Source organism: Pseudomonas sp. D4002, assembly GCF_013385665.1.
Lineage (GTDB): Bacteria > Pseudomonadota > Gammaproteobacteria > Pseudomonadales > Pseudomonadaceae > Aquipseudomonas.
Genome location: NZ_JACAPN010000012.1, coordinates 1 through 56,698, shown reverse-complemented (window position 1 = coordinate 56,698; position 56,698 = coordinate 1). Strand labels below are relative to the sequence as shown.

General features: G+C 62.9%; 48 protein-coding genes (1 of these 48 cut by a window edge). 20 read left to right on the top strand and 28 right to left on the bottom strand.

Annotation, left to right across the window (positions count from 1 at the left end; all coding sequences use genetic code 11):
- Nucleotides 1-1,008 carry the 5' portion of an acyl-CoA dehydrogenase family protein gene (locus HX824_RS05010; protein ID WP_177021448.1) on the bottom strand. The gene continues 225 nt to the left of window position 1, outside the view, so the window shows 1,008 of its 1,233 coding nt (coding positions 1-1,008); it begins with the start codon at nucleotides 1,006-1,008; its stop codon lies off the left edge, out of view.
- 412 nt (nucleotides 1,009-1,420) lie between these two features.
- On the opposite strand from HX824_RS05010, the gene HX824_RS05005 reads away from it, so the two are divergent.
- The 7 genes from HX824_RS05005 to HX824_RS04975 all read left to right on the top strand — a co-directional run bounded on the left by HX824_RS05005 (nucleotide 1,421) and on the right by HX824_RS04975 (nucleotide 9,748).
- The gene (locus HX824_RS05005; RefSeq protein WP_177054214.1) at nucleotides 1,421-2,464 is read left to right on the top strand and encodes an ABC transporter substrate-binding protein; all 1,044 of its coding nucleotides are present in this window, start codon (nucleotides 1,421-1,423) and stop codon (nucleotides 2,462-2,464) included.
- Between the two features lie 16 nt (nucleotides 2,465-2,480).
- Nucleotides 2,481-3,212, top strand: coding sequence for a class II aldolase/adducin family protein (locus tag HX824_RS05000; RefSeq protein ID WP_003216972.1), 732 nt, complete (start codon nucleotides 2,481-2,483; stop codon nucleotides 3,210-3,212).
- A 159-nt stretch (nucleotides 3,213-3,371) separates the two neighbouring features.
- Nucleotides 3,372-4,547 carry an LLM class flavin-dependent oxidoreductase gene (locus tag HX824_RS04995; protein WP_177051284.1) on the top strand — a complete coding sequence of 392 codons (1,176 nt, stop codon included), beginning with the start codon at nucleotides 3,372-3,374 and terminating at the stop codon, nucleotides 4,545-4,547.
- A 3-nt stretch (nucleotides 4,548-4,550) separates the two neighbouring features.
- Entirely contained in the window at nucleotides 4,551-6,101 is a 1,551-nt protein-coding gene (locus tag HX824_RS04990; RefSeq protein ID WP_177054213.1) for an ABC transporter substrate-binding protein, read from the top strand.
- The gene (locus HX824_RS04985; RefSeq protein ID WP_177035535.1) at nucleotides 6,094-7,140 is read left to right on the top strand and encodes an ABC transporter permease; all 1,047 of its coding nucleotides are present in this window, start codon (nucleotides 6,094-6,096) and stop codon (nucleotides 7,138-7,140) included. The genes HX824_RS04990 and HX824_RS04985 overlap by 8 nt, the downstream gene beginning before the upstream one ends.
- Nucleotides 7,137-7,973, top strand: coding sequence for an ABC transporter permease (locus tag HX824_RS04980; RefSeq protein ID WP_087693864.1), 837 nt, complete (start codon nucleotides 7,137-7,139; stop codon nucleotides 7,971-7,973). The genes HX824_RS04985 and HX824_RS04980 overlap by 4 nt, the downstream gene beginning before the upstream one ends.
- Nucleotides 7,970-9,748, top strand: a complete 1,779-nt coding sequence (locus HX824_RS04975) for an ABC transporter ATP-binding protein (RefSeq protein WP_177054212.1) — start codon at nucleotides 7,970-7,972, stop codon at nucleotides 9,746-9,748. Before HX824_RS04980 ends, HX824_RS04975 begins: the two co-directional genes overlap by 4 nt.
- Before the next feature lie 97 nt (nucleotides 9,749-9,845).
- Here HX824_RS04975 and HX824_RS04970 read toward each other — a convergent pair whose 3' ends face one another.
- The 6 genes from HX824_RS04970 to HX824_RS04945 form a co-directional block, all read right to left on the bottom strand.
- Nucleotides 9,846-10,925 carry an LLM class flavin-dependent oxidoreductase gene (locus HX824_RS04970; RefSeq protein WP_010171267.1) on the bottom strand — a complete coding sequence of 360 codons (1,080 nt, stop codon included), beginning with the start codon at nucleotides 10,923-10,925 and terminating at the stop codon, nucleotides 9,846-9,848.
- Nucleotides 10,926-10,944: 19 nt separating this feature from the next.
- Nucleotides 10,945-13,506, bottom strand: coding sequence for a TonB-dependent receptor plug domain-containing protein (locus HX824_RS04965; protein WP_087693862.1), 2,562 nt, complete (start codon nucleotides 13,504-13,506; stop codon nucleotides 10,945-10,947).
- A 149-nt stretch (nucleotides 13,507-13,655) separates the two neighbouring features.
- Complete coding sequence (locus HX824_RS04960; RefSeq protein WP_087693861.1) at nucleotides 13,656-15,212, bottom strand: ABC transporter substrate-binding protein; 1,557 nt, start codon at nucleotides 15,210-15,212, stop codon at nucleotides 13,656-13,658.
- 4 nt (nucleotides 15,213-15,216) lie between these two features.
- On the bottom strand, nucleotides 15,217-16,425 hold the full coding sequence (locus tag HX824_RS04955) for an LLM class flavin-dependent oxidoreductase (protein ID WP_008430959.1): 1,209 nt from the start codon (nucleotides 16,423-16,425) through the stop codon (nucleotides 15,217-15,219).
- A gap of 13 nt (nucleotides 16,426-16,438) precedes the next feature.
- Nucleotides 16,439-17,665, bottom strand: a complete 1,227-nt coding sequence (locus tag HX824_RS04950; protein ID WP_177035539.1) for a S9 family peptidase — start codon at nucleotides 17,663-17,665, stop codon at nucleotides 16,439-16,441.
- 14 nt (nucleotides 17,666-17,679) lie between these two features.
- On the bottom strand, nucleotides 17,680-18,756 hold the full coding sequence (locus HX824_RS04945) for an ABC transporter substrate-binding protein (protein ID WP_003216993.1): 1,077 nt from the start codon (nucleotides 18,754-18,756) through the stop codon (nucleotides 17,680-17,682).
- A 402-nt stretch (nucleotides 18,757-19,158) separates the two neighbouring features.
- Between HX824_RS04945 and HX824_RS04940 the strand changes: the two genes are divergently transcribed.
- Nucleotides 19,159-20,235 (top strand): sigma-54-dependent Fis family transcriptional regulator, encoded by a 1,077-nt coding sequence (locus HX824_RS04940; RefSeq protein ID WP_003216996.1) that lies wholly within the window; start codon nucleotides 19,159-19,161, stop codon nucleotides 20,233-20,235.
- Between the two features lie 48 nt (nucleotides 20,236-20,283).
- The gene (locus HX824_RS04935; protein WP_177008508.1) at nucleotides 20,284-20,895 is read left to right on the top strand and encodes an LpxA family transferase; all 612 of its coding nucleotides are present in this window, start codon (nucleotides 20,284-20,286) and stop codon (nucleotides 20,893-20,895) included.
- A 533-nt stretch (nucleotides 20,896-21,428) separates the two neighbouring features.
- Here the strand turns inward: HX824_RS04935 and HX824_RS04930 are convergent.
- From HX824_RS04930 to HX824_RS04895, 8 genes are all read right to left on the bottom strand, one after another.
- Entirely contained in the window at nucleotides 21,429-22,199 is a 771-nt protein-coding gene (locus tag HX824_RS04930) for an SDR family NAD(P)-dependent oxidoreductase (protein WP_087693857.1), read from the bottom strand.
- Between the two features lie 26 nt (nucleotides 22,200-22,225).
- Nucleotides 22,226-23,284: an L-rhamnose/proton symporter RhaT gene (rhaT, locus tag HX824_RS04925; protein ID WP_102605252.1), complete on the bottom strand. Its 1,059-nt coding sequence runs from the start codon at nucleotides 23,282-23,284 to the stop codon at nucleotides 22,226-22,228.
- Nucleotides 23,285-23,324: 40 nt separating this feature from the next.
- The gene (rhaM, locus tag HX824_RS04920) at nucleotides 23,325-23,645 is read right to left on the bottom strand and encodes an L-rhamnose mutarotase (protein ID WP_102605251.1); all 321 of its coding nucleotides are present in this window, start codon (nucleotides 23,643-23,645) and stop codon (nucleotides 23,325-23,327) included.
- Nucleotides 23,645-24,526 (bottom strand): amidohydrolase, encoded by an 882-nt coding sequence (locus HX824_RS04915; RefSeq protein ID WP_177054211.1) that lies wholly within the window; start codon nucleotides 24,524-24,526, stop codon nucleotides 23,645-23,647. The genes rhaM and HX824_RS04915 overlap by 1 nt, the downstream gene beginning before the upstream one ends.
- A 70-nt stretch (nucleotides 24,527-24,596) precedes the next feature.
- Nucleotides 24,597-26,030, bottom strand: coding sequence for an aldehyde dehydrogenase (aldA, locus tag HX824_RS04910; RefSeq protein ID WP_177054210.1), 1,434 nt, complete (start codon nucleotides 26,028-26,030; stop codon nucleotides 24,597-24,599).
- A 10-nt stretch (nucleotides 26,031-26,040) separates the two neighbouring features.
- A complete protein-coding gene (locus HX824_RS04905; protein WP_177054209.1) occupies nucleotides 26,041-26,841 on the bottom strand; it encodes an HpcH/HpaI aldolase/citrate lyase family protein in 801 nt (266 codons plus the stop codon).
- An 11-nt stretch (nucleotides 26,842-26,852) separates the two neighbouring features.
- Entirely contained in the window at nucleotides 26,853-28,037 is a 1,185-nt protein-coding gene (gene rhmD, locus HX824_RS04900; RefSeq protein ID WP_177019627.1) for an L-rhamnonate dehydratase, read from the bottom strand.
- Between the two features lie 15 nt (nucleotides 28,038-28,052).
- Complete coding sequence (locus HX824_RS04895; RefSeq protein ID WP_177054208.1) at nucleotides 28,053-29,348, bottom strand: MFS transporter; 1,296 nt, start codon at nucleotides 29,346-29,348, stop codon at nucleotides 28,053-28,055.
- 117 nt (nucleotides 29,349-29,465) lie between these two features.
- Here HX824_RS04895 and HX824_RS04890 point away from each other — a divergent pair, with 117 nt between their 5' ends.
- The 3 genes from HX824_RS04890 (at nucleotide 29,466) to HX824_RS04880 (ending at nucleotide 31,950) form a co-directional block, all read left to right on the top strand.
- Complete coding sequence (locus HX824_RS04890) at nucleotides 29,466-30,407, top strand: LysR family transcriptional regulator (RefSeq protein ID WP_087693849.1); 942 nt, start codon at nucleotides 29,466-29,468, stop codon at nucleotides 30,405-30,407.
- Nucleotides 30,408-30,499: 92 nt separating this feature from the next.
- The gene (locus HX824_RS04885) at nucleotides 30,500-31,018 is read left to right on the top strand and encodes a sigma-70 family RNA polymerase sigma factor (protein WP_177054207.1); all 519 of its coding nucleotides are present in this window, start codon (nucleotides 30,500-30,502) and stop codon (nucleotides 31,016-31,018) included.
- Nucleotides 31,015-31,950, top strand: coding sequence for a FecR domain-containing protein (locus HX824_RS04880; RefSeq protein WP_177054206.1), 936 nt, complete (start codon nucleotides 31,015-31,017; stop codon nucleotides 31,948-31,950). Before HX824_RS04885 ends, HX824_RS04880 begins: the two co-directional genes overlap by 4 nt.
- 163 nt (nucleotides 31,951-32,113) lie before the next feature.
- Here HX824_RS04880 and HX824_RS04875 read toward each other — a convergent pair whose 3' ends face one another.
- Genes HX824_RS04875 through HX824_RS04865 form a run of 3 tightly spaced genes read right to left on the bottom strand, consistent with a single transcriptional unit; the run spans nucleotide 32,114 to nucleotide 34,645 of the window.
- Nucleotides 32,114-32,827: an ABC transporter ATP-binding protein gene (locus tag HX824_RS04875; protein ID WP_177019626.1), complete on the bottom strand. Its 714-nt coding sequence runs from the start codon at nucleotides 32,825-32,827 to the stop codon at nucleotides 32,114-32,116.
- Nucleotides 32,828-32,829: 2 nt separating this feature from the next.
- Nucleotides 32,830-33,663: an ABC transporter permease gene (locus HX824_RS04870; RefSeq protein ID WP_003217006.1), complete on the bottom strand. Its 834-nt coding sequence runs from the start codon at nucleotides 33,661-33,663 to the stop codon at nucleotides 32,830-32,832.
- A 10-nt stretch (nucleotides 33,664-33,673) separates the two neighbouring features.
- Nucleotides 33,674-34,645 (bottom strand): aliphatic sulfonate ABC transporter substrate-binding protein, encoded by a 972-nt coding sequence (locus tag HX824_RS04865; RefSeq protein ID WP_003217008.1) that lies wholly within the window; start codon nucleotides 34,643-34,645, stop codon nucleotides 33,674-33,676.
- Nucleotides 34,646-35,058: 413 nt separating this feature from the next.
- Between HX824_RS04865 and HX824_RS04860 the strand changes: the two genes are divergently transcribed.
- Nucleotides 35,059-35,274, top strand: a complete 216-nt coding sequence (locus HX824_RS04860) for a molybdopterin-binding protein (RefSeq protein ID WP_003217010.1) — start codon at nucleotides 35,059-35,061, stop codon at nucleotides 35,272-35,274.
- A gap of 147 nt (nucleotides 35,275-35,421) precedes the next feature.
- On the opposite strand, the gene HX824_RS04855 is transcribed toward HX824_RS04860, so the two are convergent.
- The 5 genes from HX824_RS04855 to HX824_RS04835 form a co-directional block, all read right to left on the bottom strand.
- Nucleotides 35,422-38,769, bottom strand: a complete 3,348-nt coding sequence (locus HX824_RS04855) for a hypothetical protein (protein WP_134326606.1) — start codon at nucleotides 38,767-38,769, stop codon at nucleotides 35,422-35,424.
- 94 nt (nucleotides 38,770-38,863) lie between these two features.
- Nucleotides 38,864-40,012, bottom strand: coding sequence for a MalY/PatB family protein (locus HX824_RS04850; RefSeq protein ID WP_177054205.1), 1,149 nt, complete (start codon nucleotides 40,010-40,012; stop codon nucleotides 38,864-38,866).
- 59 nt (nucleotides 40,013-40,071) lie between these two features.
- Entirely contained in the window at nucleotides 40,072-40,695 is a 624-nt protein-coding gene (locus HX824_RS04845; protein ID WP_102605240.1) for an FMN-dependent NADH-azoreductase, read from the bottom strand.
- Nucleotides 40,692-41,132 carry a GNAT family N-acetyltransferase gene (locus tag HX824_RS04840; RefSeq protein WP_087693842.1) on the bottom strand — a complete coding sequence of 147 codons (441 nt, stop codon included), beginning with the start codon at nucleotides 41,130-41,132 and terminating at the stop codon, nucleotides 40,692-40,694. Before HX824_RS04840 ends, HX824_RS04845 begins: the two co-directional genes overlap by 4 nt.
- Nucleotides 41,125-41,601: a carboxymuconolactone decarboxylase family protein gene (locus HX824_RS04835; protein ID WP_003217021.1), complete on the bottom strand. Its 477-nt coding sequence runs from the start codon at nucleotides 41,599-41,601 to the stop codon at nucleotides 41,125-41,127. Before HX824_RS04835 ends, HX824_RS04840 begins: the two co-directional genes overlap by 8 nt.
- A gap of 133 nt (nucleotides 41,602-41,734) precedes the next feature.
- Between HX824_RS04835 and HX824_RS04830 the strand changes: the two genes are divergently transcribed.
- The 3 genes from HX824_RS04830 (at nucleotide 41,735) to HX824_RS04820 (ending at nucleotide 46,035) form a co-directional block, all read left to right on the top strand.
- Nucleotides 41,735-43,108, top strand: a complete 1,374-nt coding sequence (locus HX824_RS04830; protein WP_177054204.1) for a PLP-dependent aminotransferase family protein — start codon at nucleotides 41,735-41,737, stop codon at nucleotides 43,106-43,108.
- An 81-nt stretch (nucleotides 43,109-43,189) separates the two neighbouring features.
- Nucleotides 43,190-45,445 (top strand): arginine/lysine/ornithine decarboxylase, encoded by a 2,256-nt coding sequence (locus tag HX824_RS04825; RefSeq protein WP_177054203.1) that lies wholly within the window; start codon nucleotides 43,190-43,192, stop codon nucleotides 45,443-45,445.
- Nucleotides 45,446-45,465: 20 nt separating this feature from the next.
- A complete protein-coding gene (locus tag HX824_RS04820; protein WP_003217028.1) occupies nucleotides 45,466-46,035 on the top strand; it encodes a GNAT family N-acetyltransferase in 570 nt (189 codons plus the stop codon).
- Between the two features lie 822 nt (nucleotides 46,036-46,857).
- On the opposite strand, the gene HX824_RS04815 is transcribed toward HX824_RS04820, so the two are convergent.
- Nucleotides 46,858-47,760: a LysR substrate-binding domain-containing protein gene (locus HX824_RS04815; RefSeq protein ID WP_008431332.1), complete on the bottom strand. Its 903-nt coding sequence runs from the start codon at nucleotides 47,758-47,760 to the stop codon at nucleotides 46,858-46,860.
- Between the two features lie 176 nt (nucleotides 47,761-47,936).
- Between HX824_RS04815 and gspG the strand changes: the two genes are divergently transcribed.
- Nucleotides 47,937-48,365 (top strand): type II secretion system major pseudopilin GspG, encoded by a 429-nt coding sequence (gene gspG / locus HX824_RS04810; protein WP_003209249.1) that lies wholly within the window; start codon nucleotides 47,937-47,939, stop codon nucleotides 48,363-48,365.
- A 4-nt stretch (nucleotides 48,366-48,369) separates the two neighbouring features.
- Here gspG and HX824_RS04805 read toward each other — a convergent pair whose 3' ends face one another.
- Nucleotides 48,370-48,606, bottom strand: a complete 237-nt coding sequence (locus HX824_RS04805) for a hypothetical protein (protein WP_003209248.1) — start codon at nucleotides 48,604-48,606, stop codon at nucleotides 48,370-48,372.
- 228 nt (nucleotides 48,607-48,834) lie between these two features.
- Between HX824_RS04805 and HX824_RS04800 the strand changes: the two genes are divergently transcribed.
- Nucleotides 48,835-49,392 (top strand): NADPH-dependent FMN reductase, encoded by a 558-nt coding sequence (locus HX824_RS04800; RefSeq protein ID WP_008431334.1) that lies wholly within the window; start codon nucleotides 48,835-48,837, stop codon nucleotides 49,390-49,392.
- A gap of 85 nt (nucleotides 49,393-49,477) precedes the next feature.
- On the opposite strand, the gene poxB is transcribed toward HX824_RS04800, so the two are convergent.
- Nucleotides 49,478-51,202 carry a ubiquinone-dependent pyruvate dehydrogenase gene (gene poxB / locus HX824_RS04795; protein ID WP_008431335.1) on the bottom strand — a complete coding sequence of 575 codons (1,725 nt, stop codon included), beginning with the start codon at nucleotides 51,200-51,202 and terminating at the stop codon, nucleotides 49,478-49,480.
- A gap of 78 nt (nucleotides 51,203-51,280) precedes the next feature.
- Nucleotides 51,281-52,513: an NADH:flavin oxidoreductase/NADH oxidase family protein gene (locus HX824_RS04790; protein WP_177054202.1), complete on the bottom strand. Its 1,233-nt coding sequence runs from the start codon at nucleotides 52,511-52,513 to the stop codon at nucleotides 51,281-51,283.
- A gap of 69 nt (nucleotides 52,514-52,582) precedes the next feature.
- Between HX824_RS04790 and HX824_RS04785 the strand changes: the two genes are divergently transcribed.
- A complete protein-coding gene (locus HX824_RS04785; protein WP_008431339.1) occupies nucleotides 52,583-53,005 on the top strand; it encodes a MerR family transcriptional regulator in 423 nt (140 codons plus the stop codon).
- A 33-nt stretch (nucleotides 53,006-53,038) separates the two neighbouring features.
- Here the strand turns inward: HX824_RS04785 and acnB are convergent, their stop codons facing one another.
- Nucleotides 53,039-55,639, bottom strand: coding sequence for a bifunctional aconitate hydratase 2/2-methylisocitrate dehydratase (gene acnB, locus HX824_RS04780; protein WP_003209239.1), 2,601 nt, complete (start codon nucleotides 55,637-55,639; stop codon nucleotides 53,039-53,041).
- Nucleotides 55,640-56,033: 394 nt separating this feature from the next.
- Between acnB and HX824_RS04775 the strand changes: the two genes are divergently transcribed.
- A complete protein-coding gene (locus tag HX824_RS04775; protein ID WP_093197112.1) occupies nucleotides 56,034-56,504 on the top strand; it encodes a DUF1289 domain-containing protein in 471 nt (156 codons plus the stop codon).
- Nucleotides 56,505-56,698: the final 194 nt, after the last annotated feature.

Below are 56,698 nucleotides of genomic sequence, written 5' to 3'. Positions count from 1 at the left end.
AGCACTGTCCGAATGCGCCCGTGCCGTGGCCACCGACAGGATCAATTCGTCCTGCAGTTCCTTGTTCTCCGGGTCCAGCTCATGTGCGTCGAACACCCGCGCCGCATCCCGCAACAGCGACTCGGCTGCACGCAGGGCCACCGCGTATTCGCCGATCTGCTTGATGATGTGCGGCTCTTCATTGGCGTGGTCCACGCCGCTTTCCACCCAGGGCCGGGCGTTGTGCTTGAGGTACTCCACCGCCGCGGTCAGCGCGCCCGAGGCAATCCCGGTATCGATCGCCGCATGCAGGATCTGCGGGAAGGTCAGGCCGGTGCGTTTCATCGGGCCCTTGCGCTTCGAAACGAAGTCTTCATCCAGCTCGATATTGTCGAAATTCACCGTGCCGCTGACCGAGTTTTTCTGGCCGAAGGCTTCCCAGTCATCCACCAGGGTCAGGCCCGGTGCGTTGCGGTTGAGCAGCACGCCGGCGCCGCCGTCATCCGAGGCCGCGGTCAGGGAGATCCATTCGGCAAGGTAGGAACCGGTGGAGTAGAACTTGCTGCCATTGAGTACCAGCTTGCCATCTGCACGCCGCTCGACGCGGGTCTTGAGGGCGAACTTGTTCTTGCCGCCGACTTCCGCAAGGGCGTTGCCAAAGCGCTTGCCGGCCAGCACATCGGCCACCAGGCGATCACGCACCGCATCCGGATAGCCGTTGAAGATGCCCCGCAGCATCACGTTGTGAATCTGCAGCAACTGGCCCACACCACCATCGGCCACCGAGACCAGGCGCACGGTTTCGACGATGGTTTGCACCGAGGCCCCCAGCCCGCCGAATGCCTTGGGCACACCGATGGCGGTCAGGCCGCTTTGGGACAGCAGTTGCGCCTGGCGCCACGGCAACTGGCCGTTCTGGCTGCTGTCGGCGGCAATCGCGGCGATCTCCACGGCGATCTCCTTGGCTGCGGCAATGGCTTCGGCCTCGCTGTGCAGTTGGCGTACCGGTACCTGTTCGAACGTACTCATAGTTTCTTCCCCTGATTTGGCCCGTGTGTTTAAGCCCCTCTGCAGGAGCCGGCTTGCCAGCGATGGACTCAAGTGCACCGCGTAAACCCGTCAGTACACGTCATCGTTAACCACCATCGCTGGCACGCCAGCTCCTACAGGGGATTGCGCTGGATGTCGGGCATTGAAGGTGCCTTGAGCAAGTTCTGCGCCAATGCCGAAAACCACCCCTGGCGGGGCCTGCGATAACGGAGTGTTGCTGGGGCAGCAGTGGCGAACGGGTGACTGCTGGGCCAGCAGCAGCGCTGCTGACAGGCCAGCAACAGTACTTCGACTCTTTGCGCCAAAGCCCTGCAAACCGGGGCTTTGGCCAATTGGCACGGCCTCTGCAATACCTCCATGGACTGCCTTGCCCAATTCAATGGAGCTGCCCATGACCCTTTCCGCGATCCTGCCCAAGCCAGCGCTTGAGCAGATCTGGTTTACCCGCTGCCCGGTACCGACCGCCTCCGGCATCGCCTACAAACTCGGTTGGCTGGGCGACGAATTCGCCGCCGACGGCCTGTCGGTCTCGACCTTGCAGGAGGCCCGTCAACTGGGCCATCACCACTACGATCACGAGCTGCCGGGGCTGTTTCGCGAAGGCGGTAATGTGCCGGCATTGGCCGCCCGTGCCGCCGGCGCGCCGAGCCGTTTGATCGGCCTGACCTGGATCGAGGAATGGCAAACCATCCTGGTCCGCCCGGACTCCGGCATCACGCGTCCCGAGCATTTGAAAGGCAAGCGCCTGGCCTTGCCGGCCTGGGGTGACAGCCGTCCGGGGAGCATCGCCCGGGCCATGAGCCTGCACGGTTACAAAGGCGCGTTGAGCCTGGCCGGCCTGGGCTTTGATGACGTGCAACTGGTGGAGGTCGCGCTGCACGATCAGGAGCAGGCGCCCAACCCACAGGAAGGTTTGCAACGCCTGTGGTCGGGCCTCGATTACCTGGCGCGCGGCGAAGTGGACGCGGTGTACGTCAAGGGCGCTTCGGCCGCCGACGCCGCGCGCCGTCTGGGCCTGGTGGTGGGCATCGACCTGGACCTGATCGCCGAGCCGCGCTACCGCATCAACAACGGCACGCCGCGCCCGATCACTGTCCACCAGAGCCTGCTGGACAACCACTTTGACCTGGTGGTGCGTTTCCTCGCACAAACCCTGAACGCGGCTGACTGGGCCGCGAACAATCGCGACGGCCTGAACGCGATTCTCGAAGAAGAAACCCGCGCCGGCAGTGCCGGTGTGGCCGAGGCCTATCGCGGTGATTTCCATACCACCCTGGCGCCGGACCTGTCGGCCGAGCGCCTGGATTTCCTCGGCATCCAGAAAGACTTCCTGTACCTGCACGGCTTCCTGGAGCGCGATTTTGCGATCGCCGACTGGGTCGACCTGCGCCCTCTGCAAGCTGCCCATGAACTGTTGGCCAAGCGCCGCGCCTGAACCCGGAGAAATTGCCATGACTGCCATTGTCCACGCCCAACCGATCACCCAGGAACTGCAGGCCTTTATCGACAAGGTCCTGCTGGAAGCCGAAGAAGCCTTCACGGTCTTCCGCGAAACCAACACCATCACCGCCAACGGCACCGTGGGCTTTATCGAGCGCGTGCCGGGCCAGGAACTGCTGGTGTCGGTCAACTACGGCGGCCCGTGGAACTACCGCAAGCCGCTGCAGGCCACCGTCACCGACTTTGCCGGCAACGTGATTGTCGGCAAGGGCAAGGGCGGCCTGGGGCGCTACACCAAGCTGTTCCAGCAGCATGCAGACGTGACCACCGTCTCCCACGTGCACTCGCCGTACCTTGGGGCCTGGGCCCAGACCCACCGCACGCTGCCGTTCCATTACGTGCCGGTGCAGCGTTACCAGTTGGCGCGGGAACTGCCGGTGTACATCGACCGTCGCCAGCAGGAAGTGGACTTCATCCTCGACAAGATCGCGGAAAACCCCTTCAACCTGGCGATCCTCGAAGCCAACGGCGGCTCCACGGTGTGGGGCAAGCAGGGGTTGCGGGCCACGGCTGAGTTCATCCTGTTGCTGGAAGAGGGCGCGCAACTGCAATTGCTGGCGGATGCCCTGGGCGGTTCGCGGGCATACGGGCCGGGGGTGTTGACCCAGCAGTGGAAGATGAGTGGGTTGTTTGAGCAGGCCACGGCGCTGGGCCTGGTCCCCGCCATCGACCGCAAAAACTGAACACACCCTTATCACGGTGACTGAAACCACCACGACCCCTGTAGGAGCCGGCTTGCCGGCGATAGCGGTGCATCAGGCGACATTCCTGTTGGATGTGCCACCGTTATCGCCGGTAAGCCGGCTCCTATAAGGGGCGGTTCCATTCAAGGATGTTGCCCCATGGCGGTAAAAATTCTCTGGTACCTCACCACCCCCGACGGCCCTTATCCCTGGGAGCCCGAAGGGCGCTGGAAGACCGACTTCCAGCATCTCAAGCAACTCGCGGTCGCCAGTGATCGCCTGGGTTTCTACGGCTCGCTGCTGGGCTCCAGCCCCAACGAAAGCCTGGCGGTGGCCGCCTCGCTGATCGACGCCACCCAGCGCCTGCGTTTCCTGGTGGCGCAACACCCGGGCGAGCTGTCACCGGCAGTCCTGGCCAAATGGGCCCTGACCTTCGACCAATTCTCCAATGGCCGCCTGCTGTTCAACGTGGTCAATGGCAATGATGCGGGCCTGGCGACCCTCGGCGTGCATTACCCCCACGATGAGCGCTACGCCTTCAGCCTCGAATACTGGCGCGCCTTCCAGGGCTTCTATGCCGGCGATACTCGGGGTTATGACGGCCAATACGTCAAGCTCGCACCGCGTGCGCCGGGAGCGGCCAAGCATCCGCTGGGCGGCTGGCATCCGCCGTACCAGAAACCGGGCATCCCGCTGTGGGGCGCCGGCACCTCGGGGCCAGGGGTGGAACACTCGGTGCAATTGCTGGACGTGTACCTGAGCTTCGCCAATACGCCGCCAAAGCTGGGGGACAAGTTCCGCAAGGTCGCCGCCGAAGCCGCGAAGATCGGCCGTGAGCTGACCTTCGGTACCCGCCTGCAAATCATCGTGCGCGAGACCGAAGAAGAAGCCTGGGCCCACGCCGAGAAACTGCTGCAACGCACCTCGCTGCAAACTGCGCGCAATGCCATTGAGCGCCAGTTGCCACCCGGGGTGAGCTTCGAGGATTACCACAGCGACGACCCGCAAACCCAGCGCAACGTCGAGACCATTCGCGCCGGCCGTCTGCCCACGGCTCGCGAGCTGGAGATCTACCCCAACGTGTGGCTCGGCCCGAGCCTGTTCGGCTTCAACATCCTCGGCCCGGCCGCCGGCACTTACCTGGTGGGCAGCGCCGAACAAGTGGCCGAGCGTATCCGTGAGTACGAAGCCCAGGGCACCTCGGCGTTCATCCTGTCGGGTTTCCCGCTGATCGATGAGGCGCACCGGGTGGCAGACCTGCTGTTCCCGTTGCTCGACCTGGACCATGGTTTTGATGTGCCGCGTCTGAACGCCGTGCAGCAGCAAGAGGCGTAGCTGATGAGCGAAGGATTTTCCCGCCGAGTGTTTCTCGGCAACAGCCTGGCCATCGGCGGCGGCTTGCTGCTGGGTGGTTGTGACAGCGGGGCGGCGCCGACTGCGGTGTTGTCGACCACACCGACCACCGGCGGACGCCTGCGCATCGGCATTATCGACGGCGACCAGTCCGGCAACCTCGATGCCCACAAACCGGTGGGCGGCGGGATCATTCGCGGCTGGGCGCTGTACAGCAAGTTCTGGGAATGGAACACCGACGTCAGTACCCGCCTGGCCCTGGCCGAGTTCGCCGAGCCGAACGCCGATGCCAGCGCCTGGACCATCCGCATCAAGCCGGGCCTGGAGTTCCACCACGGCAAGACCATCGGCGCCGACGACATGCTGTTCTCGCTGCTGCGCCTCACCGATCCGAAACTTGCCTCGCCGTTTGCCGGACTGGTGGGCGCCATCGACCGCAATGCGCTGCGCAAGCTGGATGAGCGCACCATCGAAATCCGTTTCAAGGAGGGCCAGAGCTTTTTCCCGCTGGATGAAACCCTGATCAGCTTCGGTGGCATCGTCCCCACCGACTACGACCCAATCACCAATCCGGTGGGCGCCGGCCCCTACAAACTCAAGCGCTTCGTGCCCGGCCAGCGCTCGCTCTACAGCCGGTTCGAGAATTACTACAAACCCGGCCAGCCTTATGCCGACGAACTGGAAATCATCGAATTCAAGGACCAGGTCTCGCGGGTGGCCGCATTGCGTGCCGGGCAGATCGATGTCGCCAGCGGCGTGCAGGCCGAGCACAGCGCGCTGCTCAAGGCCGACTCGCGCCTGTCGCTGTGCGTGTCGCCCAGCACCTCGTTTACCGGCTTCAACCTGAACCTGGCCAAGCCGCCGTTTGACGACGTACGGGTGCGCCAGGCGTTTCGCTTGCTGGCTGATCGGCAAGAGTTGGTGGACCGGGGCCTCAACGGTTTCGGGCGCATCGCCAATGACCTGTATTCGCCCCACGACCCCACCTACAACCACGACATTGCGCAGCGCCCCCATGACCTTGAGCAAGCGCGCTCGCTGCTGCGCCAGGCCGGGCAGACCGATCTGCGGGTGGAACTGACGACCCCGTCCGGCGCCGGCGTTAATGCCGCTTTGGTGTTTGCGCAACAGGCGAAGAAGGCTGGCGCGGAGGTTCGCGTTACCCAGGTCGACGGCGCGGTATTCAACGGCCCGCAGCGCGAGCAGTGGCAACTCTCACCGGGTTCGACCCCGGCCCGTGGCTTCCTCGCATCGGCGTTGCACAACGACGCGCCCTTGGCGATCTACAACCGCAGCAACTTCCATGACCAGCGTTTCGATGCGCTGTATCGCCAGGCCCTGGCCCAGCCGGATGTGCAATTGCGCAAAGGCCTGGTGCACGAGGCCCAGCAGATTCAACACGAACGCGGTGGCCTGCTGATCTGGGGTTTCAACGATGTGCTGGACGCCGCCTCGGTACGGGTCGGCGGCCTTGCGCCGGAACAGACCACCTTCGCCTCCTGGCGCTTTGACGAGCTGTGGTTGAACCATGTCTAAACCCCTGCGAACGCCGGCCTGGTTATCGTGGTTTATCGGCCGCCTGGGCTACGGCCTGCTCACCGCGTGGGTGATCAGCCTGGTGGTGTTTATCGCCACCCAGGCGCTGCCATCGGACCCGGCCCGGGTGATCCTCGGCCCCGACGCGCCACTGGAAAGCATCCTCACCCTGCAACATCAACTGGGGCTGGACCAACCGATCCTGCGGCAATATCTGCGCTGGCTCGGCTCGGCCCTGAGTGGCGACCTCGGGGTGTCACTGGATTCCAACGCGCCGGTCGGCAGCATCCTGTGGGGGCGTTTCGGCTACACCCTGGCGTTGCTCGCCGGGGTGATCGCCGTGGTGGTGCCGGCGGCGCTGGGCCTCGGTGTGTACCTGGCGCTGCGCCGCGACAGCCACCTCGACCGCTGGAGCCTGTCGTTGCTGATTTTCCTCAAGGCCACGCCGGGCTTTCTGTTGGCCATCGGCCTGGTGCTGCTGTTTTCCATGCCGCATATGGACTGGTTGCCGGCGGTGTCGATCCTCGACCCGGATCAGTCGCTATGGCGCCAGTTGCCGTTCCTGGCGCTGCCGGTTGTGGCCCTGAGCCTGTCAGCGCTGCCGTACCTCACGCGCATGGTGCGCGCCGCGATGATCGACGCGCTGGAGTCCGACTACGTGATCGCCGCACGGCTGCGGGGCATTCCCCATTGGCGGATCGTGTGGCGGCATACCTTGCCCAACGCGCTGGTCCCGGCGATCCAGGGCGTGGCGCTGACCTTGCGCACGCTGATCGGCGGCGCAGTGCTGGCCGAAGTGATCTTCAGTTACCCCGGCATCGGCACCGCGCTTAACGCGGCGATCCAGATGCGCGACTTGCCGATGATCCAGGCCATCGTGCTGGTGATCACCCTGGCGGTGGTGCTGATCAACCTGTTGGCCGACCTGTTGACGGTGCTGCTCACGCCCAAGCTGCGCACGGCCCGTCGCGTGACCCTGATTTCGCGCAACCGCCGGGGCATCACCCCGTGGTGGCGGCGCTCCCGAGGTGATGCATGAGCAAGACGCGAATTTCCCGCTGGCTGGCCGAACCGCAAACCCGCAAGGGCGCGCTGATCACCTTGCTGGTCATTGCCGTGGCGCTGTTCGGTCCGTTGCTGGCGCCCCATGGCTCGACGGACATGGTCGGGCCGGTGTACGGCGCGCCCACGGGGTGGGCGCTGCTCGGGTATGACTTCCTGGGGCATGACGTGTTGTCGCGGCTGCTCAGCGGCGGCCTCTCGGTGCTGTGGATGTCCGTGGCGGCGGCGAGCATTGCCCTGGCCGTCGGCAGCACCCTCGGCTTGCTCGCGGGGCTGTCGCGGCGGCGCCTGGACCAGTTGATCACCTGGCTGGCGGACGTGTCCCTGGCGTTTCCCGACCTGATCCTGGTGTTGTTGATTGTCTCGATGCTCGGCCGCGCGCCGTGGTTGATCGTGCTCACGGTGTCGATTGCGTTTATCCCGGGGGTGATCCGCCTGGCGCGGGCCAGCGCGGTGGCAGTGGCGGGGCAGGAGTTTGTCGAGGCCGCGCAGATGATGGGCTACTCGCGGCGGCGGATCCTGTTCAAGGAGATCCTGCCGAACATCCTTACGCCGTTGCTGGTGCACTTTGGCAACATGCTGACCTGGGGGGTGGGCATGCTCTCGGGCCTGAGCTTCCTCGGTTATGGCGTGGCGCCGCCGACGGCGGACTGGGGCTTGATGATCAATGAAAACCAGGCCGGGTTGCTGGTGCAGCCCTGGGCGGTGTTGGCCCCCGCCGTGCTGATCGGCGTGTTTGCCTATGGCACCAATATCCTCGCTGAAGGCATCGGCCGCAGCAGCGCACGCCTGGGAGAAAAACAGCCATGAATGCAATCGCGCAGATGACGACGACGGTGCTGCAGGTCAGTGGCTTGCGGGTTGAATTGGCGGGGCAGGTGGACGTGTTGTCCGGCGTGTCTTTCAGCCTGGAAGCCGGGGAAATCCTCGGGCTGGTGGGTGAGTCGGGGTCCGGCAAGACCACCTTGGCTACCGCGCTGCTGGCCCATGCCCGACGCGGCGCACGGATTGTCGGTGGCCAGGTGCATGTCGCGGGCCAGGCGTTATTGGGCCTGGAAGGTGAAGCGTTGCGCCGTGCCCGTGGCAGCCTGATCGGTTATGTCGCCCAGGACCCGGCCACGGCGCTCAACCCGGCGTTGCGCATTGGCAGCCTGTTGGATGAAACCCTGGCGGTGCATCAACTGCGCCTGGACAAGGCGGCGCAGCGACAGCGCATCATTGAAACCTTGCGTGATGTCGGCTTGCCGGATGACCCGCAGTTCTTGCGCCGTTTCCCTCATCAACTGTCCGGCGGCCAGCAACAGCGAGTGATGCTGGCCCTGGCGTTTGTCCTGCAACCGCGGCTGATCGTGCTGGACGAACCGACCACCGCCCTGGACGTCACCACCCAGGCGCATATCCTCGCCACCTTGCGCCGCTTGTGCAAAAGCCAGGGCGTGGCGGCGGTGTATGTGTCCCATGACCTGGCGGTGATCAAGGACCTGGTGGACCGGGTGATGGTGATGTACGCCGGGCGGATTGTTGAAACGGCTACTCGGGACGCCTTGTTCAGTCGGCCATCCCATCCCTACACCCGGGGCTTGTTGGCGGCGATTCCCGATGTGGCCGGGCGCCTTGAATTACGGGCGATTGGCGGGCATGCCCCGGCGCCTGGGCAGCGGCCTCAAGGCTGTGGCTTCGGGCCGCGGTGCGAGCGTTTTCGGGCAGGGTGTTCGCAGCAGGAACCGCTATTGCAGCCGCTGTCGCCAGGGCATGAAGTGGCGTGTCTTGCACCCCATGATCAGCCGTTGCAGCGCATCGCCCTGGCGCCGATTGCTGCGGTGGACGCGCGCACCGACAAGGCCTTGCTGGAAATCAGCGGGTTGAACGTGGCGTACGACCGCCAGGTGCTGTTTGACGTGTCCCTGCGATTGCTGCCGGGGGAGTGCCTGGCGCTGGTGGGCGAGTCCGGTTCCGGCAAGACCAGCCTGGCGCGGGCCGTTGCCGGGTTGGGGGAGAATGCCGAAGGCGAGCTGCGTTACGCGGGGCAACCGCTGCCGTTACAGGCACGGCAGCGCGAGGGGGGCTTGCGGCACCAGATTCAGTACATCTTCCAGAACCCGTACCGGGCATTGAATCCCCGGCAGACGGTGTACCAGACCTTGAGCGCACCGCTGGAGCACTTCTTTGCGGTTAAAGGCAGTGCCGCGCGTGAGCGGGTGGAGGCGGTGCTCAAGCGGGTGTCGCTGCCGGCTTCGGTGGGCGAGTTGTATCCCCATAGCCTGTCCGGCGGTGAGCGCCAGCGCGTGGCAATTGCCCGGGCATTGCTGTGCGAACCGAAGCTGCTGATCTGCGATGAAATCACCTCGGCGCTGGACGTCTCGGTGCAGGCGTCGATTCTGGATTTGCTGCGCCAGTTGCAGCGGGACGGGTTGACGTTGCTGTTCGTCACCCATGACCTGGGCGTGGTGCGGGCGATTGCCGACCGGGTGTTGGTGCTGAAGGTCGGGCGGGTGGTGGAGCAGGGCGCGGTGGATAGCGTGCTGGATCAGCCGCAGTCGGCGTATACGCAGACGTTGCTGGAGCATTCGCCGTCGCTGGGCTGATTGGCACTGCTGCGCAGTGATCGCCGGCAAGCCGGCGCCTACGGTAAAAGGCGCACACCTGTAGGAGCCGGCTTGCCGGCGATAGCGGAGGCCGCCTTTACGCGGCCTTGCGGCGCCGAGCCTCTTCGCGCACTGCCGGAATGATCCACCGCCCATAATCCACGGTGTCATACAGCGGGTCATACCCCCGATTCAAAAACGTCGTGACCCCCAGGTCCACATAATCCAGCAGCGCCTGGGCTACCGTCTCCGGTGTGCCCACCAACGCCGTGGTGTCGCCATACGCCCCAACAGCCGTCGCCGTCGGCATCCACAACGCGCGGTCATGCCGATCGCCTAAAGCCGCCGCTGCCAGCAACCGTTCCGATCCCGTTCCCTTGATCCGCTTCTGCCACGGGCTGCCCGCCGCGAACTGCGGGTTGGCCTTGATCTGCTCCAGAATCTGCTCGGCCCGTTGCCAGGCCAGTTCCTCGGTCGCGCCCAAGATAAGGCGCACCGACAAACTCACCCTTGGCGCCTGTACACCCGCCGCACTGGCCGCCGCCTTGAGCTTGGCAATCTGCTCCGCCACACCGCTCAACGGTTCGCCCCACAGCGCATACAGGTCCGCATGCTTGACCGCAATCTGGTAGGCAATGTCCGACGAGCCGCCAAACGAAATCGGGATATGCGGCTGTTGCAGCGGCTTGACCGGGGAAAACGCGCCCTTGATGTTGAAGTACTTGCCCTCGAAGTCGAAAGGCTCCTCGGCGGTCCAGGTGCGCCGCACGATCTCCAGGTATTCGTCGGTGCGTTGGTAGCGCTCGGTCTTGTCCAGCAGGAAGTCGCCTTCCTGGGGTTCGGCGGTGATGCCGGTGATGGCATGCAGGCGAATGCGCCCGCCGCCGGTGGTGTGGTCCAGCGTGGCAAACGCGCGGGCTGCGACCGTCGGCGCAGTGAGCCCCGGGCGGTGGGCGATCATGAAGCCCAGGCGCTCGGTGTGCGCCGCCGCGTAGGCGGCGATTTGCAGGCTGTCGGCGCTGCCGGGCCCGCTGGCGATCAGTACCCGGTCAAAGCCTGCGTGTTCATGGGCGCGGGCGTGGTGGCGGATAAAGTCGAGGTCGAAATCCGGGCTGCGCACGCCACGGGTCTCGGACCATTGGCGGGGGAAGATCATGCCGACAAATTCAATGGACATGCTGGGGCTCCTTTGAGGGTTAGAACTGGTAGTCGACCTGGGCCAGCAAGGTGCGGCCCGGCATCGGTTGCAGGAAGGTGTTGGTGGAGCCGGCCAGGCCGCTGACGAAGTTCAGTTCGTTGGTCAGGTTCAGCACGCGCAAGGTGGTGCTCCACTGCGGCTGGCGGTAGTACACGGCAAGGTCGAGGTTGTATTCGTTGGGGATCTTTACGGTCTTGCTCAGGTTCAGGTACCAGTTGCTGGTCCACCAGCCGGACAGCTCGGCGCCAAAGCCCGAGTCGAAGCGGTAGTCGACGTAGCCACTGGCGGTGTATTCGGGAATCTGCACCGCGTCGAAACGCCCGGAAGGTCGCTGGTTGAGGCTGTTGTTATCGCCGAACACCGTGCCGTTGTCGGGCACGAACCCGGCCGATGCAAATCCCGCCTGGGAGGTGAATTCGTTGTAGGCATTGAGCTTGGACAGGTTCAGGCCGCTGCGCAGGTGGTCATCCGGCTGATAGCGCACGGTGGCTTCCACGCCCTTGATCACCAGCCGCGCGATGCTGTTGTTGCTGTCTGGCGCCTGGTCCCGAGCCTGCTTGAACGCGGCCAGGGTCATGAACAATTGGTTGGGCACCGCTTCGACCTTCACGCCCACTTCGTGCAACACGCTCAGGCTTTGGAACGCCAACGGGTTGAGCTGGTTGGCGCCACTGCCGCTGCCCCAGCCCAGGCCGTTGGAGAAGAACCCGGTGTTGACCGCCAGCGAGCGATCGAAGGTGTAGTACAGCGTGGTGTTTTCCGTGGGCTTGACGTAGGGGCTGACCTGGAACGCGAACAGCCGGTAGTTGTCGCTGTCCTTGCGCGGGTTGCCGCCGGCGAGCACGAACGGGTTGTCGATCTCGGCCTCGATCCAGCTGCGGCTGGCACCGATGTTCAGGCCGAAGTAGTCGCCGTACTTGAGGTTGTGCTGGCTGAACAGGGTCTTGGTGGTCCAGGTGCTTTCGGCGGTGTAGGGCGCTACAGACTCGGCGTAGAGCCCGTGCCCGGCCGGGTACATCGGTGGCAGGTTCAGCCAGCCGTAGTAGTTGGAATACTGCGGCACGCCGGGCTGGCCGATCCATGCGCCATTGCCGCCGGCGGGGTTGGCACCGGTAAGGCCCAGCAGGTCGCCGGGGTTCTTGCCCGAGGGGTTCTGGGTCAGGTCATAGGCGTTGATGGTGGAGCCGAAGCTGTTATTGGCCGCAATCGATTGGTTGAATTCGCGGCGATAGATCAGGCCGGTGTTGCTGTCATCCCGCAGGGTCCAGCCGCCCAGGCGGGTTTCATTGCGCGAGCGGAATTCGAAGCGGTTGTCGAAGATGTTGTCTTTGGACTGCACCTGGAACGAACCCACGGCATCGGTGATGTCCTTGGAGCGTTCGTAGAACGTGCTGTTGGCCAGCGTGATGGTGGGCGACAAGTCGGCCTCGACGCGCAGTTGCGTGGTAAAGCGCCGGGAGCTGCTTTCGTCTTCCTTGCGTTGCCCGGTTTGCGAGGACAGCGAGCGTTCGCCGTTGCCCGCCAGCGTCGGGTCATACACCCAGCCCCGCAGGCTGCCGGGGTTGCTCTGGGTGTTGGGCGAGGCGGTCTGGAAGCTGCCGTCCACCACGCTGTATTGGCCCTGGGCATTGCGCTGGCGCTTGACCCAGCCGAGGGTTGGCGCATCGGCGGCGCCAGAGGCCAGCACCGGCGACCACAGGGTGTTGCCGTTCTGGATAATCGGCGTGGCGCGCCCGGCGTAGTACTTGCCGTTGTCCACCAGGTCCTGGGTGGCGCGGTTCCAGCCGTGGGTGATGTTGTAGTCGTAGTAGTTGTCGTAGCTGGCGTTCCAGTCCACCCGCACGTTGTCGTTGCGCCAGGCGAGGGCGCCGTAGAACGCGTCGAAATTGTTGTCGACGTTGTCGTAGAAGTCCTGCTGGCGCTGCTTGGTGATGCTCAGGCGATAGGCCAGGTTGTCGTTCAGTGGCCCGGTATTGTCGATGCTGAATTTGTTGGAACTGCGGGACGTGCCGTCCGGTATCCACGAGCCCAGTTCACCGCTGAGCTTGGTCTTGAACTCATTGAAGTCGGGTTTCTTGCTCAGGTAGTTCACATAGCCGCCGCTGCCGGACACCGAACCGTAGGTGACCGACGACGGCCCGGCGACGATGTCGGCGCCTTCGTAGGCGTTGAAGTTCGCCGGGTGGCGCACGCCGTAACCGCGCTGGCCGTCCTGGAATACCTCGGAGCCCTGGGCGCGAAACTGCGGGGCGATGCCGGCGTTCTGGCCGCCGCCCCGGGTGATGCCGGGGGCGTATTTGACCAGGTCATCGGCGCTGCGGATCGAGTCGTTGGCCAACTGCTCGGCGTTGATCTGCACCACCGAACGCGGCGTGTCGAGGACCTTGGTCTCCGTGCCGCCGTACACCGACGTCGGCGGGCGGGTGGGCAGGGCATCATCATCGGACTGGCTGGCACTGGCCTGCACGGTCACGGTTTGCAGTTGGGTATCGGCGGCAAACGCCTGGATTGGCAGGCTTGCGGCCAGCAGCAGAGGTAAACGCAAGGCGATAGCGTGCATGGCAGAGGTGCCTCATAAAAAACAATGAAGAGCGCACGGTCCCTTGTAGGAGCCGGCTTGCCGGCGATGAGGCCCTTGGGCCCTGCGCCGGTCGACCGGACGCCATCGCCGGCAAGCCGGCTCCTACAGGGCGATGCGGTGTAAGTGGGTCAGGCCGTGTCTTTGAGCCAGAGCTTTTCAAAGCGCCAGGTGCTGAACAGCGACTCTTCCGACTGCGCCCCGCCGACGCGGGTGGAAACGCTGTCGAGCAAGTCGGCGTAGCCCCAGATCAGCATCCCGCCGCGCTCGTACTGGATCTGCTGGACCTGATGCACCAGGGCCTTGCGTTTTTCCAGGTCGGGCTGGGCCATGGCGGCCAGGAACAGCTCGCTGAATTGCGGGTCGTTGAAGTGGGTCTTGTTGGACACCGCAAACGGCGCGTCGGTATGGATCGCACTGGCCAGGAACGGCGCGCCGATGCTGCCGCCGGTGCTCAGGGTCCAGTCGTTTTTCAACGGGCCCTGGAAAGTCGCCAGGTCCACCTGCTTGACCTTCAGGGTCACGCCAATGCGCTTGGCCTGCTCGGCCAGCACCAGCGCCGAACTCAAGCCAGGCCCCGGAGTGGTGATCAATTCCACCTCGAGGTTTTCCTGGCCGGCGTCCTTGAGCAGTTGCGCCGCCCGTTGCGGGTCGTAGGGGCGTGGCCCGAGGTCGTGGTTGAAGGTCGGGTCGCTGGGCGCGTACAGGTCATTGGCCACCCGGCCCTGGCCGTTCAGCGCGCGGCGCACCAGTTCTTCGCGGTCGGCCATCAGGCGAAACGCTTCGCGCACCCGTGGGTCGTTGAACGGCGGCTTGTCGAGGTTCATGTCGAACGACAGCCAGTTACCGGTCACCGAGGTGATCACCTTCAGGCGCGGGTCCTTTTGCAGGATCGGCAACTGCTCGGTGGGCATCACGTTGGCCATGTCGATTTGCCCGGAACGCAGGGCGGCCAGGCGCGAGACCTGATCCTTGAAGTCGATGATCTCCAGCTCATCGGCGTAGGGCTTGCCGTCCTTGTAGTAGTTCTCGAAGCGGGTAAACAGTGAGCGTTGGCCGGGGGTGAAGCTTTTGAGCTTGTAGGGGCCGGCGCCCACCGGGTTGGTGACCGGGTGGTAGTCCACCGGCACGATGCCGCCGAAATTGACCCAGGTTTCTGCCAGCGGCATGTAGCTACGTCCCTCGCGGAAGCTCAGGCGCACGGTGCGGTTGTCGAGCTTGACCAGGTTGTCGCGGTCCACCCAGTGCAGCAGCGCCGCGTAGGGCGAGGCCAGCTGCGGGTCGGTGAGGCGGCGGATCGAGAAGATCAGGTCGTCGGCGTCGATGGTCTTGCCGTTGTGGAATTCCAGGCCGGGGCGCAGGCGCAGGGTCCAGCTGCTGGCGTCGGCATTCGGCTCCGCGAACTCGGCCAGAGCCAGGCGCGGCTGCATCTGCTCGTCCCATTCCCAGAGCTTGCTGTACAACGCAAAGCCGCGAACGATGCCGCTGCCAATGGGTTTGTGGGCATCGAGGTTGCCGCTCTGGTTGCCGTCGAGAATCCCCAGGCGCAGGCGCCCGCCGTAGCGGGGTTGATCGTTGCCGGTGACGTTTTTGGGCGTGTCAGCGGGGCCGCAACCGGCCAGCAGCAAGCCGCCGCCGACGGTCACGCTGTAGCCGAGAAAGTCCCGACGGCTAAGCAGTAGGCTCATGGCATCAGACTCCGGCCGGGCCGTTGGCGGAGCGCAGTTCCAGCACCGGCTCCTGGGGACGACTCAACTCGGCGCGTTCACTGCGAAAGTGCGGCAGGATGTGTTCGCCGAGGCGGTAGGCTTCTTCCAGGTGCGGATAGCCGGCGAGGAAGAACAGGTCGATGCCGATGCTGTTGTACTCGCGAATCCGCGCCACCACGTTCTCGTAGCTGCCCACCAGCGCACAGCCCGGTGGAATACCGATGTAGCCAAAACCGGTCCATACATTGGGGTGGATGAAGAAGTCATCGAAGCCCTGGGTCTCGGTTTTTTCGCTGAAGCCGTGCTCGTAGCTGAGCTTGCGCGCCGTACGCAACCCGGCGTGGGCCGCCACGGCCTTGACCGCGCCGCGGGCGATGCCTTCGTCGAAGAAGCGTTTGGCTTCGGTGCGGGCCAGTTCTTCGGTTTCCCGGGTGATCACGTCAATCGACAGGCCGAAGCGAATGTCAGTGCGGCCCCACTTCAGCGCGCGTTCGCGCAGGTCGGCGATCAGGGCGGCGATTTCGTCCGGGTGTTCGGCGCGCATCAGGTAGAAGTCGGCGTGCTTGGCGGCAAACTCCCGGGCGGCGATGGATGAGCCGGCGGTGCAGATCAGCGGCAGCTTGGCCTTCTTCAATGGCCCGCGCAGGCCACCACCGTCGGCCTTGTAGAACTTGCCGTCGTAGTGGAAGGACTCGTTGTGCCAATAGCCCTTGACCACGTCCATGAATTCGGTGGCGCGTTCGTAGCGTTCATCGTGGTCGCTGAAGTCGCCGACCTGGCGCTGGATCACGTCCGAGCCGCCGTTGATGATGTTCCACACCAGGCGGTTGCCGGTGGCCCGCTGGTAAGTCGCCGCCTGCTGCACCGCCACCCACGGGGTGTAGTGGTAAGGCTGGAAGGCGGTGACGAATTGCAGGGTACGGGTTTCCCGGGCCAGCAGCGCGCAGACGGTCCACGGTTCTTCGCCGGTGGGCGCGTTGACCATCAGTGCGCCGCCAAAGCCGTTGATCTCCGCAGCCCTGGCGATTTGCCCGAGGTAGTCGATGTAGGTGAAATGATCACCGACACTGAAGCCCGACACCGCGCCGGTGCTGGGCCCGCCGCGATGCCAGTCGCCCCGGTTGCGCGGGTCGCCGGGCAGGAACTGGGTTTCGCCGTGCAAGGGCAGGCGGGTAAAGAATTCGATGCTCATGCAAGCCTCCTGCTTATTGCGCGGTGGGGGCGCAGATCGGGGTGATCGGCTGGTCGTTGATGACTTTGTGGGCAAACGGGATCGAGTCCTTGAGCGATGCATTGACCGTGGCACTGTGGCCCAGGCCTTTGTACAGGTGGCCTTCGACGATGGAGCCAGCCTTGCAGGCGTCCTGCATCAGCTTGACCTGGGTCGCGGCGGCCGGCGTGGTGTCTTCGGCGCCGGTGCCGATGAAAATCGGCTTCGAGGTTTTCAGCGTCGGGTAAGACACCTGCGCCAGCCACGGCGCGAGTTGCTTGCCCTTGTAGTCTTTCTTGGTGTTGGCGATGCTCAGGCCGAGGCCTTCGACATCGCCTTCGAGGGCGAACAGGCAACTGGTACGGGCCTGCTCGAAAATCGGCAGGGCCTTGTCGGTATAGAAGTCGGCGGGGTTGATGCTCGGGTCGTATTGCTGGGCGGCGAGCAACGTGTAGAAGCCGTAGGCCAGGGTGGGATCGACCTTGTTGCGCACCTCCTCGCTGGGGTTCTTCGCGTAGTCGAGGGTGTAGATCACGCCGGTGCCGATGCTGCCTTTCACTCCCAGGTCCGGAGCGTAGGTGGCGGCATAGGCGGCTGCGGCGAAGGCGCCGGCACCGCCCTGGGACTGGCCGACGATCAGTACTTTGTCGGCCAGCCCGGGTACGCCGGCCACCACGGCCTTGGCGGCGTCGAGAATCCCGTAGGCGGCCATGCGGCTGTTCAGCAACGGATGCCCACCGGGTACGCCGAGGCCCTGGTAGTCGGTGGCGACGACGGCAAAGCCTTCGGCCAGCCAGCGATTGAGGTAGGCCACGTCACGGTAGGAGCGACCTTGCCACGACGGCGCACACACATCCGCCACGCCCACGGTGCCATGGCCCCAGCTCGCCACTGGCCAACCACCGGCAGGCGGCGTGCCTTTGGGCAGGAACAACGCGCCGGACACCACGATCGGTGTCTTGTTATCGATGCCGTCGGTGGAGGTGTACAGGATGCGTTGGGCGCTGGCGGCATTGGCCAGGCTCAGGGTGTTGTCCAGCGGCTCGCTGCGCAGCAGTTTGCCGGGAACGGCCGGGATGGCTTTTTCCCAGGTGTAGAAAGCCGAGACGCGGCCATCACCTTGCAGCGGGTCAGGTTTGGGGGCGTAGGTGTCGGCAGCAAACACGCTCATGGACAGGGCCAGGACGCTGAGGCCGAAGGCAAAGGAGTGCGGCAGTTTCATGCTCAATTTCCCTATTACGGATTGGTGCTGACCTGGCCACGCAGGGCCGGCCAGTAGTCGGTGAGTTTCAGGTCGATCAGGGCCTGGTTGGTAAAGCCGGTGGCCAGTGACGGGCCGATGTCGTAGGTGTCGCGAATCAGGTGATTGGCCAGGGCGTAGGTGGTGAGGGCCTGGTAATGAGCCTTGAGTTGCTGGTCGCTTTTTGGCGCCCAGCGATCCTTCCAGGCCACCGGGTCGTTCTGGTCGTCGCGACGCAGCACGCTCTCGGCGGTGCCGGCGCGGGATGACAGTTGGTAATAGGCGTCCTGGTTCTGTGGCTGGGAAATCCACCACGCAGCTTTCACCCAGGCGGTGGCGAGCAATTGGGTGATATCCGGGTGCTGCTGTACGAAGGTCTCGGTGCCCCACAGGTCGGAGACCAGCCGCCAGTCGTTGCTGCCTTGCTTGGTCGACCAGATGATCTTGCCCACGCCTTTGTCTTCCAGGGCATAGGCCTCGCTGAGCAACACTGCTGCGTCGACCTTGCCGGCAGACACAGCCGCGGCGCCGACTTGCGGGTTGAGATTGGCAATCTTGAAATCGTCGAGCTTCAGGCCCTTGCTGGCCAGGAAGTTGCTGAAGGCGAACTCCCATGGCCGACCGCGATGCAGCGCCAGGCGCTTGCCCTTGAGGTCTTCGATGGTGTTCGCGGCGGAGCCTTCCGGTACCACCAGGTAAATATTGTTGCCGCTGCCACCGGGCACGATCAGCTTGCCTGGTACGCCACCGGCGCCGGCAATTACCGAGGGCAGGTCACCGCGTACGGCGAAGTCCAGGCTGTTGTTGCTGAAGCCTTCGTTGATCTGCGGCCCGGCGCCGGCATGGGGCAGGGCGATCCACTCCAGCTTGACCCCGCGCTCACGCAGTTGCGCTTCGAGCCAGCCGTCTTCGATAACGCGCCCGGCGATGCCGCCGAACACCGGTTTGCCGCCCTGGGTGTAGGCGACGATCGCGATCTTCACCGACGCCGGTGGCGCCTGTTCGGCCAGCACGCCGGTGCTGACCAGCACAGCGAACATGGTGGCGATGCTGTTGCGCCAGAATCTTTTCATTGGGATCTCCCTGCTAAGTGATCGCGACCCCCTGTAGGAGCCGGCTTGTCGGCGAAAGCGTCCGTTTAGTCGGTGCAAGGCTTGAGGGCCTCTTCGCTGGCAAGCCAGCTCCTACAGGGCAGGTGGCGTTGAGAGGGAGAGAGCAGATTGCATGCCATCAGCCGAAAAACGCGCTGCACACCTTGTAGAACGTGGCTTTGCGGATTTTCGAAGGACTGCCTGGCAACGGCTTGGTGTTGATCTGCACACACGCAGGTGCTGGCTGATTGTTGCTCCAGCAGCAGGCGAGGTGCGATGTGTTGGTATATTCGTTTTGGGAATATATAAATATTAATTAATAATTAAATGGTATAGAAAACTTCATGCACTATTGACACGCGCTTTTACTGCCAGGAATGCACCATGTCGCTGATCACCCATCCCAATGCCCGTGAATTGACCAAGTCGGTGCGCGCCACCGTGCTGGTCTTCAAGGACCCGCGCTCACAGGAATTGCTGGCGCGTATCGAGCGCCTGGCCCCCAGTGAGGCCAACACCTTGATCATCGGCGAGACCGGCACCGGCAAGGAATTGGTCGCGCGGCATATCCATCACCTGAGCCGTCGCGGGCGTGAACCGTTTGTGGCGGTGAACTGCGGCGCCTTCGCCGAAACCCTGGTGGAAAGTGAGTTGTTCGGCCACGAGAAAGGCGCATTCACCGGCGCCACCACCCACAAGGCCGGCTGGTTCGAAGCGGCCAACGGCGGCACGCTGTTTCTGGATGAGATCGGCGATTTGCCGTTGAACATGCAGGTCAAATTATTGCGGGTGTTGCAGGAGCGAGAAGTGGTGCGCCTGGGCTCGCGCACACCGATTCCGATCAACGTACGGCTGGTGGCGGCCACTAACGTCAACCTCGCCGACGCGGTGGTGGCGGGGCATTTCCGAGAGGATTTGTTCTACCGCCTGCACGTCGCCACCATCCGCCTGCCGCCCCTGCGGGAACGGCCCGGTGACATCCTGCCGCTGGCGGAGTTTTTTCTTGAGGAGCACTGCCAGCGCCTCGGCTACAACCGCGCGTCACTGAGCATCGATGCCGAGCGCAAGCTGCTGGAACACAGCTGGCCGGGGAATATTCGCGAGCTGGAAAACGCCATTCACCATGCGTTGCTGGTGTGCCGCAATCAACTGGTGCAGCCGCCGGATTTGCACCTGGTGGACATGCGTTCTTCCGGCATTCGCCAGGACGAGGCGAACCAGGCCGCGCCTGCGATCACTGGGCCGGTGAGCCTGGAGGCGGCGCTCACTGCGTTGTTCGAACAGAACATTCCGGACCTCTACGAGCACATCGAAGAGACGATCTTTCGCGCGGCCTATCGCTATTGCCATGGCAACCAGTTGCAGACCGGGCGCCTGCTGAATATCAGCCGCAACATCGTGCGGGCGCGGCTGGAGAAGATCGGCGAGTTGGGCAAACCGGTGCTGCTCGACGGGCAGTGACGGGGGTGTTAGCGTTTCGGGCTTCTCTGATCTGTAGAGGGCTCGACGTTGATTCGACTGACCGATTACATCGCTGATTTTTCCCGTTCGCCGCTGGCACCCTGGGTGGATCTTGCGCCGTGGGAGTTGGTGACCCAGGCGCCGGAAATCGTTCGCAAATTGCTGGCGGGGCTTTCTGATGATGACTATGAGATTCATGACGAGATTGCCGTGCACCGTACTGCGGTCGTGGAGGCGGGCGCTGTTTTGAAATCGCCGCTGATCATCGGCGCCCACTGTTTTATCGCTGCCGGTGCCTACCTTCGCGGCGGTTGCTGGGTGGATGAATATTGCATCTTCGGACCGGGTGCCGAGCTCAAGACGTCCTTTGTCTTCAGCGGCAGCAAGTTGGCGCATTTCAACTTTGTCGGTGATTCGGTATTGGGCCGCGGGGTTAACCTGGAAGCCGGCAGTATCGTGGCCAACTACCGGAACGAGCGTGACGACAAGGAAGTGCAGGTGCGCATTGACGGGCAGTTGCAGCGCACCGGCTGTGACAAGTTTGGCGCGCTGCTTGGGGATCAGTCGCGGGTTGGAGCCAATGGTGTGTTGGCACCGGGAGCGGTGCTTGCGGCGGGTAGTGTGGTTAGGCGTGGGGAGGTTTTCGATTGTGAGGGGTAGGGGGTTTTTGGTGTACATATCCGTTAGTTGAGTAACGGCTGCTTATGGTTTCGCTCTTACAGCGACTCGCTTTGGAAAAGCCGGAATGCCGGCCCAGCCCAAAGTAAGCACAGGGCTCTGCCCCGCCTGTCGGCGCCTCGCTGTGGCTCGGGCTTATTGGGGCAGTCAGAGCCAGATCAAAATCAAAAGCAAGAGCACAGCGGCCTACAGGCCGGCTTGAGTGGTAGAAGCCAGAGCAAGATCAAGGGCGCACACGGTCCAAATGTGGGAGCGGGCTTGCTCGCGAATGCGGTGTGTCCGTCACCCAATGCATCAACTGAAAGACTGCATTCGCGAGCAAGCCCGCTCCCACATTTTTTGACCGTGCCCGCTTTAGATTTTGATTTTGCTCTTCAACACTCAAGTCGGCTTTCAGGCCGCTGTGCTCTTGATCTGCTTTTGATCTTGATCTTAGGCGCCCCGTTAAACCACGCTGGCCGAACGCAGGTAGTACGGGGCAGGGACGCCCCGTCGCGGCGGCCCGCTTCCCAACGCTACTGCAAGTTGACAAACAATCCCCCGTCTACCAACAGCGAAGCTCCGGTCACATACCGCGCCATGTCCGAGGCTAGGAACACGATGGGCCCCGCGACGTCGTCGGGTTCACCCAGGCGCCCCAACGGCGTGCGCGAAGTCATGTACGTCAGCTTCTCCTCGTCGGCCAAGTCTTCCTTGTTGATATCGGTGGCAATCGTTCCCGGCAGCACCGAGTTGCAGCGAATACCATACGGCCCCAACGCAATCGCACAGGACTGCATCAACGAGTGCAGCCCGGCCTTGGTCGGCGTGTAGTGCGTCTGCATCCCGCCACCCACCAGCGCACTGATGGAACTGACGGCGATGATCGCGCCGCCCTTGCCCTGGTTTTTCATCTGGTTTGCCGCCGCTTGCACGGCGAAGTAGGCGCCGTTGAGGTTGGTGTTGACCGTCTTCAGGTACACCTCACGCGGCATGTCGAGAAACGAGTGGAACGGACAGATCCCGGCGTTGTTGACGAACACATCCACACTGCCGAATGCCTTGAGCGCGCCGGCCACCAGTTTGTCGCCGGTGTCCGGATCAGCCGCATCGCCGCCCACCTCCACCGCTTGGCCGCCGAACGCCTTGATTTCCTCGATCAACGAAAACGCCGCTTCAGTGCCTTGGCCGCTACCACTGTGGCCGATGACCACACGGGCACCCTGGCGTGCACATTCCCTGGCGGCGGCGCGGCCGATTCCACGGGAGGCGCCAGTAATAATCACGGTTTTGTCTGCAAGTAACATAAGTGAACTCCTGAAAAAAAGCGGCCTCAGCCGAGATAGTTGCCGTAACCGACCATGGCAATGGCACCGAGAATCACCGCGATACCCGCGGCCAATACGCCTTTGTTGGTGGCGCTGGTGCCCTGCCATTCGCGGAAATACAGGCCCCAGCAGTTGGATACGATGATGATGAAAGACATGTGCAACACCCACGAACTGGCGTCGTTCTGCAGGCGGCTTTCGCCCATGCCGTAGAAGAAAAACTGCAGGAACCACAGGGTGCCGGCACACGCCACCAACAGGTAGTTGCCAAGCAGCGGAGTGCTGCGGTCGGTGTAGTTGTGGAACGTGCGGTTGCGCCAGTTCAGCCACAGGCACCAGAGGCCGTTGGTGGTCAGGCCACCCCACATGATCACCATGAAGGTCACGTTGTTCTGGAACAGGCTGTTGGCGCCATGCTCGACAGCCGCGGCAGCCAGTGGGCGCCCGGCTGAAATACCGTAGCTGAAGCACGCGCTCAGCACCCCGGAGATCACCGCAACCAGCATGCCCTTGGCCACCGAGAACTCGCTGATGCTGGCGAATTTCACCGCTTCCGGCACTTCTCGTTCCTTGATCAGCCCGGCCTTGCCGCACACGGCGATGCCCACCAGCGATACCGCCACGCCCCACAGCACCCAATGCCCGCCCTGGGAGGCGAGCATTGAGGTCAGGGTGCCTTCGGTGGCGTCGGTGAACAGGTCGCGATACAGCGCCGGCATCAAGGCGCCAAGGGCCGAGGTCAGGCCCAGTACCAGCGACATGCCCAGGGACAGCCCGAGGTAGCGCATGGTCAGGCCGAAGGTCAGCCCGCCGATGCCCCAGAGCACGCCGAACAGGTAGGTCCAGAGCAAGGTGCTGCTGTCGGCCTGGCGCAGGATGTCGGCCCAGCCGGGCACGGTCAGTTGCGCGGCAATCAGCGGCACGATCAGCCATGACACCAGGCCGCCGGTGATCCAGTAGCTTTCCCAGGCCCAGCCGCGGACTTTCTTGTAGGGGATGTAGAAGCTGCCGGAGGCGAAGCCGCCGATGAAGTGCAGAATCACACCGAAGAGAATGATTTCCACGTAGTCGAATCCTTTTTTATTGTTGTGGTAGCGCGCTGTTTCAGCCTGGGGTAAGGCTGAACATCGGGATTAAATCCACGCTGACGGGCGAGGCGTCCGGCTGGCTGGGCATGATGTCTTGCATGTACTGCCACCACCGTTGCATCAGCTCGGTGCCCGGCAGTGCGTCGAGCCCGTGCCGCTCTTCGTGGGTCATCACGGCGAACAAGGCGTTGCTGGCCTCGTCGAGGAAGATCCGGTAGTCCACCACGCCGGCATCACGCAGGGCCTGGGCCAGTTCGGGCCAGATCTCATCGTGGCGTCGACGGTACTCGGCGTGCTGGCCGGGGTTGAGGTTCATGCGAAAGGCTCGGGTCTGCATTACTTGCCTCCGTGGGGTGGCGTAGGACTGTAGATGCGCACCGCGTTGTGCAGGAAGAACTTGCCCTGTACGTCCTCGGATTTGCCCGCCATGCAGGCTTTCACCAGGCCCAGGGTGGTGGCGAAACTGGCCAGGTGATCGCTGTTGGGCCAGTCGCTGCCGAAGAAGCAACGGTCTTCGCCAAAGGCTTCCCACAGCACGGCCAGGCGGTCGTTGTAGAACGCCGGGTCAAGGATCAGACCCTGCGGGCCGACCTGGGGGATTTCCGCCAGTTTGGCAAATACATTCGGCCGCTCTGCCAGGCGCATCAGGTCGGCGTGATACGCGGATTCTTCGCCGGCGGGCACGCTGGCATTGGGCAGGTGATCGACGATGATGCGCAGCTCGGGCAAGGCATCGCTCAAATGCAGCAGCCCTTTGATCAAGCGCGGATTGGGGTTGGCGCTGTCCAGGCCACGCCCGTATTCGGCGAGGCGGCGCAGGCCTTCGATAAAGCCGGGGCGCTTCTGGTCGTCTGGCAAATCGCGGTCCCACAGGTTGCCGTAGCGCAAACCGAGGAACAGCGGTTCATGGGCCAAGGCATCGAGGTCTGCCGCAAAGTCGCCGTGCAGCGGGTCAAGGTTGCCGACGAAACCGAGCATGCGCAGGTCGCTGCGCAGGGTCTCCAGCAACCAGCGGTTGTCGTCGCGCCACGGGCTGGCTTCCACGGCAATCGCGCCGATCACGTTATGTTCGCCCGCCAGCGGCCAATAATCCGCCGGCAAATGTGCGGCATACAGCGCGTTTCCCGGCTCGGGCCAGGGAATACCCTGGGGGCGGCGCGGGTCGAACAGGTGCAAATGGCTGTCGATGATCGGCCCGCTGTAAGGGGTAAGGGGCATAGCGCAATCCTTCGGAACAATGGATGGGGAAGGGCCCGCACGCTACCGCGCCAAGGCCCGTTGCACCACTTCAGCTCTGCAAGTACACCGCATGGGTGTGGGTGTACTCGTACAGGCCGTGCTTGCCATCGGCGCCGCCGATCCCGGATTTACGCACGCCGGCATGAAAGCCTTGCATCGCCTCGAAGTTCTCGCGGTTGACGTAGGTTTCGCCGAACGACAATTCGCGCACCGCCTGCATCGCCTTGCCCAGGTCGCGGGTGTAGATCGAGGAGGTCAGGCCGTAGTCGCAGTCGTTGGCCATGGCGATGGCCTCATCCAGGTCGTCGACAATCTGAATCGGCAGCACCGGGCCAAAAATTTCTTCGCGCATGATTTCCATGTCGGCGTGGCAACCGGCCAATACCGTCGGCTGGAAGTGAAAGCCCTGGCCCAGGTCGGCGATCTGCCCACCGGTGACCAGCGATGCACCCTGGCCCAGCGCGGTGCGCACCTTGCGATTGACGCTGTCCAGGCCCTGGCGGTTGATCAGCGGGCCCATCTCCACATCGGCCTGGGCGATGGGGTCGCCGTAGCGGGTGGCGGCCATCGCGGCGCTGATGCGCTCGATAAACTGGTCGGCCACCTTGCGCTCCACGTACACCCGTTCGGCGCAGTTGCACACCTGGCCGCTGTTGATGATCCTTGAGTCGCGAATGGCGTTTATCGCGAGGTCCAGGTCGGCATCGGCGAGGACGATGGCAGGTGCCTTGCCACCCAGCTCGAGGTTGAGCTTGGTGATATGGGGGGCGGCGGCAGCCATGATCCGCGAGCCGGTGGCGACGCTGCCGGTGAAGCTGATCATGTCCACGCCCTTATGGGCGGTGAGGGCGCCACCGACGCGGCCATCGCCGCAGACCACATTGAATACCCCGGCCGGCAGGTCGGTCTCGGCCACCAGTTTGGCGAACTCGAAGCAGTTGTTCGGCGTTTCTTCGCTGGGTTTGATCACGATGGTGTTGCCGGTGAGCAACGCCGGGGCCATCTTGCGGGCGATCAAAAAGAACGGGAAGTTCCACGGCAGGATGCCGGCCACCACACCCAGGGGTTTGCGGAACAGGAAGATATTTTCATTGGGGCGGTCGCTGGTGATGATCTCGCCTTCAATGCGGCGCGCCCACTCGGCCATGTAGTCGAGGTAGTCGGCGGTGAAGTTGACTTCCACTTCCGCCAGGCCGCTGACCTTGCCTTGCTCCAGGGTAATGGTGCGCGCCAGGTGGGCGACGTTTTCCCGCAGCTTGGCGGCGATGCGGCGCAAGTGACCGGCGCGTTCGATCGCCGGTTTGCGCGCCCAGTCTTTCTGCGCATGACGCGCAGCGGCCAGGGCCTGGTCGACGTCATCAAAGGTGGACGCCGGGACCTTCGACAGCAGGACGCCGGTAGCCGGGTTCAACACATCCAGGTGGGCATCGCTCGGGGTAAAGCGGCCGTTGATGAAGTTCTGGTAGACCGGTACGGATGACATGCTTGGCTCCTCAGTAAGTACGTGACGGTGCTTTGGCGTCGGCGGCGGGGCGATAGCGGGCCAGGGTCGCCATGGCACCCTGGCGCAGCAAGCTGATGTCGATGGCCACCGCAATGAACTGGCAGCCCCAGGCTTGATAACGGCGAGCGTCGTCTTCGTTGGGCGCGAGAATGCCGCAGGCCTTGCCGGCCGCCAGCGTGGCATTGACTGCGTACTGGATGCGCTCCTGTACCTCGGGGTGCCCGGGATTGCCGGGGTGACCGAGGCCGATGGACAGGTCGGCGGGGCCGATAAACACCGCGTCCACGCCTTCCACCGCCGCAATCGCCGCGACGTTTTCAACGCCGCGACGCGACTCCACCTGCACGATCAGGCACAGCTGTTCATGGGCGGTGTTGAGGTAATCCGACACGCCGTCCCATCGGGTGGCGCGGGTCAAGCCGCCACCAACGCCACGAATACCGTGGGGCGGATAACGCATCGCACGCACCAGGGCCTTGGCTTGCTCGGCGGTTTCGACCATCGGGATCATCAGCGTCTGGGCGCCGACGTCCAGCAGTTGCTTGATCAGGTTGGCGTCGCTGCTTACCGCGCGTACCACCGGGGCGGTGGTGTAGTGAGCCACGGACTGGAGCTGGTTGAGCACGCTGGGCACGGTGTTGGGGGCGTGTTCGCCGTCAATCAGCATCCAGTCATAACCGGTGCTGGCGACGATCTCGGCGGCATAGGCGGTGGCGAAGCCGGCCCAGATCCCGTATTGCGCGGCGTCTTTACGCAGCGCGGCCTTGAAAGCGTTGTGGGGCATGTTCATGGCAGGAGTCCTCAGCGGTTGTACGGGCGATGCAATTGGCAATCGGGGTTGAGGTCCACGCCAAACCCGGGTTTGTCGAGCACCGACAGGCGCATGCGGCCATTCACCGGCACGGGTTCACCGAGCAGTTGCGGGTGGAACATCGGCACCACTTCGTCTGCCTTGGGCGCCATCATCAGGAACTCGGCGAACGGGCTGTTATGGCGGGTCGCAACAAAGTGGTAGCTGTAGACCGACGAGCCGTGGGGCACCACCAACGCATTGTGGGCATCGGCCAAGGCGGAGATTTTCACCAGCTCGGTGAGGCCGCCGCACCAGCCCACATCTGGCTGGATAATGTCGCAGCACCCCATCTCCAACAGCATGCGAAAGCCCCAGCGGGTGGCTTCGTGTTCGCCGGTGGTAACCAACATGCCTTTGGGCACGTTGTTGCGCAGCGCGGCATAGCCCCAGTAGTCGTCGGGCGACAGCGCTTCTTCGATCCATTTCAGGCCGTATTCATGGGCGCCGGTTGCCAGTTTGGTGGCGTAGTTCAGGTCCAGGCTCATCCAGCAGTCGAGCATCAGCCAGAAGTCCGGGCCGACCCGTTCGCGCATGGTTGCCAGTTCCTCGAGGTTTTTGCGCAGGCCTTCTTCGCCTTCCGATGGGCTGTAGTGCAAGGGCATCTTGCCGCCGATAAAACCCATCTTCTGTGCGAGGTCCGGGCGGGCGCCGGTGGCGTAGAACTGCAATTCGTCACGCACCGCGCCGCCGAGCAACTGGTGCACCGGCTCCTGGCGGATTTTGCCGAGCAGGTCCCACAGCGCCAGGTCGACACCGGAGATCGTGTTGATCACCAGGCCCTTGCGGCCGTAGTACAGGGTGGACTGGTACATCTGGTCCCAGATTTTTTCGATATCGGTGACGCGGGCGCCTTCCAGGAAGCGCGCCAGGTGCTTCTCGACGATATAGGCGGCGGGCTCGCCACCGGTGGTCACGGCGAACCCGACGGTGCCGTCGCTGGCCTCGATTTCCACTACGAGCGTGCCGAGTACGTTGATCCCGAAACTGCGGCGACTCTGGCGGTACTCGGGGTATTTGCTCATGGGGGTGCTGATGTGATCGTCGATCCAGTGGCCGTCTGCCTGGTCGTGGTAGTCCGCGCCGCCGCCGCGCAGCACAAAGGCGCGCACGTGCTTGATTGTGATGTTGCCCATGGTGTGACTCCTTGATTAAACAGTGGCCGGCGTGTTCGTCGCTTTATGGCCTGGGGAATGGATACCGAGTACCAGCAAGGCTGCGACTACAGTGGTGGCGGACAGCAGGTAAAGGCCGGCCGCAGGGGAGTGAAAGGCGGTTTCTGCCCAGTTCTTCAGCACCGGGGCGATAAAACCGCCGAGGGCGCCGAAGGAGTTGATCAGGGCGATGCTGGCGGCCGCTGCGCTGCCGGCCAGGTAGCTGGACGGGAAGGTCCAGAACACCGGTTGCACGGCGATAAAGCCCGAGGCGGCAAAGCACAGGGCGAGCATGCCCAGCAGCGGGTTGGCAAAGGTCACCGAGCAGGCGATCCCGGCGGCGGCCATCAACAGGGTCAGGGACGCGGCTTTGCGGCGTTCACCGGTGCGGTCGGAGTAGCCGGGAATCCACCACGCGGCGAACAGCGCGCAGACCCAGGGAATCGCCGAGACCAGGCCCACCATCAAGCCGACCTTGGTCCCCAGCAGCCCACCGACCTGGGTTGGCAAGTAGAACACCACGCCGTAAACGCTGGCCTGGATCAGTAGGTACACCAGGCACAGGTACAGCACGCTGGGCTGGCACAGCACAGTGAGCAGGCTACGGCCGTGAGAGGTTTTGTGCTGGTCTTCGCGGTCGAGCAGGTCCTGGATCTGGCGGCGCTCTGCAACGCTCAGCCATTTGGCATCGGCGGGGCGGTTGTCCAGGTACCAGTAGGCCCAGATGCCAACCGCGGTGGCCATCAGGCCTTCCACCGCGAACAGCCATTGCCAGCCGTGCAGCCCAGAGAACCCGTCCAGCTCCAACAACAGGCCCGAGAGCGGGCTGCCGAAGATGAAGGCCAGGGGCGCGCCAAAGTAGAAGAACCCCATGGCCTTGCCGCGTACCGCAGAGGGGAACCAGTAGGTGAGGTAGAGAATGACACCGGGGAAAAACCCGGCTTCGGCCACGCCCAGCAGGAAGCGCAACAGGTAGAAGCTGGTTTCGTTATGGGCAAACATCATGGCGGCGGACACCAGGCCCCAACTGACCATGATCCGGCACATCCACAGGCGGGCACCGACGCGATGCATGATCAGGTTGCTCGGCACTTCCAGCAGCGCATAGCCGACAAAAAACACCCCGGCGCCAAAGGCGAAGGCGGCATCACTGAGGCCGGTGTCGGCCTGGAAGGCTTGCTTGGCGAACCCGACGTTGGCGCGGTCGAGGAAGGCCATGATGTACATCAACAGCAGAAAGGGCAGCAGCCGCCAGGAAATCTTGGCGAGCAAGGACGCAGGCAGGGTCTTCATTGTTCAGTCCAGTTGTTTTGTTCTTATGGGAAGGACTGTACGGCGCTCCATCTATACGCTACAAATCGAATCTCGCTTACAACTGATAACCTCAGGGTATCGATAACAAGGAAAAAAATGAGTAGTCCCGCAATCTCCCGCAGCCTGTTCAACCGCCTGCGCTACAAGCATCTGCATATGCTGGTGGCCTTGAGTTCCAGCCAGAACCTGCACCGTGCGTCCCAAAGCCTGAACATGTCGCAGCCGGCGGCGACGCGCATGTTGCGCGAGATCGAGGATATGTTTGCCTGTGACCTGTTCGAGCGCCTGCCCCGGGGCATGCGCCCGACGGCACTGGGCAAGGAATTGATCCGCTTTGCCGAGTCGGCGCTGAGTGGCCTCGACCGCTGCGCCGAGGAACTGATGATGCGCCAGCAGGGCGGCTACGGGTATTTGTCGATCGGCACCATCATGGGCGCGGCGCCGGACCTTGTGATGGACTCCATTGCGCAGATCAAAACCCTCAACCCGCAGATGCGCATTCGCATCATGGGCGACACCAGCGACCAGGTGATCCAGTTGCTGGAGCAAGGCCGCATCGACCTGGCCATCGCCCGGCGCAACGCCGCCACCGACAGTGAGCATTACACCTTTGAGCCCCTGGGCAACGAACGCATGCTGGTGGTGGTGCACGCCGGCCACCCCCTGGCCCAGCGCGAGCATCTGCCGCTGGCGGAACTGGTCAGTGACTGGCCGTGGATCCTGCAACCGCAAACCAGCCCGGCGCGCATTGGTTTTGATGAAGCATTGCAACACCTGGCCTTGCCGCAGCCGGCGGACATTATCGAGTGCAGTTCGGTGTATTCCATGCAGCAACTGATTCAACTCACCGACGCGATCATGGTGCTCTCGGAAAGCGCCCTGCGGGATTACTTGAAAATGGGCCTCGTGGTGGCCTTGCCGGTGGTGCTGGAGGTGCAACTGGCACCGTTCGGGATGCTGCTGCGCAAGGGCGACCCGGTAAGCCGCGAGTTGGGGTTGTTTATCGACATGCTCAGGCAAAAGGCCGCAATGCTTTAAACATCGTGTGCAAAAGAACGTGGTACGCCGGCAGGTTATTAAATAGAATGAATCTCATTTGAGACTGACTCGCGCCGCGCAGGTTACTTGCCATGAATGATGCTGTAGTGCCGACGCACCTCGCTGAACCCAGCCTTCACACGTTGTATCGCGACCACCGCAGCTGGCTCGAAAGCTGGCTGCGGCGCCGCTTGGGCAACGCCTGGGATGCGGCCGACCTGAGCCAGGACACGTTCCTGCGGGTGCTGGCCAGCGCGCAGCCGATTGCGCAATTGCAGGAGCCCCGGGCCTATCTGGTGACGGTGGGCAAGCGCTTGCTGGTGAATTTTCACCAGCGGCGCAGTCTGGAACAGGCGTATCTCAATGCGTTGATGCAGTTGCCGGAGGCTTGCATGCCGTCGCCGGAGCAACGCTGGTTGCTGCTGGAAACCCTGCAAGCCCTGGATGAATTGCTCGACGGTTTGCCGGCGGTGGTGCGCCGCGCGTTTCTCTGGAGCCAGCTGGAAGGACTCGGCTATCGGGAGATTGCCGAGCGGCTCAAGGTGTCCGAGCGTACGGTCAAGCGCTACATGGCCCAGGCTTACGAGCATTGCCTGCTGGTGGAACTGTGAGCCGTACTGCGCCGGATCTCGCCCGGGCGGCGGCGCAGTGGCTGGCGTTGCTGGAATCCGGCAGCGCCACCGAACGTGATCACGCCCGCCTGCAGCAGTGGCGTGACAGCCATCCCCAGCATGAGCAGATCTGGCAAAAAGCCCAGTTGCTGCGCCAACGGTTTACCGACTTGCCGCCAGCGTTGGCCATGGCCAGCCTTGATCGTCCGCAACCGGGACGGCGTGCAGTACTCAAGCGTGCCTTGGGCGTCGCCGCGTTGTTGCCAACCGCGTGGTTGCTCAGCCGGCAATTGCCTATCGACGTGTGGCGCGCCGACCTGCACACCGCTACTGGCGAACGCAAGCGAGTGCCGCTGTTGGATGGCAGCAGCCTGCAACTGAATACCGCGAGCGCGGTGGACGTGGATACGGCCCGGCGCCGTGTGACGCTGGTGGAAGGGGAGATGGCGTTGACGGTGCCGGGGGCTGGTGCGCTGACGGTGCAGACGCGTTATGGCCAGGTGATCGTCAGCCAGGCTGAAGTGTGTGTGCGGCAGTTGTCTTCCGGGTGTTTGGTGTCGGTGTTGAAGGGCGCGGTGCAGGTGCAGGACCTGCGTGGGCAAGTGGCGACATTGCAGGGGGGGCAGCAGGCACGGTTGCAGGCGTCGGGGATGGGCGCTGCGGTGGGGTTTGATGCGTTGCAATTGGGTTGGCGCGACGGTGTGCTGACTGCGCAGAACCAGCTGTTGGGTGATTTTTTGCGGGAGCTGGAGCGGTATCGGCCGGGTGTGCTGCGCTGGGACCCGAGCCTTGAAGGGCTGCGGGTCACTGGGAGTTTTCAGTTGGCTGATACCAATCGAATTCTTGCGTTGCTGGCGTCGACGATGCCGCTGCAAGTGCAGTGCCGTACGCAGTATTGGGTGACGTTGACGCCGCGTAAATCGGCTGCTTGATGCGATCCTTGTGGGAGCGGGCTTGCTCGCGAAAAACCTGAGAGCGCCGCGTTGAATCAGGATGCCCGCGTCATCGTTAACGACCTTCGCGAGCAAGCCCGCTCCCACATTTGAACCGTGCCCGCTTTAGCTTTTGATTTTGGGCGGACTCAACACGTGCCTTTCAGATCACATGCGCCCGCTGCAGCTCAGTCAACGCCAGTGCCTTGAGCCGCGCCAACAGCGGATCCCGCCGATCCCGCGGATGCACCAGCTCCACCGCCAGCTCCTGGCGAATACTGCTCGGCCGGTTATCCATCACCAACACCCGGTCACTCAGGTACAGCGCCTCGTCCACATCGTGAGTCACCAGCAGCAGGGCGATCCCGTGGTGCTCGGCCAATTGCAGCAGCAGGTCCTGCAGCTTCATGCGGGTAAACGCATCCACCGCGCTGAACGGTTCATCCAGCAACAGCACCTGCGGCCGTGAATACAGCCCGCGAGCAATCGCCACCCGTTGCGCCATCCCGCCAGACAACGCCTTGGGCAACGCCTGGCCAAAACCCGTAAGCCCCACCTCATCGATCAACTGCGCGACCCAGGCCTTGTCATAGCCAACGTCATCGCTGAAACCAATGTTTTGCTCCACCGTCAGCCACGGCATCAGCCGTGGCTCCTGGAACACAAACGCGACCTCACCACCACCTTGCAACAGTTCCCCCTGATAGTCCTTTTCCAGCCCGGCGACGATCCGCAGCAAGGTGCTTTTGCCGCAGCCACTGGGGCCCAGCAAACTGACGGCTTCCCGCGGCTGCAAGGCCAAATGGACGTTGGTCAGCACCGTCGTCGCGCCGAAGTTTTTCCGCTCGACGCGAATGTCCAGTAGCGCTTCACTCATGCTCAATTCTCCGGGCCTTGGCCGTTGAAGGTATCGCGCCAGGCCAGGCAGCGTTTTTCCAGGGCCGCCAACAGGCCGTCGCTGATCTTGCCCAGCAGCGCCAGCACGATGATCGCCGCCAGCACAATGTCGGGCCGTGAGGTTTCCCGGCCATCGCTGAGCAGGTAACCCAGGCCCTTGGTCGCGGCGATCAACTCGGCCGCCACCAGGAACATCCACGCCAGGCTCAGGCCGCTGCGCAAGCCGGTGAAAAGGCCGGGCAGGGCGGCAGGCAACAGGATGCGACGCACCAGGCGCGTGCGGCTGAAGCCATACATCTGCCCGACTTCCACCAGCTTGCGGTCGATGTCGCGAATGGCCGCGACGCCATTGAGGTACACCGGGAAGAACGCGCCGATGGCAATCAGCACGATCTTCGAGGTCTCATCAATGCCCAGCCACAGCAGCAACAGCGGCACCCAGGCCAGGCTCGGGATCGAGCGCAGGCCGGCGAAGGTTGGTTCCAGGTACGCCTCGGCCTCGCGGCTCAAGCCGACCCAGGCGGCAAACACCAGGGCCAGGCCGGCGCCGATGGTGAACCCCAGCAGCACCCGTAACAGGCTGGCGCTGATGTGTTTCCACAGCGCGCCTTCGGCGAGGTCGGTGAGGGTCACGGCGATCTCGCTGGGCGCCGGCATCTGGTAGGACGGCAGCCAGCCGATGCGCACCACCACTTCAAGGATCACCAGGATCAACACCGGCAACGCCAGGCCCTTGAGCCGCCGCGGCCAGGCGCTGCGCTGCACGGTGAGCGTTGGCGCGAGTGCGACGGGCAGGGTTTCGCTTTTGCTGCGCATGACGCTCCCCTTATGGACGAGGCAAAGCCTGGCCAAAGCTTGGGTCGATCAACTGGTCGATCACCTGATCCACATTCACCCCACGGCGCACCAGTTCTTCCGAGACCAGGATCGGCGCGGCCGCCTTGGACGACACCACGTCCTGGGCAGTGAGCAATGGGCTGCTCAAGTCGGTACGCGACAATTGCAGCTTGGCCACGTCCAGGGGCAGGCCGGATTCGTCGGCCAGCAGCTTGGCGAATTCGTCGGGGTGTTTCACCGCCCAGTTGCGGGCTTTTTCATAGGCACCGAGCACCTTGGCGATGGTCTGTGGATGCTCCTTGGCGTATTTGTCGGTCACGCTGACCACGCCGTAGCTGTTGAAGTCCTTGTTGCGGTACAGCAGGCGCGAACCCGCCTGGATTTCGCTGGCGGCCATGTGCGGGTCGAGACCGGCCCAGGCGTCCACATCACCTTTCTCCAGCGCGGTACGGCCGTCCGGGTGCTGCAGGTGCACCAGTTCCACGTCGTCCTTGCTCAGGCCGGCTTTCTGCAGGCTGCGCAGGGTGAACAGGTACGGGTCGGTGCCTTTGGTGGCGGCGATTTTCTTGCCCTTGAGGTCGCTGACGCTTTTGAACGTTGAGTCCTTGCGCACCACCAGTGCAGTCCACTCGGCGCGGCTGTACACGTACACCGACTTGATCGGGCTGCCATTGGCCCGGCTGAGCACCGCCGACAGGCTGGCGGACGAGGCGAAGTCGACGCCGCCGCTGTTGAGGTATTCCAGGGAACGGTTGCTGCCCTGGCTCAACACCCAGCCGACCTTGGTTTGCGGCAGCGCTTCTTCAAGCCAGCCGAAGTGCTTGAGCACCAGGCTCACCGGGGAGTAGTAGGCGTAGTCCAGGTTGACTTGCGCAGGGTCGGTTTCCGCTGCATGGGCCAGGGGTTGCAGGCTGAAGGCGAGGGCGCAGGCGCCCAGCAGGGTATTGAAGAAGGGTTTCATGGAACAGCTCCGGACAAGGCGGGAAAAGAGAAGGCTTTTCTTATATTCAGAAAATTCATATGGCATGTTCCATCATGCGTTATAGGAATATGCAGTCTCTGTGCCAGCGTCTTTGCAGGGCAGGGCAGCACCCTGGCGTAGCAGTTGTCGAGCCTAAGCGAGGCTGCGTTCGCGGTGTGTCAGACAGACCGCTGACGCAGCCTCGCTTGGGCTCGACAGCTGCTACGTGGGGAGTGGTTGGGAGTGGGGAGGCGGGCACTTTGTTGAATCACTGTTGGCTGTGCAACAGCTTGCATATGTTTTTATGGAATAAATAAAGAGTTATATATTCCTTTTGTTGGTTTCACGAATAGGGCACTTTGAGTGCCTGCGCATTCGTGCGGATTGACCCAACAGACCAAAGGAAAGCCGACATGACCATTAAAGCGATCAACGTGCGCAACCAGTTCAAAGGCGTGATCAAGGAAATCCTGATCGGCGAAGTGGTGTCCGAGATCGACGTGCAAACCGCGTCGGGGATCGTGACGTCGGTGATTACCACACGCTCGGTGCGTGACCTGGAATTGAAGGTGGGCAGTGAAGTGATTGCCTTTGTGAAGTCGACCGAAGTCTCTATTGCCAAGTTGTGACTGCAATCCAGTTGTGAACCCAATCCAAATGTGGGAGCGGGCTTGCTCGCGAATGCGGTGTGACAGTCGACATCTACAATGACTGATCCACCGCTTTCGCGAGCAAGCCCGCTCCCACATTTTGTTTTGCATACAGCCGTTGGAGGGTTAGTTGAGCCGAGGCCCGCCTCCCGATGGCCGGGACCCAGGCTTCTCATCCGACGCATCCGGCAGTGCCTTGGGCGTTTCACTAGGGTCCTTGTAGTCCTTGTGCAAATCGCCATCCAGCCGGTTGCTCGACGAGCCGCCGCTTTGTGGTGTGGAGTCGAAATGCTCCCACTCCGATTGCTGGAAGCGGAACAGGCTGTCATCGGTCGGCGTGTCGCGGCCGTGGTAGTGGTGTATCTCGTAGTGGGCGTATTCGACCTTATCCGCCCAGTTGTCCTGCAGCAAACCGTCGCCGGCCAGGTCGCGGTACCAGTCGTTTTCCTTCTCGGTAGCCTTCTGTTTTTTATTGTGGTCGACGAAGTAACCGATGATCCCGCCTACCACCGCCAACACCACGCCCACCAGGAACAGCGGCCCGGTCAGCGCCGCCGCCGTGCCTGCGCCAAACAGCGCCGCCGCACCCAATACCCCGGCCGACGCGCCGAACGCACCGCCCGCCACTTGCAAGCCACCTGCGGCCTGAGCCAACGGGTCTTTGCTGTCCACGCCGCTTTTGATCGCCAGGGCGCCGAGCACAATGTCGGCAAAACCACCGGCAATGTCCGTCGCCGGGCCCAACACCTTGATCACGGAACCGGCGATCTTCGCCGATTGGGAGGCGCCAAGCTTGGCCGCACCGGCTGCCTTGAGGCCGTCATCCAGGTGAGTGGCAAGGCCTTCGGTGGCTTCGGTTACCGCCTTGTCGCCCTCGCCAAACAGCTTGGCCACGCCGTCGTACTGGCTGTCGGGAACCGCGTCCAGGGCCGCAGCGATTTCCTTGCTGACCTTTGAGTCGATTTCGGTGGGCTTGCTGAAGTCGATGACTTTGCCGGCCGCCCCTTCCTTGCCCCAGATTTCCGGCAGGGTCTTGTCGAGGCCGAGGAAGTCCACCAGGCCGCCCTTGCCCAGGGCTTCGCCGATCTTGTCACCGAGCTTGACGAAGTGGCTGGCGCCGCCGGCAAAACTCAGGAAGTCCTTGGCGATGGTCATGCGTTGGGCCGGGGTTTCGCCGAGCTTGCCGCCTTTGCCCACCAGTTGGTAAATCCCCGAGAACAGGCTCACGCCGGCGCCCATCGAACCGAGGATGCCTTTGCTGTTGAGGGTGTTGAACACCTCGCCGAGCATGCCTCGATCCGCCACCGGGATATACGGTTTGCTCAGGGCGGTTTTCACGTCGGCTTCGCTGATGGTGCCGCTGTTCTTGTAGACGTCGCCGAGTTCTTCCAGGGCCTTGGTCACGGCCGAGGATTTCTCCTTGCCCTCCAGGCCCTCGTTGAGGAATTTCTCCAGCACTTCCTGGCTGCGGCGCGGCAGGTCCAGCAGGTTGCCCTTGAGCACGCCCTTGAGCAGGCCGAACAGGTCCTTGGTGGCCAGCTCCTTGTTGTCGTCGGAGATCTTGCTCGGGTCCGAGAGAATCTCGTTGAGGTCGGTGGTGAGGCCATCGGCCTGGATATTCTGCGCGGCCTTGGTGGCGGCTTCCGGGTCGAACAGCGACAGCGAGGTCAGGGTGTTGCTCAGGTCTTGCTGGGCTTCGTGGCTCTTGCCCTGTTTTTGCAGGTCCTTGAGGTACAGCACATAGTCGGGGTTGCTGGTCAGGTCGAGAAGCTTCTGCTTGATCTCGTCCTTGTTGGGCAGGTGACTGATGGCGTCGTCCATCTTGGTCTTGTAGTCGGCCTGCACCGTCGGGTCCTTGAACAACTCGCCGATCTGCTCCTGCACCGCCTTGCCGTCGATGATGTCGTGCATGTCGGCGGAGGTGAGCTCGGTCTGCTTGTCATCGAACTCGCGCCAGGTGGTGTTGAACGGGCGCTTGGATTCTTCGTAGCCGGTGATGCCATGGCCGTTCTGGTAGGCGGCCTGGGCTTCCAGGGCGCGGACCAGTTTGGCCCGTGGGTCGTCTTTGGGAATCGAGCCGTCCTTGACGCCGGCGCGGTAGGTGTCGATCAGTTCGGTGGTGGCCAGTTCGCTGACGCTCTGGGTCGGCGACTTGTCGTCGTCCTTGTCGGCATGCACGCCGGTGTCGAGGTTGAGCACGTCGAGCTCATCGTTGCTCGGCAGGTTGTACTTGGCGCGGGTCTCGTCGACGGTGCCGGCGCTCCAGGCTTCCCATTTCGCCACCACTTCGTCGTAGAGCTGCGGGCTGAGCTCCTTGGAGACGATGACCTTGCCTTCGCTGGTTTCATAGCGGATCAGGCCGTCCCCCAGCTCGTCGGGGGAACCGAAGGTGATCTCGGTGTTCTTCAGGAAGTCATTCGGCCCGGCCAGCTTGTAGCCGGCGTCTTCACTGGAGTGGATCTTGCTCCAGGTGTCCTGGGCGGTGGCCACGCTCTTGAACAGTTCCGGGCTGACGTCGGCCGATACGACGACCTTGGTGCCGTCGTGGGTTTCATAGGTCAGCACATTGCCTTGCTGGCCTTCGATCCAGCCGAAGCCCTTGTAGTCGTTCAGCTCCGGCGCCTTGGTATTGGCGTCTGCCAGGGTCGAGCCGTCGTTGAGCGCGGACTCTACGGCGGCCTTTTTGTCGGGGTTGGTGTAGACCTCGTGCAGGCCTGCCAGGTAGTCGAACAGCTTGGGGTTGTCGTCGCGGGCCACGACCATTTTCTGGCCATTGCTTTCAAAGCGGATCAGGCCGGGGCCGACTTCATCCTTGGGGCCGACGGTGGTGCCGGCGTAGGGCGGCCACACTTCGTTGTCGCTGGCGCGCTTGTAGCCGGCGTCTTCGCTGCTGCCCAGGCCGGTGAAGCTTTCATAGGCTTCCTTGGCTTTCTGGAAGGCCTCCGGGTTGTCGCGCTGGCTGATGACGAACTTGTTGCCGTCCTGGGTCTCGTAGCGAATCACGCCGGGGCCGGTTTCGTCGGGCGGACCGAGGGATTTGTAGTCGCCGAGCTTTTCCGGGGCCGTGGCGTCGCCGCCCAGGCGCTGGTAGCCGGCGGCTTCGCTGGCGTTGACGCCGGAGAGTGCCTTGAAGTCGGCGCTGACTTGCTTGAACAGCTCGGGGCTGTCTTTTTCGCTGACGATGACTTTCTTGCCGTCCTGGGTTTCATAGCGGATCAGGCCGGGGCCGACTTCGTCCGCCGGGCCGATGGCCTTGTAGTCCCCCAGGGTGGTGGGCGGTGCGGCGTCCTTGGCGGCCAGTTCATAGCCTTGTTCCTTGCTGGCAGCGAGCCCTTGCGCGGTTTTGTCGCCGGCCTCCACCTTCTTGTTGTTGGCGCTGTTCTTGAGCAGCACGTGGAACGCCGCGCCGGACTTGGGCGGTGTGAGAGGAAGGGCTTTGGGGTCGGTCGAGCGGTTGAGCGGCTGGGTCGTCATGCCATGGAACTCCTGCTGTTACCGGTGGGACGAATCGGCAAAAACAGTAACAGCAGGGGGGCGGCGGTCGTTGCGAAAAGTTGTGAATTGCGCCTTAACGGTGACGCAGGCTGCGTTCCAGGCGGGCGATGCCTTCTTCCAGCATGGCCCGTGGGCAGCCGAAGTTCAGGCGCACGAATTGCTGGCTGTCATCGCCGAATTCAATCCCGGCGCTCAAGCCGACCCTGGCCTGTTCGAGGAAGAACCGTTGCGGGTCGTCCAGGCCCAGGGCGCTGCAATCCAGCCAGGCCAGGTAGGTGCCTTGAGGCGCATGCATGACCACGCCGGGCAGGCGGGTTTGCACGGCGTTCAGCAGGTAATCGCGGTTGGCTTGCAGGTAGGCCACCAGCGCCTGCAGCCAGTCGCCGCAGTCGCTGTAGGCCGCACGCGTGGCTTCCAGGCCCAGGGGGCTGACGCTGTCGACCATGCCGCAGCGGGCTTGGTTGAAGCGCTCGCGGATCTCGGGATTCTGGATCACCGCGAAGCAGGTCTTCAACCCGGCGACGTTATACGCCTTGCTCGCCGACATCAGGGTGATAGTGCGCTGGGCAATCTCGGGGCTGAGGCTGGCGGTGGGAATATGCCGGCGGCCGTCAAAGCACAGCTCGGCGTGGATTTCATCGGAGACGATCAGCGCACCCTGGTCCAGGCAGGCGCTGGCCACGGCCAGCAGTTCCTCACGGGGGAAGACCTTGCCCATCGGGTTGTGCGGGTTGCTCAACAGCAGTGCCCCGGCGCCGGTGAGGGCCTCACGCATTGCCGGCAACGGCGTGAGGTACGCGCCTTCGGCGCTCAGCTCAAATGGCACTTCGATCTTCGGCAGGTTCCAGTGGCCGGGCGCCAGGCGGATCGGGCGATAGTTGGGGGTTTGCAACACCACCGGTTGGCCGGGCTGCACAAATGCGTGCAGCGCCATGTTGAAACCAGGCTCGACCCCCGGCAGGAACAGCAACTCATCCGGCTGTACGCGCCAGGCGTACTTGGCCCACAGATCGGCGACGATCGTCTCGCGCACGCCATCGCAGGCCACGCTGTAGCCGAGGATCTGCTGACCCAGTCGCTCGTGCAACGCTTGAAGCACGGCCGGTGGGGCAGCGATGTCCATGTCGGCAATCCACATCGGCAGAACGTCTTGCGGGTAACGACTCCACTTGGTGCTGCCGGTGCCGAGGCGGGAGTGGATCGTGTCGAAATCAAAGCTCATGGGTGGCTCGTATCAGGGAGGCGGGCGTAGAAATGGCGCTGATTCTAGCGCCATTAATTTTACGCGCCAGCGCTGATTGCCGCCCGGGCGCCCGCTTGCCGGTCAAATGCCTCGGCCAACTGCGTGTGGGCCTGTTCCAGGCTGCGCTGCACGGCGGCTGCGCCACGCACCATGGCCCCCAGATAGACGAAATCCACCGCGTGAATGCCCACGGTTCCAAGGATCGCCTGCAGGTAGGGCGTGAGGAAGTCGGGCTCGCGGTTTTTTCGCGAACTGCCGGAGCTGACCAGTACAAAGGTGCGCCGGTCCTTGAGCAAGCCGACTTTCTCAAACTGCGGATTCACCGTGAAACTGCGGTGGATGCGCACCACATGGTCGATCCAGCACTTGAGGGCCGCCGGCACCGTGAAATTGTGCACGGGGGTGCAGATGATCAACAGGTCACAGGCTTCCAGCTCGACAATCAGTTGCTCGGAGCGCTCGGTTGCCGGGCCGCTCAGGCCGCCGGGCGTGGTCAGGGCGTTGGCGTATTCCCGAGTCAGCGCCGGCAAGCCCTGGCCGCCGTAGTCGCGTTCGACCACTTCGGCCTCGGGTGCCTGTTCGCGGAGCAGGGCGCGGGCCAGGCGGAAGGTCTGGGCGGCCTTGCCGTGGGGGCTGAAGCTCAGTAGCAGGGCGCGGGTCATTGGTCGAGGTCCTGTGAAAAGTGCATCCCCAGTGGCAGCAGGCCCTGGCGAAAATAGAAGCGTTGGGCCAGGGCCATGTGCATGCCGGTGTCCAGCACCAGGTAGCGATAGCCCAGGCGGCGGGTGTGCTGGCGTACCTCGTCCAGCAGGCGCGCACCCAGGCGTCGGCGTTGCAGGGAGGCGTCCACCACCAGGTCATCGACGTAGATAAAGCGCCCATACAGCAGGTTTTCCGTCAGGCGATAACCGGCCAGGCCCAGCACCTGGCCGTTTTCCCGGGCGGCCAGCAGGCGGTAGCCGGTTTCGCGCTGGCGCTGAATCTGCTGGACGAAGGCGTGCGGGTCTTCGAGCTTTGGCCGCAGTTGCTGCATAACGGCAAAGCAGGCCAGGCAGTCGGCGTCGCTTTCGATGTGCACAAACTCAACAGAGTCATTCATGGTTGCCGTGCTCCATGTGCGCTTTTACGGCGGCAGGGACTTTGCGAAAGCTGATGGCGACGCGGTTCAGGGCGTTCATCAGGGCGATAGCCAGGGTCAGGTCGGCAATTTCCTTGTCATCGAAGAGGGCCTTGGCCTCGGCATAGTGTTCGTCCGGCACCTCGGTTTGTGCGACCTGGGTGACCGACTCGGCCCAAGCTAACGCGGCGCGTTCACGCGGGCTGAACAACGGCAACGCTTCGCGCCAGGCGGCCAGCAGCATCAGCTTTTCCAGGCTCACGCCCTGTTTGAGCAGGTCGCGCGAATGTGAGTCCAGGCAGTAGGCGCAGCCGTTGAGTTGCGAGACCCGCAGGTACACCAGGTCAATCAATTCCTTCTCCAGGCCGCAGCCGTGGATGTAGCTGTGCACCGAGCCAAGGGCCTTGTAGCCGACGGGCGCCGCCAGGGCGTAGTCGAGACGGTGTTGCATGGGGTGCTCCTTGTTTCGTGAAGTGATGCCGTCAGTGTGGCGGCCGGGTCGCCGGCTCAATAGGGCCAAGAATGGACAAGCGGGTTGGGACAAGATCAGACTTCAGGGCTGATTCACTGTGAGCCGGATAACCATGTCGTCACTGCCCAAATACCAGGAGATCTACCGGCGCTTTCGCCAGGCCATCGACCAGGGCCAACTGCGCCCCGGTGAGCGGGTGCCGTCGGTGCGCAGCCTGGCCCAGGAACTGAAGGTGGCCCGGGGCACGGTGGAGACGGCCTACCAGTTGCTGGTGAGCGAAGGGTTCTTCCTGGCGCGGGGCCAGGCGGGAACAGTGGTGGCCGAGGCGCTGCCGCAGCGCTCGATCAAGTCGTTGCCGGTTGAACCCGAACCCGTGGCGCCGGCGTCGGCCCCGCGCCTGTTGCAGTTGGGCTTGCCGGCGCTCGACAGCTTTCCGCGCAAGCTGTGGGCGCGGCTGGTCACCCGGCAAGTGCGCCGAGCCGATGTGAACAGCCTGGCCATGGGCGATGTGCGTGGCGCCCGCTCGCTGCGTGTGGCGATCGCGCAATACCTGGCGCTGTACCGGGGCGTGGAGTGTTCGCCGGAGCAGGTGTTCGTGTGTGCCGGTTACTCGGCGTGCCTCGCGCTGGTGTGTGATGCGCTTCAGATGGCCGGCCAGCCATGCTGGTTCGAAGACCCGGGCTACCTGCATGCGCGGCAACTGCTGCTGCACCTGGGGGTGCAGTTGGTCCCGGTGCCGGTGGACCACGACGGGCTTGATGTGGAGGAGGGCGTACGGCGTGCGCCCGGCGCCCGGCTGGCGATTGTCACCCCGGCCCACCAGAGCCCGCTGGGGGTCGCCCTCGGTACTGCGCGGCGCCATCGCTTGCTCGATTGGGCACAGGCCCACGGCGGCTGGGTGGTGGAAGACGACTACGACAGTGAGTTTCGCTACAAGGGCCAGCCCCTGGCCGCGCTCAAGAGCCAGGACACGGCCGATCGGGTGATCTACTCCGGCAGTTTCAGCAAGATGCTCTTCCCGGGGCTGCGCCTGGGTTATCTGGTGGTGCCTCGGGCGCTGCTCCCGGCCTTTGAGGCCAGCGCCGGCGTGCTGCAAAACCGCAGCGCCGAATTGCTGCAAGCCACCACGGCGGACTTTCTCGACCAGGGCCATTTCACCCGTCACCTGAAAAAAATGCGCCAGCTCTACACCGCGCGGCGCGGCTTTCTGGTGGAGGCACTGGCCAGTCATTGCGGGGCGCTTTTGCAGGTGGATGAGCAGTCCGGCGGGATCAACCTGCTGGCGCGGCTGCGGGTGGACGTCTGCGATCAGGCCGTCGCTGCGGCCGCCGCACGTGCCGGGCTGGGGATACAGGCCGTGTCGGGCTGGAGTATCGAGCCCGGTGGTCAGCAAGGCCTGTTGATGGGCTTCACCAACCTGGCGACTCGCCAGCAAGCAGTGGAAGCGGCGCTGGTGTTGCGCGAGGTCATCGACGGCGCTTTATGAACACCGGTTGAACATCTTCATTCGCCACATCGGCCCCGAGCTTCTACCCTGAAGGCATAGCCCTCAGGACGCCAAGCGCTCATGTACAAAGACCTGAAGTTCCCGGTTCTGATCGTACACCGCGACATCAAGGCCGACACCGTTGCCGGCGACCGCGTCCGGGGCATCGCCCGGGAGCTTGAGCAGGAGGGCTTCAGTATCTTTTCGGCGGTGGACTACGCCGAGGGTCGCCTGGTGGCTTCGACCCATCACGGCCTGGCCTGCATGCTGATTGCCGCCGAGGGCGCCGGGGAAAATACCCATCTGATGCAAAACATGGTGGAGCTGATCCGCCTGGCGCGGGTGCGGGCGCCAAACCTGCCGATCTTCGCCCTCGGTGAGCAGGTCACCCTGGAAAACGCCCCAGCCGATGCCATGAGCGAGCTGAACCAGTTGCGGGGCATTCTTTATCTGTTTGAAGACACCGTGCCGTTTCTTGCCCGGCAAGTGGCCCGTGCGGCCCGCGCCTACCTGGATGGCCTGTTGCCGCCATTCTTCAAGGCCTTGGTGCAGCACACGGCGGATTCCAATTATTCCTGGCACACCCCCGGTCACGGCGGCGGCGTGGCCTATCGCAAGAGCCCGGTGGGGCAGGCGTTTCATCAGTTCTTCGGGGAAAATACCCTGCGTTCGGACTTGTCGGTGTCGGTGCCGGAGCTCGGCTCGCTGCTGGACCACACCGGCCCGTTGGCCGAAGCCGAGGCGCGGGCGGCGCGCAACTTCGGCGCCGATCACACCTACTTCGTGATCAATGGCACCTCCACCGCCAACAAGATCGTCTGGCACTCGATGGTGGGCCGGGATGACCTGGTGCTGGTGGACCGCAACTGTCACAAGTCGGTGTTGCATTCGATCATCATGACCGGCGCCATCCCGCTGTACCTGTGCCCGGAGCGCAATGAACTGGGGATCATCGGGCCGATTCCCCTGAGCGAGTTCAGCTCCGAGTCGATCCGCGCCAAGATCGACGCCAGCCCGCTGACCCGAGGCCGACCGGCCAGGGTCAAGCTGGCGGTGGTCACCAACTCCACCTATGACGGCCTGTGCTACAACGCCGAACTGATCAAGCAGCAACTGGGCAACAGCGTCGAGGTGCTGCACTTTGACGAGGCGTGGTATGCCTACGCGGCGTTTCATGAGTTCTTCGCCGGGCGCTACGGCATGGGCACCTCGCGCACGGCCGAGAGCCCGCTGGTGTTCACCACGCACTCCACCCACAAGCTGCTGGCGGCGTTCAGCCAGGCGTCGATGATCCATGTGCAGGATGGCGGCGTGCGCAAGCTGGACCGCGACCGCTTCAACGAAGCGTTCATGATGCATATTTCCACCTCGCCGCAGTACAGCATCATCGCCTCCCTGGATGTGGCGTCCGCAATGATGGAAGGGCCGGCGGGGCGTTCCTTGCTGCAGGAGATGTTTGACGAAGCCCTGAGCTTCCGACGTGCCCTGGCCAACCTGCGCCAGCACATCGCCGCTGAAGACTGGTGGTTTTCCATCTGGCAGCCGCCGCTGGTGGCGGGCATTGACCGGGTGGTGACCGCAGACTGGCTGCTGCAACCCCAGGCCGACTGGCATGGCTTTGGCGATATCGCCGAAGACTACGTGCTGCTGGACCCGATAAAAGTCACCCTGGTGATGCCTGGCCTGAATGCCGGCGGGGCTTTGAGCGAGTGCGGAATTCCCGCTGCGGTGGTCAGTAAATTCCTCTGGGAACGTGGGCTGGTGGTGGAAAAGACCGGGCTGTATTCGTTCCTCGTGCTGTTTTCCATGGGCATCACCAAAGGCAAGTGGAGTACCCTGCTCACCGAACTGCTGGAATTCAAGCGCAGTTATGACGCCAACGTGAGCCTTGCTGTCTGTTTGCCATCGGTGTTTCAGCAGGGCCCGGTGCGGTATCAGGGATTGGGTTTGAAGGATCTGTGCGACCAGTTGCACAGCTGTTACCGCAGCAATGCCACGGCCAAGCACCTGAAGCGGATGTACACGGTACTGCCGGAAATCGCGATGAAACCGGCCGACGCCTACGACCTGTTGGTCAAGGGCGAAGTCGAGGCGGTGTCCATCGACGCTTTGCCAGGTCGGGTCGCAGCGGTCATGCTGGTGCCTTACCCGCCGGGCATTCCGTTGATCATGCCGGGTGAGCGCTTTACCGAATCGACTCGCTCGATCATTGATTACCTGGCGTTTGCCAGGACGTTCGATAGCAGTTTCCCCGGCTTTGTTGCCGATGTTCATGGACTGCAACACGAAGATGACGGCAGTGGTCGTTGTTACACCGTCGACTGCATCAAGGGTTAAGGATGTTTATGCAAGCTGTAATGAACCCGAAGTACCCGGGCCTCAGTGTCCGGGTGGCTGACGAAGGATTTGACGCCTACGTGTGGGGGAACGACTTCAGCTTTGAAGTCAACGCCTACGGCAAGCCGGAAATGGGCAAGCGCGTCGACCAGTGGGCGGTGGAGCGTATCGTGCCGTACCGCAAATGCTACGGCATCGACCCCGAGGAGTTCGCCAGCTTCCGTGACGCGGCCGACAGTGCGGTGTTCATGGCCTACCTCGATGACCGGCCCGTGGGGCATATCGTGGTCAGCACCAACTGGAACGGCTTTGCCCATGTGGATGAGCTGGCGGTGGTCTTGCCCGCGCGGCGCCACGGGGTGGCCAAGGCGTTGCTGGACGTGGCGCAGTTCTGGAGCCGCAAGAAGAACCTGCCGGGGATGATGCTGGAGACCCAGAACAACAACCTCGGTGCCTGCCGGCTGTATGAGCGCTGCGGGTATGTGATGGGCGGGATCGACCACCTGCGCTATCGCGGGATTGATCCGCAGACGCGCGAAGTGGCGATTTTCTGGTATCGGTTGTTCAAGACAGAATTGGAAGCAGTCTGAGCTGCACCGATCAACTGTAGGAGCCGTCGAGCCCCAGCGAGGCCGCGATGGCGGTGTGTCAGGCAACCTCTTTATCGACTGTGCCGCCGCCTTCGCAGCCTCGCTGAAGCTCGACAGCTCCCACATTCGATTTGCGCAACTCAAGTACTTGCGACCGAACACACAGCTCCCAGACTTCCCCCGATCCCCTGTGGGAGCCGTCGAGCCCCAGCGAGGCCGCGATAGCGCTGTGTCAGGCAACGTCTTTATCGACTGTGCCGCCGCCTTCGCAGCCTCGCTAAAGCTCGACAGCTGCCACATTCGATTTGCGCAATTCAAGTACTTGCGACCGAACACACAACTCCCAGACTTCCCCCGACCCCCTGTGGGAGCCGTCGAGCCCCAGCGAGGCCGCGATGGCGGTGTGTCAGGCAACCTCTTTATCGACTGTGCCGCCGTCTTCGCAGCCTCGCTAAAGCTCGACAGCTCCTACATTCGATTTGCGCAACCCAAGTACTTGCGACCGAACACACAACTCCCAGACTTCCCCCGATCCCCTGTGGGAGCCGTCGAGCCCCGGCGAGGCCGCGATGGCGGTGTGTCAGGCAACCTCTTTATCGACTGTGCCGCCGCCTTCGCAGCCTCGCTGAAGCTCGACAGCTCCCACATTCGATTTGCGCAACCCAAGTACTTGCGACCGAACACACAACTCCCAGACTTCCCCCGATTCCCTGTGGGAGCCGTCGAGCCCCAGCGAGGCCGCGATAGCGGTGTGTCAGGCAACGTCTTTATCGACTGTGCCGCCGCCTTCGCAGTCTCGCCAAGGCCCGACAGCTCCCACATTCACGGCAATGTGCTTGTCAGCAGGTTTTCAGCCTTCTCGGTGACGATCTCCAGCAGCGCATTCAAGGCGGGCGATGGCTCGCTGCCCTTCAGGGTCAACGCATACAAGGTCACCACAATCGGCGGTGACAACGGGCACGCATCCAGCCCGGCTTCCCGTGCGCCGCTGGCGGTGAACGGGTCGACAATCGCCAGGCCTTCCCCGGCTTCTACCATGCTGCGCATCATCTGGTACGTCTGCACCCGCGTTTGCACCACCGGCAGCGGGCGCAGGGCTTGCAGCTTGCTGTCCAGCAGGCGGCTCAGCGGGTCCTGGCCTTCAAGGCCGATCATCGACTGCCCGGCCAGTTCCTGTAGCGCAATGTACTTCTGCCGAGGCTTCAGCCAGCCATGGGGCGCGAGCAATTGCAGCTTGCCGTGGGCCAGCGGTTGGCTGTGGATTTGCGGGTGTTCCGGGTCGTGCAGGCTCAGGCCGAGGTCGGCTTCGTGCAGCAGCAGGCTTTTGACGATGTCCCGGGTGGAATGGCTGGAGAGGTTGCACGGCGTGTCTTGGAAACGTCGGCGCAGCACGGCGATCGCCTGGGGCAGCAGTTGATTGGCCAGCGGCGGGGTGCACAGTGCGCGCAAGGGCGGGGCATGGTGGTGCTTCAGGCTGCTGGCCAGGCGTTGCACCGGCTCAAGGGCTGCATAGAGGTGGGCGATTTCGGCCTGCAGCTCAAGGGTTTCCCGGGTGGCCTGCAAGCGTCCGCGCACGCTGGCGAACAGCATGAAGCCCAACTGCAGCTCGGCATCCTTGAGGGTTGCGTCCACATCGGCCACGGGCAGTTGCAACCATTCGGCGGCGGTGCCGAGGTGTCCGGTCTGTAAAATCGCTTGAATGACTTCGATATGACGTAAACGCATGGCCGGAGTCTATGTTCAGCGCGACGTGGATTCAATGGCTCAGGCCCGAGCGTGGAAAAAAGACCCGCCACGGCAGCGCCCCAACTAGACTTGCACGATCAAGTCCCTTGGCGCCTGCAACCAGCAGGTCATACAAAGGGCGTATCAACCAGAGGATCCACGGGGGAGCCTTATCGATGCTCGGTAAAACAGACACGCGCGGGTTTTCGTTGTGGGACCTGTTGGTGGTGGTGCTGGTGGTCGGTGTGTTGGCGGTTGCGGTGGGGCCGCGGATCTTCGGCGACGTGACTCAGTCGGAAATCGCCACGGCCAAGGTCCAGTTGAAAGAGCTGGGCAAGGCAGTCGAGCGTTTTCATCAAGATGTAGGGCGTTATCCTACCGACGACGAGGGTCTGGCGGTGTTGACGGTTCAGCCAGCGGGAGAAGGGAAGTGGCGGGGCCCCTATCTCAAGGATCAGGACATGCTGACGGACCCTTGGGGCGTGGCCTATCAGTACCACTATCCTCCCAGCCAGGCCAAAACCCACTTTGATCTGTTCTCGTTCGGCAAGGACCGGACACTGGGAGGCGTCGGCGATAATGTTGATATCGCCTATGGGGAATAACGTCTTATGAAGCGTGGATCGTGGCGGATTCGCGGGTGATGATAGTGCCCGACTGAATCAGCCTGAACTCATCGCCATCCAGTTTTTCTACGCGGTCGCCAATGGCCAGCTTGTAGGTGGTGGTGGGCGCCGAGCCAGCCAGGCCGTCGAGGGGCGGGTTGGATTCCTGGAACTCATGCACCGAATAAACGCGACCTTCCGCGTCTCTGGCATGGAACTGTCCGACAAGTACTGCTGCCATCTGTTTAGAACCTCTGGAGATAAACACTCGATTTGCGGTTCTGTAGACCGTAGGAGAGCGGGGTAGTTTACCTATTGAAAAAAAATACTATTCGTTGACTTTTTCAGACATTACTTACAAATCCATCTGCGGTGTAAACGTCCCTGGGGATTGCAAAAACGCGCTGGTGATAGCGTCGCGCAGGCTCTATAACTACAAACTCCTTAAGTCAGAAATCGGGAAACCCCAATGAGCAAGGTCTACACGATTGCCGTACTGGTCGGCAGCTTGAGAAAAGAGTCGATCAACCGCAAGGTCGCCCTGGCACTGGCCGAGTTGGCGCCCGCCAACCTCAAGTTGAACATTGTCGAAATTGGCGATTTGCCGCTCTACAACGAGGACATCGACGGTGCTGCACCGCCGGCAGCCTACAGTACTTTCCGTCAACACGTGCGTTCATCCGACGCGGTGTTGTTTGTGACCCCCGAATACAACCGCTCCGTGCCGGGTGTATTGAAGAATGCGATTGACGTCGGTTCACGTCCTTATGGCCAGAGTGTCTTCAGCGGCAAGCCGGGTGCGGTGATCAGTGTGTCTCCCGGCGCCATCGGCGGTTTTGGGGCCAATCACCATTTGCGCCAGTCGCTGGTGTTTCTCGATGTGCCGTGCATGCAGCAGCCGGAAGCCTATCTGGGCGGTGCGGGCAGCGTGTTCGATGAGTCGGGCAAGGTCTCGGAAAAGACCAAGCCGTTTTTGCAGGCGTTTATCGACGCCTATGGCAAGTGGGTGGAAAAACAGCACGGCTGATCAGCCGTGCGAAAAAAGACCCCGCTATTTAAGCGGGGTCTTTTTTGTCTGCGGTCAGGCCGCGTGGTCGGCCACTATGGCGCTATTAACGCAGCCAGTTGGTTTTCGCCAACTCGATCACCTCATCACCGCGTCCGCTCATCACCGCCTTGAGCATGTACAGGCTGAAGCCCTTGGCCTGTTCCAGCTTGATGCTCGGCGGCATCACCAGTTCCTGGGTGGCGGTGACCACGTCCACCAGCACCGGGCCGTCGTGGGCCAGTGCGCGGCGCAGGGCCGGTTCCAGGTCTTCGGACTGCTCTACGCGAATACCGAGGATGCCCATGGCGTTGGACATGGCGGCAAAGTCCGGGTTTTTCAGCTCGGTGCCGGTATCCAGGTAGCCCGCCGCTTTCATCTCCATGGCGACGAAGCCCAAAGAAGAGTTGTTGAACACCACCAGCTTCACCGGCAGGTTCAGCTGCGCCAGGCTGATGAAGTCACCCATCAGCATGGTGAACCCACCGTCACCGGACATCGAAATCACCTGGCGCCCGGGAAACGCGGCTTGCGCACCGATGGCCTGGGGCATGGCGTTGGCCATCGAGCCATGGTTGAACGAGCCGATCAACCGGCGCTTGCCGTTCATTTTCAAGTAACGCGCCGCCCAGACTGTCGGCGAGCCCACGTCGGCGGTGAAGATTGCGTCGTCGTCCGCCAGTTCGCTGAGCAGGCGCGCGACATACTGCGGGTGAATTGGCCTGCCGGCCTTTGACGGTTCCGCCAGGTCATCCAGCCCTTGGCGGGCTTTTTCATAATGCTTGAGCGAGGTTTCGAGGAAGCTGCGGTCCGTCTTGCGGGTCAGGCGCGGCAGCAGCGCCTGGATGGTCTCGCTGACGTCAGCTGCAATGCCCAGGTCCAGCGTGGCACGCCGGCCCAGTGCCTGTGGGTTGCGGTCGACCTGGATAATTTTTGCGTCGGTCGGGTAGAACTGGCGATACGGGAAGTCGGTGCCGAGCATGATCAGCGTGTCGCAGTTGAGCATGGCGTGGTAGCCGGAGCTGAAGCCGATCAGGCCGGTCATGCCGACGTCGAACGGGTTGTCCCACTCCACATGTTCCTTGCCGCGCAGGGCATGCACCACGGGCGCGCCGAGGGCGTCGGCCAGGGCCACCACCTCATCGTGGGCGCCGGCACAGCCGCTGCCACACAGCAGGGTGACTTTGCCGCTGTGTTCGAGGATGTCGGTGAGGCGTTGCAGGTCCTGTTCCGCCGGCAACGTGCGCGGTGCCAGCAGGGCCGGCCATGGTTTGAATTTATCTTCTACTTCCAACAGTGACACATCCCCCGGAATCACCACCACCGCTACGCCGCGATTGAGGATCGCCGAGCGCATGGCACGGTGCAGCACGTGAGGCATCTGCTCGGGGTTGGTCACCAGCTCGATAAAGTGGCTGCACTCCTTGAACAGTTCCTGGGGATGGGTTTCCTGGAAGTAGTTCAGGCCGATCTCGGAGGAGGGGATCTGTGCGGCAATGGCCAGTACTGGCACGTGGTTGCGATGGCAATCGAACAGGCCATTGATCAAGTGCAGGTTGCCGGGGCCGCAGCTGCCGGCGCATACGGTCAGCTCGCCGGTGGCGGCGGCTTCGGCACCGGCGGCAAACGCGGCCACTTCTTCGTGGCGCACATGCATCCACTCGATGCTGTCCATGGTGCGCAGGGAGTCGGTCAGGCCGTTGAGGCTGTCGCCGGTCAGGCCCCAGATGCGCTTGATGCCCGCCTGTTCAAGGGTGGTCGCCAATTGCTGGGCCAGGGTGATTTTCGCCATGAAGAACTCCAATCGTCAGTGAGGGTAAAAAGCTGCTGATCAGTTAAGGACAGTTCCATGGCGCTGAATGCTCCCCGCTCAATGTGAAGAATTGGTCATCGCAGCGCGATATTGCCGAGTGCGGCGGGCGATAAACAGTTGGTCTTTTATCAACGCCAGCAGCGGCGTCACCCCGGGTTTCGGCTGGCGGCCACGGCTCAGGCGGCGAAGCTGATAGCGCACCACTGCCATGCTCGCCAGGCTGGCCAGGGGTTTGCGCTTCCAGCGGATCGGCGGCAATTGCGGGTTGAGATCGCGGCCGGCGCGCCATTGCTTGATCAGGTGCGGCTCCAGGGTCAGCGCGGTGGCGATCCCGGCCATGGCGATGCCGCTGTCCAGGACTTGCTGCACGATCGGCAAGCGCCGGATGCCGCCGGTGACCATCACCGGCATGTTGGCGACTTTCGCCAGGTCGCTGGCCATCTCGATGAAATAGGCTTCGCGGGCCAGGGTGCGTCCGTCGCGAGCCTCGCCTTGCATGGCCGGGGCTTCGTAGCTGCCGCCGGACAGTTCCAGCAGGTCGATGGCCAGCGGGTTGAGCAGCTCGACCACGGCGTGGGCGTCGGCGGCGTCAAAGCCACCGCGCTGGAAGTCGGCGGAATTGAGTTTCACCGCCACGCAGAAATCCGCGCTCACGGCGGCGCGCACGGCCTTGATCACCTCCAGCAGCAGCCGCGCACGGTTTTCCAGGCTGCCGCCCCAGCGGTCTGTGCGCTGGTTGCTCAAGGGCGAGAGAAACTGGCTGAGCAGGTAGCCGTGGGCCGCGTGAATCTGCGCGCCGCTGAAGCCGGCCTTTTCGGCGAGACGCGCGCTGGTGGCGAAGCGCGTGATGACGTCCTGGATATCTTCTTCGGTCATGGCCTTGGGTTGGGCGAACATCTTCGAAAAGCCGCCGAGATCGAGGGCCACCGCCGAAGGTGCCAGGGCCTGCTGGCCGAGGTTGGCCATGGTCTGACGGCCCGGGTGGTTGAGCTGCACCCAGAACTGCGCGCCCTTGGCCCGGCCAATCGCGGCCCATTGGCGAAACTTGTCCAGGTGACGTTCGTCTTCCAGCACCACGCCGCCGGGGCCGGTCATGGCACGGCGATCAATCATCACGTTGCCGGTCAGGATCAGGCCGGGCTCGCCGTCGGCCCAGGCTTGATACAAGCGCATCAGGGCCTCGGAAGGCGCCTGGTTCGCATCCGCCATGTTCTCTTCCATCGCCGCCTTGGCGATGCGGTTACTGATGAGCTGGCCGTTGGGCAATTGCAACGCTTCAAAGGGCGACATGCTTGACTCCTCACATTGGGAGCGCTCAGGCTAAGCTTAAAGGTCACTTTAAGGTCAATGGGGTTGGCGATGAATATTGGTGAACTGGCGGAACGCAGCGGCTTGGCAGCCTCGAAGATTCGTTTTTACGAAGCCCAGGGGCTGATCCAGGTCGAGCGACAAGGTAATGGCTATCGCCGTTATCCCATGCAGACGTTGCAGACGCTGCAATTGATCCAGGGCGCTCAGCGCGCCGGTTTCAGCTTGCAGGAGTTGAAGGCGCTGATGCCCGACGATTCGCCGAGCGAGGCGAAACGCGCCGATATCGTCTTGAGGCTTGAGCGCAGGATTGCGCAGATAGAAGAGCTTCAAGCCCGAATGGACCAGAGCAAGGCAGAGTTACGCGCGGTGATCGCCACGATCCAGGCGCACCCGGAAGGCACGCCGTGCACCCAGGCACAGGACAAGGTCTGGGCCTCAATCGAGGCGCATAAAAAAACGCCGCGCATCTGACGATACGCGGCGTTCGTTTACAGCAACAAAACCTTAGGCTTGAACCACAGGAATGTTGGCGCTTGCAGCAATTTCACGGAACTCGGCGATCTGGTCAAAACTCAGGTAGCGATACACGTCGCTGGCCATGGTGTTGATCTTCGCGGCGTATTCCATGTACTCCTCGACGGTCGGCAGGCGACCCAGGATGGAAGCCACCGACGCCAGCTCGGCCGAAGCCAGGTAGACGTTTGCGCCGTCACCCAGACGGTTCGGGAAGTTACGGGTCGACGTCGACACAACTGTCGAGTTCGGCTCTACACGTGCCTGGTTACCCATGCACAGCGAGCAGCCCGGCATTTCCATGCGCGCGCCAGCCTTGCCGTAGATGCCGTAGTAGCCTTCTTCGGTCAGTTGGTGAGCGTCCATCTTGGTCGGCGGCGACAGCCACAGACGGGTTGGCAGCTGACCCTTGACCTGATCCAGCAGTTTACCGGCAGCGCGGAAGTGACCGATGTTGGTCATGCACGAACCGATGAACACTTCGTCGATCTTCTCGCCAGCAACGCTGGACAGCAGACGGGCGTCGTCCGGATCGTTTGGCGCGCAGAGCACAGGCTCCTTGATGTCGGCCAGGTCGATCTCGATGATTTCAGCGTATTCGGCGTCAGCATCGGCAACCATCAGCTCAGGGTTGGCAACCCAGGCTTCCATCGCTTGGGCACGACGTTCCAGGGTGCGCGCATCGCCGTAGCCTTCACCGATCATCCAGCGCAGCAGGGTGATGTTGGAGTTCAGGTACTCGGTGATGGATTCTTTCGACAGCTTGATGGTGCAACCGGCAGCCGAACGTTCAGCCGAGGCGTCGGACAGCTCGAAGGCTTGTTCGATGCTCAGGTTGTCCAGGCCTTCGATTTCCAGGATGCGGCCGGAGAAGGCGTTCTTCTTGCCTTTCTTCTCTACGGTCAGCAGGCCAGCCTGGATCGCGTAGTAAGGAATGGCGTGAACCAGGTCACGCAGGGTGATACCAGGTTGCATTTCACCTTTGAAACGCACCAGGATCGATTCCGGCATGTCCAGCGGCATGACGCCGGTGGCGGCGGCGAACGCTACCAGGCCGGAACCGGCCGGGAACGAAATGCCCATCGGGAAACGGGTGTGGGAGTCACCACCGGTACCGACGGTGTCCGGCAGCAGCATGCGGTTCAGCCAGCTGTGGATGATGCCGTCGCCCGGACGCAGCGATACGCCGCCACGGGTCATGATGAAGTCAGGCAGGGTGTGGTGGGTGGTCACGTCGATCGGCTTTGGATAGGCCGCGGTATGGCAGAACGACTGCATTACCAGATCGGTGGAGAAGCCCAGGCACGCCAGGTCTTTCAGTTCGTCACGGGTCATGGGACCGGTGGTGTCCTGGGAGCCGACGGTGGTCATCTTCGGTTCGCAGTAGGTGCCTGGACGAACGCCAGCCACGCCGCAGGCCTTGCCGACCATTTTCTGCGCCAGGGTGTAGCCCTTGTCGCTTTCAGCCGGGGCTTCCGGCAGTTTGAACAGGGTCGAAGGTGGCAGACCCAGCTCGGCGCGAGCCTTTTCGGTCAGGCCACGGCCGATGATCAGCGGGATACGACCGCCGGCACGGACTTCGTCCAACAGGACCGGGGTCTTCATTTCGAAGGTGGTCAGGACTTCATCGCTGTTGTGCTTGGTGACTTTGCCAGCATGCGGGTACAGGTCGATCACATCGCCCATGTTCATGTTGGTAACGTCGAACTCGATTGGCAGTGCGCCGGCATCTTCCATGGTGTTGTAGAAGATTGGAGCGATCTTGCTGCCGAAGCAGAAGCCGCCAGCGCGCTTGTTCGGCACGTAAGGCACGTCGTCGCCGAAGAACCACAGTACCGAGTTGGTGGCCGATTTACGCGACGAACCGGTACCGACCACGTCACCGACGTAGGCGATCGGGAAGCCCTGGCCGCGCATTTCTTCGATCTGCTTCATCGGGCCGGTCTTGCCTTGCTCATCCGGCACGATGCCTTCACGGGCCATTTTCAGCATGGCCAGGGCGTGCAGCGGGATGTCAGGACGGGACCAGGCGTCCGGGGCAGGGGACAGGTCGTCGGTGTTGGTTTCGCCGGTGACCTTGAACACGCGCAGGCTGATCTTGTCGGCCAGGGTCGGGCGGTTCTTGAACCACTCGCCGTCGGCCCAGGACTGGATCACGGCTTTGGCGTGTTCGTTGCCGTTCCTGGCTTTTTCCGCGACGTCGTGGAAAGCATCGAACATCAGCAGGGTGTGCTTGAGTTGGGCGGCAGCGACGGGGGCCAGGGTGGCGTCGTCCAGCAGCTCGACCAGGGTCACGATGTTGTAGCCGCCTTGCATGGTGCCGAGCAGTTCAACAGCGCGTTTCTTGTCGATCAGGGGAGAAGTAGCTTCGCCCTTGGCCAGGGCAGACAGGAAACCGGCCTTGACGTAGGCAGCTTCGTCAACGCCTGGTGGAATGCGGTTGGTGATCAGGTCAACGAGGAATTCTTCTTCGCCAGCCGGGGGATTTTTCAGCAGCTCGACCAGGCCTGCGGTTTGTTCGGCGTTAAGCGGCTGGGGAACGATACCCAGGGCTGCACGCTCTTCGATATGTTTGCGGTAGGCTTCAAGCACAGTTATTACCCTCATCAGTGGTCCCACGGGACGCTCATCCAGAAATGCACGGCACGCATGCGCTCAGGGGCTTTTTGGGCCGTAGAGCCAGCGCTGCCGGCAATCCTCACAGAAGCTGCTTTCAAAGTTTTACGCCTGCAGAACGGAGCTGATGAGGGTTGGCGCTGGCTATTTACCGGGTAAATAACCATCGCCAACACCGTTCTTTAGGAACGACTGTGCTCGTGACGCTTTGAAAACAGCTTCCAACGGATTATTGGCGCCTTACAAGGCCGGATGATTCTACGGCAAAAAAATTCTAAACGTAAGTTGCCGCGCCAAGTTTGCAGGGTGATCAACCTTAGACAAAGGGCTAACATGTGCAACTGTTTCGCTGATTTGTGCGTTGTCGACCATGTCTAACCAAACCATCAAGACCCCCTGCGTAGGCCTGTGCTCCACGGTTTACGGCGATCTTGTGTGCCGGGGGTGCAAGCGGTTTCACCATGAGGTGATTCAGTGGAACGGGTATAACGAGGAAGAAAAACGTGCGGTGTGGCTGCGGCTGGAGCAGTTGTTGGTGCAGGTGATGGCCGGGAAGCTTGAGGTGTTTGACCCTAAAATGCTGCGGGGGCAGCTGGAGCAGCGCAAGATTCGGTTTGTTCCGCATCAGTCGGAGTACTGCTGGGCCTATCAGTTGATTGCCCGGGGGGCTCGGGTGATCAGTAATCTTGAGGCTTATGGGATGGTATTGATGCCGGAGTTTCGGGATTGGGGGTTGCCTGAGTTGCGGGATGCGATTGATCGGGAGTTTTTTATTTTGTCCGAGGCGCATTATCAGCGGTATATCGCTCCGGGGTTTCTCAGGGATGCGTTTGGGGGGTGATTGAGTACATATCCGTTATTTGGGTAACGGCCGCTTATGGTTCCGCTCTTACAGCGGCTCACTTTGGAAAAGCCCCAAAGTAAGCAAAGGGCTCTGCCCCGCCTGTCGGCACCTCGCCTAGGCTCGGTGTTCCCTCACTCCGGCATTGCTCCGCGGGCCGCCGCGACGGGCCATCCATGGCCCGGCGCGGCTAA

Excerpts from the sequence above, each read along its gene's own strand:
- HX824_RS05005 (WP_177054214.1), top strand. The coding sequence starts at position 1,421 with ATGACCCTTTCCGCGATCCTGCCCAAGCCAGCGCTTGAGCAGATCTGG.
- HX824_RS05000 (WP_003216972.1), top strand. The coding sequence starts at position 2,481 with ATGACTGCCATTGTCCACGCCCAACCGATCACCCAGGAACTGCAGGCC.
- HX824_RS04995 (WP_177051284.1), top strand. The coding sequence starts at position 3,372 with ATGGCGGTAAAAATTCTCTGGTACCTCACCACCCCCGACGGCCCTTAT.
- HX824_RS04990 (WP_177054213.1), top strand. The coding sequence starts at position 4,551 with ATGAGCGAAGGATTTTCCCGCCGAGTGTTTCTCGGCAACAGCCTGGCC.
- HX824_RS04985 (WP_177035535.1), top strand. The coding sequence starts at position 6,094 with ATGTCTAAACCCCTGCGAACGCCGGCCTGGTTATCGTGGTTTATCGGC.
- HX824_RS04980 (WP_087693864.1), top strand. The coding sequence starts at position 7,137 with ATGAGCAAGACGCGAATTTCCCGCTGGCTGGCCGAACCGCAAACCCGC.
- HX824_RS04975 (WP_177054212.1), top strand. The coding sequence starts at position 7,970 with ATGAATGCAATCGCGCAGATGACGACGACGGTGCTGCAGGTCAGTGGC.
- HX824_RS04970 (WP_010171267.1), bottom strand. The coding sequence starts at position 10,925 with ATGTCCATTGAATTTGTCGGCATGATCTTCCCCCGCCAATGGTCCGAG.
- HX824_RS04965 (WP_087693862.1), bottom strand. The coding sequence starts at position 13,506 with ATGCACGCTATCGCCTTGCGTTTACCTCTGCTGCTGGCCGCAAGCCTG.
- HX824_RS04960 (WP_087693861.1), bottom strand. The coding sequence starts at position 15,212 with ATGAGCCTACTGCTTAGCCGTCGGGACTTTCTCGGCTACAGCGTGACC.
- HX824_RS04955 (WP_008430959.1), bottom strand. The coding sequence starts at position 16,425 with ATGAGCATCGAATTCTTTACCCGCCTGCCCTTGCACGGCGAAACCCAG.
- HX824_RS04950 (WP_177035539.1), bottom strand. The coding sequence starts at position 17,665 with ATGAAACTGCCGCACTCCTTTGCCTTCGGCCTCAGCGTCCTGGCCCTG.
- HX824_RS04945 (WP_003216993.1), bottom strand. The coding sequence starts at position 18,756 with ATGAAAAGATTCTGGCGCAACAGCATCGCCACCATGTTCGCTGTGCTG.
- HX824_RS04940 (WP_003216996.1), top strand. The coding sequence starts at position 19,159 with ATGTCGCTGATCACCCATCCCAATGCCCGTGAATTGACCAAGTCGGTG.
- HX824_RS04930 (WP_087693857.1), bottom strand. The coding sequence starts at position 22,199 with ATGTTACTTGCAGACAAAACCGTGATTATTACTGGCGCCTCCCGTGGA.
- rhaM (WP_102605251.1), bottom strand. The coding sequence starts at position 23,645 with ATGCAGACCCGAGCCTTTCGCATGAACCTCAACCCCGGCCAGCACGCC.
- HX824_RS04915 (WP_177054211.1), bottom strand. The coding sequence starts at position 24,526 with ATGCCCCTTACCCCTTACAGCGGGCCGATCATCGACAGCCATTTGCAC.
- aldA (WP_177054210.1), bottom strand. The coding sequence starts at position 26,030 with ATGTCATCCGTACCGGTCTACCAGAACTTCATCAACGGCCGCTTTACC.
- HX824_RS04905 (WP_177054209.1), bottom strand. The coding sequence starts at position 26,841 with ATGAACATGCCCCACAACGCTTTCAAGGCCGCGCTGCGTAAAGACGCC.
- rhmD (WP_177019627.1), bottom strand. The coding sequence starts at position 28,037 with ATGGGCAACATCACAATCAAGCACGTGCGCGCCTTTGTGCTGCGCGGC.
- HX824_RS04895 (WP_177054208.1), bottom strand. The coding sequence starts at position 29,348 with ATGAAGACCCTGCCTGCGTCCTTGCTCGCCAAGATTTCCTGGCGGCTG.
- HX824_RS04890 (WP_087693849.1), top strand. The coding sequence starts at position 29,466 with ATGAGTAGTCCCGCAATCTCCCGCAGCCTGTTCAACCGCCTGCGCTAC.
- HX824_RS04885 (WP_177054207.1), top strand. The coding sequence starts at position 30,500 with ATGAATGATGCTGTAGTGCCGACGCACCTCGCTGAACCCAGCCTTCAC.
- HX824_RS04875 (WP_177019626.1), bottom strand. The coding sequence starts at position 32,827 with ATGAGTGAAGCGCTACTGGACATTCGCGTCGAGCGGAAAAACTTCGGC.
- HX824_RS04870 (WP_003217006.1), bottom strand. The coding sequence starts at position 33,663 with ATGCGCAGCAAAAGCGAAACCCTGCCCGTCGCACTCGCGCCAACGCTC.
- HX824_RS04865 (WP_003217008.1), bottom strand. The coding sequence starts at position 34,645 with ATGAAACCCTTCTTCAATACCCTGCTGGGCGCCTGCGCCCTCGCCTTC.
- HX824_RS04860 (WP_003217010.1), top strand. The coding sequence starts at position 35,059 with ATGACCATTAAAGCGATCAACGTGCGCAACCAGTTCAAAGGCGTGATC.
- HX824_RS04855 (WP_134326606.1), bottom strand. The coding sequence starts at position 38,769 with ATGACGACCCAGCCGCTCAACCGCTCGACCGACCCCAAAGCCCTTCCT.
- HX824_RS04850 (WP_177054205.1), bottom strand. The coding sequence starts at position 40,012 with ATGAGCTTTGATTTCGACACGATCCACTCCCGCCTCGGCACCGGCAGC.
- HX824_RS04845 (WP_102605240.1), bottom strand. The coding sequence starts at position 40,695 with ATGACCCGCGCCCTGCTACTGAGCTTCAGCCCCCACGGCAAGGCCGCC.
- HX824_RS04840 (WP_087693842.1), bottom strand. The coding sequence starts at position 41,132 with ATGAATGACTCTGTTGAGTTTGTGCACATCGAAAGCGACGCCGACTGC.
- HX824_RS04835 (WP_003217021.1), bottom strand. The coding sequence starts at position 41,601 with ATGCAACACCGTCTCGACTACGCCCTGGCGGCGCCCGTCGGCTACAAG.
- HX824_RS04830 (WP_177054204.1), top strand. The coding sequence starts at position 41,735 with ATGTCGTCACTGCCCAAATACCAGGAGATCTACCGGCGCTTTCGCCAG.
- HX824_RS04825 (WP_177054203.1), top strand. The coding sequence starts at position 43,190 with ATGTACAAAGACCTGAAGTTCCCGGTTCTGATCGTACACCGCGACATC.
- HX824_RS04820 (WP_003217028.1), top strand. The coding sequence starts at position 45,466 with ATGAACCCGAAGTACCCGGGCCTCAGTGTCCGGGTGGCTGACGAAGGA.
- HX824_RS04815 (WP_008431332.1), bottom strand. The coding sequence starts at position 47,760 with ATGCGTTTACGTCATATCGAAGTCATTCAAGCGATTTTACAGACCGGA.
- gspG (WP_003209249.1), top strand. The coding sequence starts at position 47,937 with ATGCTCGGTAAAACAGACACGCGCGGGTTTTCGTTGTGGGACCTGTTG.
- HX824_RS04805 (WP_003209248.1), bottom strand. The coding sequence starts at position 48,606 with ATGGCAGCAGTACTTGTCGGACAGTTCCATGCCAGAGACGCGGAAGGT.
- HX824_RS04800 (WP_008431334.1), top strand. The coding sequence starts at position 48,835 with ATGAGCAAGGTCTACACGATTGCCGTACTGGTCGGCAGCTTGAGAAAA.
- poxB (WP_008431335.1), bottom strand. The coding sequence starts at position 51,202 with ATGGCGAAAATCACCCTGGCCCAGCAATTGGCGACCACCCTTGAACAG.
- HX824_RS04790 (WP_177054202.1), bottom strand. The coding sequence starts at position 52,513 with ATGTCGCCCTTTGAAGCGTTGCAATTGCCCAACGGCCAGCTCATCAGT.
- HX824_RS04785 (WP_008431339.1), top strand. The coding sequence starts at position 52,583 with ATGAATATTGGTGAACTGGCGGAACGCAGCGGCTTGGCAGCCTCGAAG.
- HX824_RS04775 (WP_093197112.1), top strand. The coding sequence starts at position 56,034 with ATGTCTAACCAAACCATCAAGACCCCCTGCGTAGGCCTGTGCTCCACG.